Annotated in this window: 52 protein-coding genes and 1 tRNA gene (1 of these 53 running past the window's edge); 22 read left to right on the top strand and 31 right to left on the bottom strand. The window is 42.1% G+C overall.

The annotated features are described in order from the left end of the window. Positions 1 to 139, bottom strand: partial view of a DUF1997 domain-containing protein gene (locus HWQ39_RS30275; protein WP_292853611.1) — the 5' portion only. The gene continues 449 nt to the left of window position 1, outside the view; only the first 139 of its 588 coding nucleotides appear in the window; it begins with the start codon at positions 137 to 139; its stop codon lies off the left edge, out of view. Positions 140 to 602: 463 nt separating this feature from the next. Here HWQ39_RS30275 and pheA point away from each other — a divergent pair, with 463 nt between their 5' ends. Then, positions 603 to 1,478: a prephenate dehydratase gene (pheA, locus tag HWQ39_RS30270; RefSeq protein WP_292853609.1), complete on the top strand. Its 876-nt coding sequence runs from the start codon at positions 603 to 605 to the stop codon at positions 1,476 to 1,478. A gap of 155 nt (positions 1,479 to 1,633) precedes the next feature. On the opposite strand, the gene HWQ39_RS30265 is transcribed toward pheA, so the two are convergent. The 9 genes from HWQ39_RS30265 to HWQ39_RS30225 all read right to left on the bottom strand — a co-directional run bounded on the left by HWQ39_RS30265 (position 1,634) and on the right by HWQ39_RS30225 (position 11,221). After that, positions 1,634 to 2,281 (bottom strand): LON peptidase substrate-binding domain-containing protein, encoded by a 648-nt coding sequence (locus HWQ39_RS30265; protein WP_292853607.1) that lies wholly within the window; start codon positions 2,279 to 2,281, stop codon positions 1,634 to 1,636. Between the two features lie 198 nt (positions 2,282 to 2,479). Beyond that, entirely contained in the window at positions 2,480 to 2,797 is a 318-nt protein-coding gene (gene rpsJ, locus HWQ39_RS30260; RefSeq protein WP_008232935.1) for a 30S ribosomal protein S10, read from the bottom strand. Between the two features lie 184 nt (positions 2,798 to 2,981). Then, positions 2,982 to 4,211: an elongation factor Tu gene (gene tuf / locus HWQ39_RS30255; RefSeq protein ID WP_292853605.1), complete on the bottom strand. Its 1,230-nt coding sequence runs from the start codon at positions 4,209 to 4,211 to the stop codon at positions 2,982 to 2,984. A gap of 23 nt (positions 4,212 to 4,234) precedes the next feature. Next, positions 4,235 to 6,313, bottom strand: a complete 2,079-nt coding sequence (fusA, locus tag HWQ39_RS30250; protein WP_292853603.1) for an elongation factor G — start codon at positions 6,311 to 6,313, stop codon at positions 4,235 to 4,237. Positions 6,314 to 6,450: 137 nt separating this feature from the next. Further along, entirely contained in the window at positions 6,451 to 6,921 is a 471-nt protein-coding gene (gene rpsG / locus HWQ39_RS30245) for a 30S ribosomal protein S7 (protein WP_069070112.1), read from the bottom strand. 572 nt (positions 6,922 to 7,493) lie between these two features. Next, a complete protein-coding gene (gene rpsL, locus HWQ39_RS30240) occupies positions 7,494 to 7,877 on the bottom strand; it encodes a 30S ribosomal protein S12 (RefSeq protein WP_015214573.1) in 384 nt (127 codons plus the stop codon). Positions 7,878 to 8,010: 133 nt separating this feature from the next. Then, a complete protein-coding gene (locus HWQ39_RS30235) occupies positions 8,011 to 8,337 on the bottom strand; it encodes an iron-sulfur cluster assembly accessory protein (RefSeq protein WP_292853756.1) in 327 nt (108 codons plus the stop codon). Between the two features lie 243 nt (positions 8,338 to 8,580). Continuing rightward, complete coding sequence (locus tag HWQ39_RS30230; RefSeq protein ID WP_069070111.1) at positions 8,581 to 9,000, bottom strand: cupin domain-containing protein; 420 nt, start codon at positions 8,998 to 9,000, stop codon at positions 8,581 to 8,583. Positions 9,001 to 9,253: 253 nt separating this feature from the next. Then, positions 9,254 to 11,221: a phosphodiester glycosidase family protein gene (locus HWQ39_RS30225; protein ID WP_292853598.1), complete on the bottom strand. Its 1,968-nt coding sequence runs from the start codon at positions 11,219 to 11,221 to the stop codon at positions 9,254 to 9,256. An 807-nt stretch (positions 11,222 to 12,028) separates the two neighbouring features. On the opposite strand from HWQ39_RS30225, the gene gltB reads away from it, so the two are divergent. Then, on the top strand, positions 12,029 to 16,750 hold the full coding sequence (gltB, locus tag HWQ39_RS30220; protein ID WP_292853596.1) for a glutamate synthase large subunit: 4,722 nt from the start codon (positions 12,029 to 12,031) through the stop codon (positions 16,748 to 16,750). Between the two features lie 380 nt (positions 16,751 to 17,130). On the opposite strand, the gene HWQ39_RS30215 is transcribed toward gltB, so the two are convergent. Further along, the gene (locus HWQ39_RS30215) at positions 17,131 to 18,042 is read right to left on the bottom strand and encodes a polysaccharide deacetylase family protein (protein WP_292853594.1); all 912 of its coding nucleotides are present in this window, start codon (positions 18,040 to 18,042) and stop codon (positions 17,131 to 17,133) included. Positions 18,043 to 19,143: 1,101 nt separating this feature from the next. Here HWQ39_RS30215 and lepB point away from each other — a divergent pair. Next, on the top strand, positions 19,144 to 19,716 hold the full coding sequence (gene lepB, locus HWQ39_RS30210; protein ID WP_292853592.1) for a signal peptidase I: 573 nt from the start codon (positions 19,144 to 19,146) through the stop codon (positions 19,714 to 19,716). Here the strand turns inward: lepB and HWQ39_RS30205 are convergent. Both HWQ39_RS30205 and HWQ39_RS30200 read right to left on the bottom strand, forming a co-directional pair. Next, positions 19,713 to 20,246, bottom strand: coding sequence for a ComEA family DNA-binding protein (locus HWQ39_RS30205; protein ID WP_292853590.1), 534 nt, complete (start codon positions 20,244 to 20,246; stop codon positions 19,713 to 19,715). The genes lepB and HWQ39_RS30205 overlap by 4 nt on opposite strands. A gap of 14 nt (positions 20,247 to 20,260) precedes the next feature. Further along, positions 20,261 to 20,635, bottom strand: coding sequence for an NINE protein (locus HWQ39_RS30200; protein WP_292853588.1), 375 nt, complete (start codon positions 20,633 to 20,635; stop codon positions 20,261 to 20,263). Between the two features lie 180 nt (positions 20,636 to 20,815). Between HWQ39_RS30200 and HWQ39_RS30195 the strand changes: the two genes are divergently transcribed. After that, positions 20,816 to 21,748 carry a DnaJ domain-containing protein gene (locus tag HWQ39_RS30195; RefSeq protein ID WP_292853586.1) on the top strand — a complete coding sequence of 311 codons (933 nt, stop codon included), beginning with the start codon at positions 20,816 to 20,818 and terminating at the stop codon, positions 21,746 to 21,748. Positions 21,749 to 21,874: 126 nt separating this feature from the next. After that, positions 21,875 to 22,198 (top strand): DUF1825 family protein, encoded by a 324-nt coding sequence (locus tag HWQ39_RS30190; RefSeq protein ID WP_179067573.1) that lies wholly within the window; start codon positions 21,875 to 21,877, stop codon positions 22,196 to 22,198. A 169-nt stretch (positions 22,199 to 22,367) separates the two neighbouring features. On the opposite strand, the gene HWQ39_RS30185 is transcribed toward HWQ39_RS30190, so the two are convergent. Beyond that, positions 22,368 to 24,293 carry a transglycosylase domain-containing protein gene (locus HWQ39_RS30185; RefSeq protein ID WP_292853584.1) on the bottom strand — a complete coding sequence of 642 codons (1,926 nt, stop codon included), beginning with the start codon at positions 24,291 to 24,293 and terminating at the stop codon, positions 22,368 to 22,370. A 113-nt stretch (positions 24,294 to 24,406) separates the two neighbouring features. On the opposite strand from HWQ39_RS30185, the gene tyrS reads away from it, so the two are divergent. The 5 genes from tyrS (at position 24,407) to gmk (ending at position 28,590) form a co-directional block, all read left to right on the top strand. Continuing rightward, on the top strand, positions 24,407 to 25,660 hold the full coding sequence (gene tyrS / locus HWQ39_RS30180; protein ID WP_292853582.1) for a tyrosine--tRNA ligase: 1,254 nt from the start codon (positions 24,407 to 24,409) through the stop codon (positions 25,658 to 25,660). A gap of 21 nt (positions 25,661 to 25,681) precedes the next feature. Next, positions 25,682 to 26,413: an orotidine-5'-phosphate decarboxylase gene (pyrF, locus tag HWQ39_RS30175; protein WP_292853580.1), complete on the top strand. Its 732-nt coding sequence runs from the start codon at positions 25,682 to 25,684 to the stop codon at positions 26,411 to 26,413. Continuing rightward, on the top strand, positions 26,410 to 27,126 hold the full coding sequence (locus tag HWQ39_RS30170) for a hypothetical protein (RefSeq protein WP_292853578.1): 717 nt from the start codon (positions 26,410 to 26,412) through the stop codon (positions 27,124 to 27,126). Before pyrF ends, HWQ39_RS30170 begins: the two co-directional genes overlap by 4 nt. 359 nt (positions 27,127 to 27,485) lie before the next feature. Further along, positions 27,486 to 27,752, top strand: a complete 267-nt coding sequence (gene remA / locus HWQ39_RS30165; RefSeq protein WP_179067570.1) for an extracellular matrix/biofilm regulator RemA — start codon at positions 27,486 to 27,488, stop codon at positions 27,750 to 27,752. A gap of 238 nt (positions 27,753 to 27,990) precedes the next feature. Beyond that, positions 27,991 to 28,590, top strand: a complete 600-nt coding sequence (gene gmk / locus HWQ39_RS30160) for a guanylate kinase (RefSeq protein WP_292853755.1) — start codon at positions 27,991 to 27,993, stop codon at positions 28,588 to 28,590. 66 nt (positions 28,591 to 28,656) lie between these two features. Here gmk and HWQ39_RS30155 read toward each other — a convergent pair whose 3' ends face one another. The 3 genes from HWQ39_RS30155 to HWQ39_RS30145 all read right to left on the bottom strand — a co-directional run bounded on the left by HWQ39_RS30155 (position 28,657) and on the right by HWQ39_RS30145 (position 30,129). Continuing rightward, complete coding sequence (locus tag HWQ39_RS30155; RefSeq protein WP_292853576.1) at positions 28,657 to 29,178, bottom strand: photosystem I reaction center protein subunit XI; 522 nt, start codon at positions 29,176 to 29,178, stop codon at positions 28,657 to 28,659. 267 nt (positions 29,179 to 29,445) lie between these two features. Further along, positions 29,446 to 29,595, bottom strand: coding sequence for a photosystem I reaction center subunit IX (gene psaJ, locus HWQ39_RS30150; protein WP_292853575.1), 150 nt, complete (start codon positions 29,593 to 29,595; stop codon positions 29,446 to 29,448). Between the two features lie 39 nt (positions 29,596 to 29,634). After that, complete coding sequence (locus tag HWQ39_RS30145) at positions 29,635 to 30,129, bottom strand: Photosystem I reaction center subunit III (protein ID WP_292853573.1); 495 nt, start codon at positions 30,127 to 30,129, stop codon at positions 29,635 to 29,637. 274 nt (positions 30,130 to 30,403) lie between these two features. Here HWQ39_RS30145 and tsaD point away from each other — a divergent pair, with 274 nt between their 5' ends. Then, positions 30,404 to 31,453, top strand: a complete 1,050-nt coding sequence (gene tsaD / locus HWQ39_RS30140; RefSeq protein ID WP_292853571.1) for a tRNA (adenosine(37)-N6)-threonylcarbamoyltransferase complex transferase subunit TsaD — start codon at positions 30,404 to 30,406, stop codon at positions 31,451 to 31,453. Positions 31,454 to 31,493: 40 nt separating this feature from the next. Here the strand turns inward: tsaD and HWQ39_RS30135 are convergent, their stop codons facing one another. Together HWQ39_RS30135 and HWQ39_RS30130 are read right to left on the bottom strand one after the other, a co-directional pair. Then, positions 31,494 to 32,405 (bottom strand): alpha/beta hydrolase, encoded by a 912-nt coding sequence (locus HWQ39_RS30135; protein WP_292853569.1) that lies wholly within the window; start codon positions 32,403 to 32,405, stop codon positions 31,494 to 31,496. A 109-nt stretch (positions 32,406 to 32,514) separates the two neighbouring features. Next, the gene (locus tag HWQ39_RS30130; protein WP_012410214.1) at positions 32,515 to 33,234 is read right to left on the bottom strand and encodes a hypothetical protein; all 720 of its coding nucleotides are present in this window, start codon (positions 33,232 to 33,234) and stop codon (positions 32,515 to 32,517) included. 509 nt (positions 33,235 to 33,743) lie between these two features. Between HWQ39_RS30130 and HWQ39_RS30125 the strand changes: the two genes are divergently transcribed. The 6 genes from HWQ39_RS30125 (at position 33,744) to HWQ39_RS30100 (ending at position 38,967) form a co-directional block, all read left to right on the top strand. Then, positions 33,744 to 34,295 carry a GNAT family N-acetyltransferase gene (locus HWQ39_RS30125; protein ID WP_292853566.1) on the top strand — a complete coding sequence of 184 codons (552 nt, stop codon included), beginning with the start codon at positions 33,744 to 33,746 and terminating at the stop codon, positions 34,293 to 34,295. A 301-nt stretch (positions 34,296 to 34,596) separates the two neighbouring features. Further along, positions 34,597 to 34,670: transfer RNA gene (locus HWQ39_RS30120), tRNA-Pro, on the top strand. 617 nt (positions 34,671 to 35,287) lie between these two features. After that, the gene (locus HWQ39_RS30115; protein WP_292853564.1) at positions 35,288 to 36,106 is read left to right on the top strand and encodes a Tic22 family protein; all 819 of its coding nucleotides are present in this window, start codon (positions 35,288 to 35,290) and stop codon (positions 36,104 to 36,106) included. A 25-nt stretch (positions 36,107 to 36,131) separates the two neighbouring features. After that, a complete protein-coding gene (gene prmC / locus HWQ39_RS30110; protein ID WP_292853561.1) occupies positions 36,132 to 37,022 on the top strand; it encodes a peptide chain release factor N(5)-glutamine methyltransferase in 891 nt (296 codons plus the stop codon). A 213-nt stretch (positions 37,023 to 37,235) separates the two neighbouring features. Beyond that, positions 37,236 to 37,838, top strand: coding sequence for an L-threonylcarbamoyladenylate synthase (locus HWQ39_RS30105; protein ID WP_292853559.1), 603 nt, complete (start codon positions 37,236 to 37,238; stop codon positions 37,836 to 37,838). A 196-nt stretch (positions 37,839 to 38,034) separates the two neighbouring features. Next, positions 38,035 to 38,967, top strand: a complete 933-nt coding sequence (locus tag HWQ39_RS30100; protein ID WP_292853754.1) for a HAMP domain-containing sensor histidine kinase — start codon at positions 38,035 to 38,037, stop codon at positions 38,965 to 38,967. A 288-nt stretch (positions 38,968 to 39,255) separates the two neighbouring features. Here the strand turns inward: HWQ39_RS30100 and HWQ39_RS30095 are convergent, their stop codons facing one another. The 7 genes from HWQ39_RS30095 to HWQ39_RS30065 all read right to left on the bottom strand — a co-directional run bounded on the left by HWQ39_RS30095 (position 39,256) and on the right by HWQ39_RS30065 (position 45,357). After that, positions 39,256 to 39,723, bottom strand: a complete 468-nt coding sequence (locus HWQ39_RS30095) for a GNAT family N-acetyltransferase (protein ID WP_292853557.1) — start codon at positions 39,721 to 39,723, stop codon at positions 39,256 to 39,258. A gap of 97 nt (positions 39,724 to 39,820) precedes the next feature. Next, on the bottom strand, positions 39,821 to 40,234 hold the full coding sequence (locus tag HWQ39_RS30090) for a hypothetical protein (protein ID WP_292853555.1): 414 nt from the start codon (positions 40,232 to 40,234) through the stop codon (positions 39,821 to 39,823). A 72-nt stretch (positions 40,235 to 40,306) separates the two neighbouring features. Continuing rightward, positions 40,307 to 41,284 carry a protein translocase subunit SecF gene (gene secF / locus HWQ39_RS30085; protein WP_292853553.1) on the bottom strand — a complete coding sequence of 326 codons (978 nt, stop codon included), beginning with the start codon at positions 41,282 to 41,284 and terminating at the stop codon, positions 40,307 to 40,309. Continuing rightward, entirely contained in the window at positions 41,281 to 42,699 is a 1,419-nt protein-coding gene (gene secD / locus HWQ39_RS30080) for a protein translocase subunit SecD (protein WP_292853753.1), read from the bottom strand. Before secD ends, secF begins: the two co-directional genes overlap by 4 nt. 199 nt (positions 42,700 to 42,898) lie before the next feature. Beyond that, positions 42,899 to 43,882 carry an alpha-ketoacid dehydrogenase subunit beta gene (locus HWQ39_RS30075; RefSeq protein ID WP_179067556.1) on the bottom strand — a complete coding sequence of 328 codons (984 nt, stop codon included), beginning with the start codon at positions 43,880 to 43,882 and terminating at the stop codon, positions 42,899 to 42,901. 216 nt (positions 43,883 to 44,098) lie between these two features. Next, complete coding sequence (locus HWQ39_RS30070) at positions 44,099 to 44,722, bottom strand: hypothetical protein (protein WP_292853550.1); 624 nt, start codon at positions 44,720 to 44,722, stop codon at positions 44,099 to 44,101. Further along, complete coding sequence (locus HWQ39_RS30065) at positions 44,722 to 45,357, bottom strand: ParA family protein (protein ID WP_292853548.1); 636 nt, start codon at positions 45,355 to 45,357, stop codon at positions 44,722 to 44,724. Before HWQ39_RS30065 ends, HWQ39_RS30070 begins: the two co-directional genes overlap by 1 nt. 264 nt (positions 45,358 to 45,621) lie before the next feature. Between HWQ39_RS30065 and HWQ39_RS30060 the strand changes: the two genes are divergently transcribed. Then, on the top strand, positions 45,622 to 47,004 hold the full coding sequence (locus HWQ39_RS30060; RefSeq protein WP_292853752.1) for a cytochrome P450: 1,383 nt from the start codon (positions 45,622 to 45,624) through the stop codon (positions 47,002 to 47,004). Positions 47,005 to 47,266: 262 nt separating this feature from the next. Here the strand turns inward: HWQ39_RS30060 and HWQ39_RS30055 are convergent, their stop codons facing one another. Then, the gene (locus HWQ39_RS30055) at positions 47,267 to 47,890 is read right to left on the bottom strand and encodes an acyltransferase (protein WP_292853546.1); all 624 of its coding nucleotides are present in this window, start codon (positions 47,888 to 47,890) and stop codon (positions 47,267 to 47,269) included. A gap of 288 nt (positions 47,891 to 48,178) precedes the next feature. On the opposite strand from HWQ39_RS30055, the gene HWQ39_RS30050 reads away from it, so the two are divergent. Beyond that, positions 48,179 to 48,487 carry a hypothetical protein gene (locus tag HWQ39_RS30050; RefSeq protein ID WP_292853544.1) on the top strand — a complete coding sequence of 103 codons (309 nt, stop codon included), beginning with the start codon at positions 48,179 to 48,181 and terminating at the stop codon, positions 48,485 to 48,487. Positions 48,488 to 48,499: 12 nt separating this feature from the next. Further along, positions 48,500 to 48,898, top strand: a complete 399-nt coding sequence (locus tag HWQ39_RS30045; protein ID WP_292853542.1) for a hypothetical protein — start codon at positions 48,500 to 48,502, stop codon at positions 48,896 to 48,898. A gap of 157 nt (positions 48,899 to 49,055) precedes the next feature. Here HWQ39_RS30045 and HWQ39_RS30040 read toward each other — a convergent pair whose 3' ends face one another. Next, entirely contained in the window at positions 49,056 to 51,341 is a 2,286-nt protein-coding gene (locus HWQ39_RS30040) for a hypothetical protein (RefSeq protein ID WP_292853540.1), read from the bottom strand. Between the two features lie 562 nt (positions 51,342 to 51,903). Between HWQ39_RS30040 and HWQ39_RS30035 the strand changes: the two genes are divergently transcribed. After that, positions 51,904 to 53,076: a glycosyltransferase family 4 protein gene (locus tag HWQ39_RS30035; protein ID WP_292853538.1), complete on the top strand. Its 1,173-nt coding sequence runs from the start codon at positions 51,904 to 51,906 to the stop codon at positions 53,074 to 53,076. A gap of 109 nt (positions 53,077 to 53,185) precedes the next feature. After that, entirely contained in the window at positions 53,186 to 54,325 is a 1,140-nt protein-coding gene (locus tag HWQ39_RS30030; protein ID WP_292853536.1) for a glycosyltransferase family 4 protein, read from the top strand. 349 nt (positions 54,326 to 54,674) lie between these two features. Here the strand turns inward: HWQ39_RS30030 and HWQ39_RS30025 are convergent, their stop codons facing one another. The 3 genes from HWQ39_RS30025 to HWQ39_RS30015 form a co-directional block, all read right to left on the bottom strand. Further along, positions 54,675 to 56,138, bottom strand: a complete 1,464-nt coding sequence (locus HWQ39_RS30025; RefSeq protein WP_292853534.1) for a YARHG domain-containing protein — start codon at positions 56,136 to 56,138, stop codon at positions 54,675 to 54,677. A 48-nt stretch (positions 56,139 to 56,186) separates the two neighbouring features. After that, positions 56,187 to 56,735 (bottom strand): GIY-YIG nuclease family protein, encoded by a 549-nt coding sequence (locus HWQ39_RS30020; RefSeq protein WP_292853532.1) that lies wholly within the window; start codon positions 56,733 to 56,735, stop codon positions 56,187 to 56,189. Between the two features lie 72 nt (positions 56,736 to 56,807). Beyond that, a complete protein-coding gene (locus HWQ39_RS30015) occupies positions 56,808 to 57,137 on the bottom strand; it encodes a hypothetical protein (protein ID WP_292853530.1) in 330 nt (109 codons plus the stop codon). Positions 57,138 to 57,671: the final 534 nt, after the last annotated feature.

Genomic DNA, 57,671 nt, shown 5'->3' with positions numbered 1-57,671 from the left:
CAGAAAGCTGCTGAATCCGGCTATTGTCAACTAAAGCCTTAACCAGACGTTGAGGCTGACGTAAGTAGTGCTGAATCGGAATAGGCTGCTCTGGAACAGCGATTTCAACCGATTGGGAGGCAGTAAACCGGGTAGCCATGAGCTAATAAAAATATCTGTTTCTCAATTTTAATATTTTTTAACAACTTAGTTCTGATTATTAGAAAATTACAAAATTTCTTGACCGTAAAAATGATTTTTACTTATCAGATATAGATCATTGGCAAAAAGTTGGTACGTTCATTACTATATTTATTGAAATAAATATAGATTAGGATTTTATACTTGACATAAAAACAAAAATATGATTTTTATCTATGTAGAAACTAATAGAAATCTTCAGGAGAATATAGCAAAAAACTGCTAGTAAATTTATTTGATAAAAGAATGATTTCTATAACTTATTTTCTTGGATACATATTTTGGTCTATTTGTTTATTGCGTAAATTTTACACCTAACAGTGTTAACAGTGTCTAGTAGGATTAGATATTGGATATATTTGCCAAGACAAAAATATCATACCTCTGTTTACCGATTAAACTTGTAACTCAAGGCTAAAGGCATGACTCTATTGATCGCACATTTAGGGCCTCCCGGTACTTACACAGAACAAGCAGCTGTTTTTTATGTCAACTGGCTAAACAAAAGCACGGGAGTTGAAGCTATATTAAGCCCTTATCCCACTATCTCCCAATCATTGCACGCCGTTGCTAATGGTCAAGCACAATTGGCTGTTGTGCCGGTGGAAAATTCTATTGAAGGCAGTGTTACCACAACGTTGGATACACTTTGGCAGTTGGACGGTTTGCGAATTCAGTTGGCTTTGGTATTACCCATTGCCCATACATTAATTTCTTGCGCGTCTAACTTAGATAAAATCAAAACTGTTTACTCTCACCCGCAAGCTTTGGCACAATGTCAGGGATGGTTAGAGCGTTTTCTCCCAACTGTACAGATTATTCCCAGCAATTCCACAACCGAAGCACTAGAGCGATTGGAGCAAGAAACGACAACGGCTGCGATCGCTTCTAGTAGAGCCGCTCAACTCTACAACCTGCCCATACTTGCTAGTGGCATCAACGACAATCCAGAAAACTTTACTCGTTTTTGGGTAGTAAGTCAGGGTGAAGCGGACACTGGATACCAGTCAACAAAAGTGCCTACTACTCACACATCGCTGGCTCTTAGTATGCCTGCCAACACACCCGGAGCATTAGTCAAACCTTTGCAAATATTTGCTCAACTAGGAATTAATCTCAGCCGAATTGAATCTCGTCCGACGAAGCGATCGCTAGGCGAATACTTGTTTTTCATGGATTTAGAAGCGGATGTCAAAGAAGCACAAATGCAATCTGCTTTAGCAGAATTAACTATCCACACAGAGGTTTTAAAAATTCTTGGTGCTTACAATGTTTTGCCCATCAGCGCCGTTAATTGAGAAGTTAAAAGTCACAAGTTAGGAGTTAATAATTATCAGTTAGGATTTACGAGCTCTCAGTTATTAGCTAGGGAATAGAAATTATAAGTTGTCAATCTTTTATTTTTTGTTTTTTCTTCCTGACTCCTAACTTATAACCCCTAACTTATAACCCCTCACTTTTCACTAAATGTATCTTTGAGAACAGCACGAGCTGCCAAGTGATTCCGAGTAGAGGTTAAAATTTCTGCTTCCCGCTCTAGACGAGTTACAGTATCTTGCATTTCTAGCAATAACTGCTGCTCTGCGGCGACACCATAAAGGTTACTGGCTACCCAATAAGATAACTCTGTTGGGAGATCGGGTAAATCTTCTGGCAGTTCGATATTTTGTTCGGTTAACTTTGCTGACAGACGCACAACATCTCGCAGTAGTTGTTCTACTTCAGAAGATAAAGGTCGTAAATCTTTAGTTGGTGGTTGGTCTTCAATCCACTCCACTAAACCAACGCGGTATGGCTTTTCACGAACATACTCTAATACACGAAATCTTTGCTGCCCTAAAGTCATCATTTTGATCCGATCATCTGGTAGCCGCTGGTGATGAATGATTTCAGCACAGCAACCAGTGTTTGCAATTGTACCTTTGACTGGATCGAACATCAAAACCCCGAACCTGCGATCGCTCTCCAAAATCGTGTTTATCATGATTCGGTAGCGAAATTCAAAGATGTGCAGAGGTAATGGCCTGGTAGGAAACAGAACTACTTCGGGTAACGGGAACAGAGGTAGTTCGCGAACTGCAATTTTAGAAGATGATGTCATTGTTACTTTGGTATAAACTTAATCTTAAAAAATAATTTTTCTCTGCTTTTCCCGCACTTTCTCTACATTCTATCATTTGTTTTCTAGCTAAAGAAAAGCCCTGAGATATATTTCTTCAGGGCTGCGTAAATATTCATACTAATGTCATTTGTCTTTTGTCCTTCGTCCTTTGCCAATGACTAATGACTAATGACTAAATTAAAGTTTGACTTCAATATCTACACCCGATGGTAGATCCAATTTCATCAGGGCATCAATAGTCTTAGAAGAGGGCTGGTAAATGTCAATAATCCGGCGATGAGTACGGGTTTCAAAATGTTCCCGTGAATCTTTATCTACGTGAGGCGATCGCAGCACACAATAGATTCGGCGTTTTGTTGGTAAAGGAATTGGGCCTATAGCTGTAGCGTTGGTGCGGTTAGCTGTGTCTACAATCTTCTCGCAAGATGTATCTAATAAGCGCCTATCAAAGGCTTGTAAGCGAATTCTAATCTTCTGCTGCTGTAGAGTTGCCATCTTTAATTTTCCAGGTTCTGCGTAATTAGGGGAATAGTTACAGGTTAAAGGTTACAAGTTATAAGGTTACAGAAAATTATTACCTATCCCCTGTAACCTATGACCTTATTTATAGAGGGAAGAGAAAGGAGCAGAGAGGCACAATAAATACCATCTCTGCTCCTTGATTATGAGCAAAAAGGTGCTACTTCAAAATTTTGGAGACAACACCAGCACCGATGGTGCGACCACCTTCGCGGATAGCGAAGCGCATTCCTTGTTCAATAGCGATCGCGTTGATCAATTCTACTGTCACTTTAATGCGATCGCCTGGCATCACCATCTCTACTTCTTTACCTTCATCTGAGGTGTAACCTTTGATAGTACCAGTTACATCGGTTGTCCGTACATAGAACTGGGGACGGTAGCCAGCGAAAAATGGAGTCTTACGGCCACCTTCTTTTTCTGTTAGGACGTACACTTCCCCTTCAAATTGAGTGTGAGGTGTAATTGAACCTGGTTTGGCTATCACCATACCGCGCTCAATATCTTCCTTTTTAAGACCACGCAGTAGTACGCCTGCATTATCTCCAGCCAGACCTTCTTCGAGGCTTTTCTTGAACATCTCAATCCCGGTGACGGCGGTACTACGAGTGTCTCTCAGACCAATTAGCTCAACAGTATCGCCAACCTTAACTTTCCCGCGTTCAATCCGTCCAGTCGCCACAGTTCCACGACCTGTAATGGTGAACACGTCTTCTACAGCCATCAGGAAGGGCTTATCAACATCCCGCTCAGGAGTGGGGATGAAAGAATCCACAGCATCCATCAATTCGTAGATTTTGTCTACCCAAGGATTTTCACCTTTTTTGGTCTTAGGATTCTTGATCATTGCTTCGAGAGCTTGCAGACCAGAGCCTTTGATAATGGGGATATCATCGCCAGGGAAATCATAGCTGGTTAACAGTTCTCTTAGTTCCAGTTCTACTAGTTCCAAGAGTTCTGGGTCATCCATTAAGTCTTCTTTGTTCAAGAATACAACCAGACTGGGAACACCCACCTGTTTTGCTAACAGAATGTGTTCGCGGGTCTGGGGCATAGGCCCATCGGTAGCAGCTACTACGAGGATGCCACCATCCATCTGAGCCGCGCCGGTGATCATGTTCTTCACATAGTCAGCGTGGCCTGGACAGTCTACGTGAGCATAGTGCCGATTTTCGGTTTCATACTCAACGTGAGCGGTATTGATGGTAATACCCCGTGCCTTTTCTTCTGGCGCGTTATCGATTTGATCGTAGCCTTTAGCTATAGCTTGACCAAGAGCTGCCAAGGTCATAGTAATGGCTGCTGTTAACGTGGTTTTACCGTGGTCAACGTGGCCAATAGTACCAATATTGAGGTGGGGTTTATTTCTTTCAAACTTTGCGCGTGCCATGAATGCTCATTTCCTTATTTTAACTAAGCGTTCCCTTTGCTTTTTGCAATGATAGTTTCAGCTACGCTGCGAGGCACCTCTTCGTAGTGGCTGAACTCCATCGTGAAGATACCCCGACCTTGCGTTTTTGACCGGATATCAGTGGCGTAGCCAAACATGGTCGCCAGTGGAACTTTGGATGCGACCTTAGCAAGTCCCTGTTCGGTGCTTTGGCTTTCAATTTGCCCCCGGCGGGAGATGAGGTCGCCAATGACGTTCCCGATATAGTCTTCAGGAACTTCAACCTCAACTTTCATCATAGGCTCTAAGAGGACGGGTGAAGCTTTCAACACAGCCTCTTTCATCGCCATTGAACCAGCGATTTTAAAAGCCATTTCCGAAGAGTCTACATCGTGGTATGACCCATCAATTAGCGTCGCTTTAACGTCAATCAACGGATATCCAGCTAGTACACCGGATTCGCAGCTTTCTTTCATTCCTTGTTCTGCGGGGCCAACGTACTCTTTAGGTACTGTACCGCCAGCAATTTTGGAAACGAACTCAAAGCCAGTACCAGGTTCTCCAGGCTCCAAATTGATCACAACGTGACCGTATTGACCTTTACCACCACTTTGGCGGATGAATTTGCCCTCAACTTTGTTTACAGCTTTCCGAATTGTTTCTCGGTAAGCTACTTGTGGCGCACCCACATTCGCTTCCACTTTGAATTCTCGTAACATTCGGTCTACTAGAATTTCTAGGTGTAGCTCTCCCATCCCCGCGATCACGGTTTGGTTTGTTTCGGGATCGACGCGGACTCGGAAGGTGGGGTCTTCTTCTGAGAGAGATTGCAGAGCCTTGGACAGCTTGTCCATGTCGTTCTTGGTTTTGGGTTCAACCGCCACCGAGATTACAGGCTCAGGAATGAATAGTGATTCCAGAATTACTGGCGATCCATCATCACAGAGGGTGTCACCTGTCAAGGTGTCTTTCAATCCCAGAGCTGCTCCCAAATCACCCGCTCGCAGTTCATCGACATCTTGCCGATCGTCTGCTTTCATGAGAACTAAGCGGGAAATCCGTTCTTTTTTATTCTTACTAGCGTTGAGAACGTAGCTACCCTTTTTCAGGACACCAGAATAAACACGAACAAATGTCAGGCGACCATAAGGGTCAGCCATAATCTTGAATGCCAGAGCTGCTAGGGGTTCGTTGTCATCAGCCCGCCGCTCAACAGTATCGCCATTTGGCAGTAAGCCTTGAATTGGGGGTACTTCACTTGGTGCTGGCAGGTAATCAACAACGGCATCCAGCATCAATTGCACGCCTTTGTTTTTAAATGCCGAACCACAAAGTACTGGTACAATTGTCCCCGCAATTGTGCCTTTACGCAGGGCAGTCCGAACTTCCTGTTCTGTAAGTTCTTCGCCCTCGAAGTACTTAGTCATCAGAGCATCATCGGTTTCCGCCGCGGCTTCTATGAGCTTGGTGCGGAATTCGTCTACCTGCGCTTGTAGTTCTTCTGGGATATCAGTTTCCTGAATATCGGTTCCTTGGTCATTAGCGTAAATATACGCACGTTGCCGTACTAGGTCAACAATACCTTGGAAGTCGTTTTCACTACCAATTGGTAGTTGAATGGCGATCGCATTCGCCCGCAGGCGATCGCGGATTTGCTCATGAACTTTATAAAAGTTCGCTCCGGTGCGATCCATCTTGTTGATAAAGGCGATCCGAGGAACTTTGTAGCGTTCTGCTTGCCGCCACACTGTCTCAGACTGCGGTTGCACGCCACCCACAGAACAAAATACTGCGATTACACCATCCAATACGCGCATGGAGCGCTCAACTTCAATTGTGAAGTCTACGTGACCGGGAGTATCGATAATGTTAATTTGATGATCTTTCCAGCTGGTACTGATCGCAGCAGCAGTAATGGTAATTCCCCGCTCCCGCTCTTGCTCCATCCAGTCTGTGACGGCAGTTCCTTCATGAACTTCGCCAATTTTATGAATTATCCCAGAGTAAAATAATATTCTCTCTGTTGTTGTTGTTTTGCCCGCATCTATATGCGCCGCAATACCAATGTTGCGTACTTTATCTAGCGGGATCGTGCGTGCCACAGCTACCTCCTATAGTTTTTGCCTCATGATATCTTGTATATTACTCTTTGTTAAGATTCTATACTTTTACGGAAAACCGTCTTTTTGTGTAAATCTACGATATACCGCTTCGGCAAGGCGATATATCGCTTTTTTACTTAGTAACGATAGTGGGCAAATGCTTTGTTAGCTTCCGCCATCCGGTGTGTTTCTTCACGTTTGCGAATGGCATTGCCAGTTTCGTTAGCAGCATCCATTAACTCATTTGCCAATTTGCTGGCCATTGTCCGGCCTGGTCTTGAGCGGGAATATTGTACTAACCAACGCAGTGCTAGGGTAGTGCCCCGTTCTGTACGCACTTCCATTGGTACTTGGTAGGTTGCTCCACCAACTCGCCGAGCCTTTACTTCTACTAAAGGCGTGGCATTTCGCACTGCTCTTTCAAAAGTTTCTAAGGCACCAGCACCAGTGCGTTCTTCAATAGTCTTTAAGGCATCATAAACAATGCGTGCGGCAAGCGATTTCTTGCCATGACGCATAATCCGCCTAATAATCATGCTGACAAGGCGACTGTTATATACAGAGTCAGACGGAACTGGGCGCCTTTGAATAACACCACGACGAGACATACTTCACCTTTAATTCGGAATTGGCAACGAAATTATATGCTATCAGACACCGGAAACTAAAAGCGGTAGAACCCAACCCTCAGACTTCCTCAATTTTTTCGACCGTTGCAGCAAGGCTGACCTGATTGACTGTCAATTTTGGATTTTGGATTTTTCAATTTTGGTGAAGCAGCGCGGTCTTGGGGGTTTCCCCCATGAGCGACTGCTGAACCCGAAGGGATTAAAAGTTTTCGCTGTATGTTTCGACCACAGGGGTCAGAAAAATCAAAAATCTGTCAAGCCTCATCCCCTTCTGGGTTCGACCAATCCAAAAATCGCAAATCTAAAATCTAAAATTGTTTGGCTTGCTACCTGCAACTAAATACTCAAGGCGACAAGATTATAAACTTTAATGTTCAGATGAGAAATTCGCTGTCAGTTACAGCCTTCTCTTCAGAACTTCTACACTTGCTCGCTTAGTGTAGGTGTAGCTTGCTTGATTTTTTTAACAGACACAATTGCTGTTAGAACATAGACGGCGATGCTTTTAAGGTAGACGATTAATCGTGTTGGATGCGATTAATCGCCTAATCCTATTTTTTCGCTTCTTTAGGCCGCTTGGTTCCATACTTGGAACGGCCTTGCTTGCGGTCTTTGACTCCGGCTGTATCTAGGGTGCCACGGATAATGTGGTATCTCACGCCTGGTAGATCCTTAACCCGACCGCCACGAATCATCACAACTGAGTGTTCTTGTAAGTTGTGACCAATGCCTGGAATGTAAGCTGTAACTTCAAATCCAGAGGTAAGTCTGACTCTTGCTACTTTTCGTAGGGCTGAGTTAGGCTTTTTTGGTGTGGTCGTGTATACTCTGGTACAAACTCCCCGACGTTGGGGGCATTGCTTCAGAGCAGGGGACTTGGTTTTCTGACGCGCTTGTTCGCGCTCAGTTCGTATTAGCTGCTGTATTGTTGGCATGAGTTACAGCGTCGTAAAGCTGCTTATGGTCTAAGTTTTAACAAATCCTGATTATATCTTTTTTTACGGCTTTATGTCAATTGTGATTTTTCCTTAGTGATTGAACATCTGTTTTTTGACTAATGCTCAATCACTAATGACTTAAGGAAAAGGAATTGCCACAGCCACAAGTAGCGATCGCCTGGGGATTGTGGAAGCGAAAACCACCACCCATTAAGTCTTCTGAATAATCTACCCTCAAACCGTTGAGGTAATTTAAGCTTGTGGCATCTATAACTACTTGAATTTCATCCAAGTCGAAAACCTGGTCGCCAACTTTTATTGCTTCATCGAAGGACATATCATAAAATAACCCGGAACAACCACCTGGTTTTACTGCCAATCGAAACAAGACATTTGGCTGTTGTTTGGACTTTATGCGCCCAATTTCACTCACGGCTGCTTGACTCAGATGAATCATGGAACTCGTTTTTTGCAATTGAATACCCCATCTTCCATTTTACAGATGGGTTGACCCTTGCTTGTGCAAAATTCTAAATTATCTAAGGCATGAGCGCGATCGCTATTACTACATTTATAACACTAACATATTTCAGTCCCCACCTTAACTAGGTAGGGACTTCTGGGGTGTAGTAGTTCGTTTACAAAGACGGTTTACACGAATTACCTTTGGGATTAAAGCTTTAATAGCGTTCTTTTGGTTTTAATCTTTGGTACGGGCATAGTCATCTTGGTAGCGGATAATATCATCTTCTCCCAAGTATTCGCCATTTTGGACTTCAATCAACACCAAGGGGATCACGCCAGGATTCTCTAAACGATGAGATGTACATTGGGGTACATAAGTTGACTCATTGTTGCTCAGTAGTACTTCTTTCTCGCCACAAACTACTCTAGCTGTACCAGAGACAACAATCCAATGTTCGCTGCGGTGATGGTGCATCTGTAGACTGAGGCGGTGTCCGGGCTTAACTTCGATGCGCTTAATTTTGTATCCACGCCCTTCTTCCAAAACTGTAAAAGCACCCCAAGGACGTAATTCAGTTGCAGCAACGCCCCTAGAAGTGATGGCTGGAGGTAGGTGTAGAGTTTCAGTCTGTGTAGTTTCTTGATATCGAGCCATAGTTACCTCATTTGAAGACATGACAAACCGTTGGTACTCTTAACTATTGATAAAAAATCTGGCGTTATCTTGCAACCTTGAAAATCAGCAATTTTGTCGCACTTTGATAAACATAACAAAATCAAACCTGATGGTGTAAACTGTCACTACTAAAATTCTGATGTTTACACCAAGTCTTCATCAAGCAAAATGATAGCTTGTTCTAAACTTTAAAAAGTGACTGGGGACTAGGGATTGGGTTTTTTCTACTACCTCATTTTCGTGGTTGTAGGAAAATACCAATTCCGTTGTGAACACGAGCAGCGGTACTAGGCGATCGATTGAGTAATTGCCCTCCTAAATAAAGGCTGGTAGAACTACCGCCGTCCAAATTTAGGGCATCCACACAGCCCATGAGTTGCATTAATTGGGCGTGTTCTGCCAAATTAGGCCCATAACCGCCGACACGATTATGGGTGGCAGTAATCATTACTGTGCCTGTTGCCGTTGTGCAAATACCGCTACGAATAGCTTTTTCGGCAATAAAGGCATTGCTGAATTTTTCACTTTTGGCATCAAGGACAATTTGACGATTTTGGACTAGTAGCGGCCCAGCCCCGATAATGTAGGCATAACGACTAAAATCAGCTGGAGTAGTGGCGCTGGAAATATTTACTCTGCTTCCAATAGGTAGCTGGGAGGCAGCACTAGTAGCGTTAGCGCGTAAGGTTAACAAGTAGCCATCCTGGGGAATGGGAACTGCTGTGCCACCAACTTTGCCGCCTGGTAACTGATTAGTAATTTGGTCTTTCTGTACCACTAAGATAATTTCGTTATCTGTCAGGGGTGTGTAAGTTGATCCCCAAGCTGGAGTATAACGAGCAATGCCACTCTGGACGTAACCGCTGTTGAGAAACAAAATTGGTAGGCGCTGGTCATTTGCTGCGATTAAAGTTTCTTCTAAGGTGAGACGACCAAAGTAAAATTGGCCTGAATCATTCCAAGCGATCGCACCTCGATTCAAAATGGGGCCTGATAACCATTGATTATCCCGACGAATCGCACCCAATGGCAATCTATTATTGCGGTTAAAATAACCACCGTTAATTCCAGCTACAGCTAAGTAACGTTGGGCTGTTTGAATTAAGGGAGCAGTACCCGCAAGCCCATCAGGACTAGCCCACATAGGTTTCAAGGTTAGCCCAAATTTACGGGGATTAACTTCTAGCCAGACCACCGGAAAGCGTTCTGTGCCTAAGTTGACATAATGCTGTCGCCAGCGCAATCCTGGGGCCCAAGTAATATCCCGCTCTTCTAAAGGATCGGGTCGAATATCGATAATCAGGCGATTGGGGTTAGCGACAGTACTAATTTGAGGCGATAGACCAAAGGGAACGCTCAGACTAATAATTGTTTGGTTTTTCACCACCTCCACCTTTTGAATCAGTGGTTCAGGGGGTGATGGTATTGGTTGTGTTGGTGTAGCTGGTAATAATTGTTTGAGCAGATTTGGCAGTAATGTTGGTGGTGCTGCTGGCTTCGGCGCATAGCGTTCTATCAAAACGGGATCGGCTATTCCATCCAGGGTAACTGTCCACTCTCGATTTGGCGGTGTGGTAGATTTTGGGGTTGGCGTATCTGGATCGGAAGATGGAGTTTGGGGTTTGGCGATCGCAGAACCTTGTGCAATTTGCCAGGGAGTGGGACGATCTAAATCGACAAGCATCCGAGTTTGCTGCAAAGGCGCACTCGCTTCTGGAGGTTCCTGGCTCTGAACAATATTTGTGATTTGTGTTTTCGGGGTAGCAATCACCAAAGTGTTACCATTAACTTGAATTTGCCATCCCGATGTTTGAGCAAAATTAGTAATATCCAGATAGCGATATGCTCCTAGTAGCCTAGCGGCTAACACCTGTGGCTTTGTCACCGACGAAAACCACTGTACTGGTTGCTTGGCTGAATTACTACTGGTTAAGAAATTTACTCCAATTAATTGCCTGAATACCCCGTCACTGAGATGAGTTTTCACTTGACCAGATTTTCCCGGTTGCTGCAACCAAGTTCCTGGTAAAGTACGACCATTGAGGGAAATTTGATTGCCAGAGGATGCCACACCTGTTGAGGGAGGTGCAGGTGACTGTGAGATTAACTTGGGTGTTGATTTGGTGGTTTTTGGGGACTCCTGGGCGTTGATAGGATAGGTAGTAATTAAACACAGGACTGTCAACAGTATTGGTGACATAGTAGCTCGAAAAAATTTGCGTTCGCTAATCCCTGATTGGCAACAATTCGGCATTTTTACCATAATTTACTAGGTATTTTTGAAACCTATCACCCAAGGTATAAACTAAACTAATTATTGGCAAATATAAAGAAAACATGACTTTATTTTTGAATAAATATGGTAATCTATATATTGGATAGTTATCTCTTATAGACATTAACTAATTTATTTAGACGCCAAAGCCACTGCAATCAAGTGTTTTAACTGGCACTAATTCTAACCATACTCTACACGGTAGTTTTGGTTATCAAAACTGGATTAAGATATTTAATCCTGACTGAGCGTTGCTACTATCAGTTAGGTATGGTCAATAGTAATATATGTGGCAAGTGGTAGGCAGCAAAACTCTAGACAACAACAATATTTGGGAATTGTCAAATGGGTATGTATTGTAATACGCTGATTTTATTGCTGGATCGGGATGATTTCGGCTTTCAAACATAGTACAGCCTTCAATTTTAAGGCTCTATGAGTAACTAGCGTGCATCTGGAAATAGGGGATTGAGAAAATACTTAGCATCACAATATAAAAAAGAAACTGTCAAGGCAAAAATAATGTCTTGGCGGAGGTAGCTTATCTAACACCGCATAAATACATAAACAATACGCAACTATTTTAACACGGGTGAACGACGAAAGTAAAACCGAAGTTAAAATTTTTTTTCCCTAAATTTCGTTGCTCATATATTTCTCCATCGCGGAATTTAGAAAGTTTTTCCCGTAAGTAGTGGCAAAATTGGTAACTCAATACTTCAGGAACAGGGTATGAATAATCAACCGATGAATCAAGACCAGAAAATCACAGCGGATATCAACTCAAGAGATACCTATCAGGGGCAAAAGTGGTTAGTAGAGGAACGAGATGCATGTGGTGTAGGTTTTATTGCTCATCGTCAGAATCATACCAGCCACGAAATTGTCAAAAAAGCTTTAGCTGCTTTAACCTGCTTAGAACATCGGGGAGGTTGTAGCGCCGATCGAGACTCTGGTGATGGTGCAGGAGTGTTGACAGCAATACCTTGGGAGTTGTTCCAACAAGACTTTGCCCAAAGGGGGAACGAATTTCCATCCACCGATAATATAGCTGTGGGGATGATATTTCTACCACAAGACCAAGAAGCAGCACAAAAAGCTAGGGCGACTGTTGAGCAAGTAGCTGCTGAAGAAAAATTAATTGTATTGGGTTGGCGAGTAGTGCCAGTGCAATCTGATTTACTAGGGGTACAAGCAAGAGAAAATCAACCCCAAATTGAACAAGTTTTGTTAGCTTCTGTTGACAAAAGCGGCGATGAATTGGAACGGCAGTTGTATATTACCCGCCGCCGAATTAGTAAAATTGCAACCAAAATTTCAGAAGAATTTTATATCTGCTCGTTATCAAGTCGGACAATTGTCTACAAAGGCATGGTGCGTTCTGCTGTTTTGGGCAACTTTTATGACGATTTAAAAAATCCAGCTTACAAAAGTGCCTTTGCTGTCTATCATCGCCGCTTTAGTACCAATACGATGCCTAAGTGGCCCCTAGCCCAACCGATGCGGCTTTTGGGTCACAACGGCGAAATCAATACCTTATTGGGTAACATCAACTGGATGATGGCACGAGAAGCTGGCCTGAATCATCCAGTGTGGAATAATCGCATCCAGGAACTCAAGCCACTAGTTCATATTGATAACAGCGATTCAGCTACCCTAGATAACGTAGTGGAATTGCTGGTTTGTTCTGGACGCACCCCCTTGGAAGCTTTAATGATTATGGTTCCAGAGGCTTACCAAAATCAGCCTTCTTTACGTGAATATCCAGAAATTGTTGATTTCTACGAATATTACAGTGGTTTGCAAGAAGCATGGGACGGGCCAGCACTTTTAGTATTCAGCGATGGTAAAAAAGTTGGTGCAACTCTAGATCGTAATGGTTTAAGACCTGCTCGTTACTTGATCACCAAAGATGATTACATTGTTGTAGCTTCGGAAGCTGGTGTCGTGGACTTCCCTGAAGCCGATATTGTCGAGAAAGGTAGACTTGGTCCAGGGCAAATGATTGCTGTGGATTTAGAAAATCAGGAAGTGCTGAAGAATTGGGATATAAAAGGGCGCATCGCCAAGCAGCACCCTTATGGAGAATGGCTGCAACAACACCGTCAAGAACTCAAACAACTTGTCAGTAGTCAGTCGTCAAATGGAAATGGAAATGGACATCTGGCTGCTGAGAATGGTAACGGGCATAGTACAACTGACAAAATTGACAAGCAAACCTTACTTCAGCGTCAAACTGCCTTTGGATACACCATAGAAGATGTGGAAATGGTGATTCATCCAATGGCGATCGCAGGTTCGGAGCCAACTTTCTGCATGGGTGATGATATTCCCTTAGCGGTGCTGTCAGAAAAGCCTCACCTGCTTTATGACTATTTTAAACAGCGCTTTGCTCAGGTGACTAACCCAGCGATCGATCCCCTGCGGGAAAAGCTAGTAATGTCTCTGAAAGTCGAACTGGGTGAACGGGGTAACTTATTAGAACCCAAGGCAGAATATGCCCGGAGATTGAAACTTGAATCGCCAGTGTTGACTGATGATGAACTAGAGGCGATTAAGCTGTCAGGATTTGCCACAGCTGAGTTATCAACCCTATTTGCGATCGCCAATGGCCCAGAAGGATTGCAAGCTGCTGTGCAATCTTTACAAGCACAAGCAGCTGAGTCAGTCCGGGCAGGTGCAAAGATTTTAATATTAAGCGATGCCTACGGCGGGCTACGCCAACGCGCCAATGACAGTATCAACACAGAATATACCTACATTCCTCCCTTATTAGCAGTAGGTGCGGTGCATCACCACTTGATTCGGGAAGGGTTACGAATGAAAACATCCCTGATTGTCAATACTGCTCAATGCTGGAGTACCCATCACTTTGCTTGTTTGATTGGCTATGGTGCTGGCGCAGTTTGCCCTTATATGGCTTTAGATACGGTGCGTGATTGGTGGTCTGATCCCAAAACTCAAAAGTTAATGGGTGTGCAAAAAATTCCCACCCTTACCCTAGAACAAGCTTTAGGAAACTATCGCAAATCAGTAGAGTCAGGTTTGCTAAAAATTCTCTCCAAAATGGGAATTTCTCTACTCTCCAGCTATCAAGCAGCCCAAATCTTTGAAGCTATTGGCATCGGTGGAGATTTAATCCAATTGGGATTCTGTGGTACGACTTCCCGCATCGGTGGTTTGAGTGTGAATGAACTGGCTGATGAAGTGCTTTCCTTCCATAGCAAGGCTTTCCCAGAACTGACGACCACGAAGTTAGAAAACCTGGGCTTTGTGCAATACCGTCCTGGTGGTGAATACCATAGCAATAGCCCAGAAATGGTGAAGGCGCTGCATAAAGCTCTAGATGGCAACGGCTACGACCACTACGAAGTTTATAAAAAGCACCTCCAAGGTAGACCAGTAACAGCCTTGCGGGATTTACTGGACTTCCAAGGCGATCGCCCTTCAGTTCCTCTAGAAGAAGTGGAATCGGTATATGAAATAGTCAAACGCTTCTGCACCGGTGGTATGTCTTTAGGTGCTTTGTCAAGAGAAGCTCATGAAACTTTAGCGATCGCTATGAACCGCATCGGCGGTAAATCCAATTCTGGAGAAGGCGGCGAAGATCCAGTACGCTACACAGTTTTAGATGATGTAGACGAGTCTGGTCACTCGCCAACCTTACCTCATTTAAAAGGATTACGAAATGGCGATCGAGCTTATAGTGCCATTAAGCAAGTTGCATCAGGACGCTTTGGTGTTACGCCAGCGTATCTAGTTAACGCCAAACAAATTGAAATCAAAATTGCCCAAGGTGCTAAACCTGGGGAAGGTGGACAACTGCCAGGGCCAAAGGTGAGCCAATACATTGCGATGTTAAGGCGCTCTAAGCCAGGTGTGACGCTGATATCACCACCACCACACCACGATATCTATTCAATTGAAGACTTAGCACAACTGATTTTCGATCTGCACCAAATTAACCCCAAAGCAAAGGTGTCAGTGAAGCTAGTATCAGAAGTTGGCATTGGCACGATCGCAGCTGGTGTAGCTAAGGCCAACGCTGATATCATTCAGATTTCCGGTCATGATGGTGGCACAGGTGCATCGCCACTTAGTTCTATTAAACATGCTGGTTCACCGTGGGAACTCGGTTTAAGTGAAGTGCATCGGGTTTTGATGGAAAATAGCCTGCGTGATCGCGCCATCTTACGCGTAGATGGCGGATTTAAGAGTGGCTGGGATGTGGTAATAGGTGCATTGATGGGCGGTGAAGAATTTGGTTTCGGCTCCGTCGCCATGATTGCTGAAGGCTGTATCATGGCGCGAGTTTGCCACCTAAATACCTGCCCGAAGGGTGTTGCTACCCAGAAAGAAGAACTCCGTAAGCGGTTTACGGGAATACCCGAACAAGTTGTCAACTTCTTCTATTTCATAGCCGAAGAAGTGCGTAGTTTGTTAGCCCAACTTGGCTACCGTTCTTTGTCAGAAATCATTGGGCGTGCAGATTTGTTAAAACTGCGCCCAGAAGCAAAACTCACCAAAACGCGATCGCTAAATCTCGACTGTTTACTTCAGTTACCAAATAGCAAAGACAATCGTAGCTGGTTGGTGCATGAAGAAGTTCACAGCAACGGCGTGGTTTTAGATGACAAGTTCCTTGCCGATGAAGATATTCAGGCTGCTATTAGGAATCAGTCTACTGTTACTAAGACTTACCCGATTGTCAATACTGACAGAACAGTGGGCACAAGATTAGCGGGTGCGATCGCTTCTCAATACGGTGACAGCGGTTTTGAAGGACAAATTAATCTCAACTTCACAGGTAGTGTTGGGCAAAGCTTTGGTGCTTTTAATCTCCCCGGCATCATTCTGAGCCTTGAAGGAGAAGCAAACGACTACGTAGGTAAAGGGATGCATGGTGGTGAAATCATCATTAAACCTCCAACTGCTGCCATTTATAACGCATCACAAAATGTGATAGTTGGCAATACTTGCCTCTATGGTGCTACAGGTGGCGTGTTATTTGCCAACGGTTTAGCAGGAGAGCGTTTTGCTGTTAGAAATTCCAAAGGCGTAGCAGTAATTGAAGGCGCTGGGGATCACTGCTGTGAATACATGACAGGTGGTGTGATTGTTGTCCTCGGCAAAGTAGGACGTAACATAGCAGCTGGTATGACTGGTGGACTGGCATACTTCTTGGATGAAGAGGACTCATTTCGTGAGTTAGTTAACCCGGAAATTGTCAAAATTCAGCGGGTGATTACAGAAGTAGGTGCCAAACAACTGCAAGAGTTAATCCAAACTCATGCGGAACGAACTGGTTCACCAAAGGCGAAGAAAATTCTGCAAAACTGGCAAGAATTTTTGCCGAAATTCTGGCAGTTAGTTCCACCTTCTGAAGCTGATAGTCCAGAAGCTAATCCTGAAAAAACAACAACTGAGTTCAGTTTAGTGACTAGTAGTCATTAGTGAGTTTAATGTGATTCGTAGAAACAGCTTTTAGATTGCCTCGTTCCCAGTCTCCGACTGGGAATGCCCGTCGTTGAGCCTCCGCCTCTCTTGCTGGCGGCAGAGCCGCCAGCAAGAGAGGCGGAGGGTGGAAACGAGGTTTTAAAGGAGTTTCAGCTGAAGATGACTAAATATCGCCAAAAATCTCCAGTCTACTTCAGTAGACTTAAGCCTATTAGCCCGAAAATTTATTTCCGGGTGGGCATGGAAGCCAACAGTTGAGCTATTTCCAACTTAAGTTGACAACTGCCGTGCCCCTACGGGCGTACCTCGCTAAATCGAGAAATGCTATATCTTTACTAACTGATTCAGAAATAAAGTATTTTAACCAAAAAATATAATTATTGCTTTTTGTTAGCAAGTAACTTTTGCTCTTTATCCTGAATTTCTAAAAGTTCTGGAATAGTGACAAAGCGATAGCCTTGCTTTCTAAAGTTGCTAATAATTTCTGGTAAAGCTTGCACAGTTCTAGAACGGTTCCCGCCACCATCATGCATTAGCACAATTCCACCAGGTTTTGAATCTTTAATTACGTTATTTATCAACTTTGGTACAGCTGGTAATTTGTAGTCTGTAGAGTCAGCCGACCACATTACCACAGTATACTTTTGGCCTTTAGCATAAGCAGCTAATCCATTGTGCAGGTTGCCACCTGGTGGTCGGAAGAGATTTGTTTTAGCACCTGTAATTTGATAAATTAGGTCTGTTGTGCGGTCTATTTCAAAAGCTGCTGCTTGTTGATTAAAGAAGTGATACCAGTGATGCCAAGTATGGTTAGCTATGACGTGACCTTGAGCGACAATCTGCTTTCCTATCTCTGGAAAATTTTTTAAATTCTGCCCGACGACAAAAAACGTTCCTTTGATATTATTTGATTTCAGGATATCTAATACTTGCTCTGTAGTTTCAGGCCAAGGGCCATCATCAAAGGTGAGAGCAATCACCTTCTCCCCTTGAGTGAGTTTTGCAGACTCAATTGTTGCCCCTTGAAAGCTTGATGGTATAGGGTAAGCTAGACCTTTTGTTTGTGCTTGTTGCTGCCAACTTGTAAGCATCGCCGCTTTTAATTTCTCAATGCGCTGCTGAGTTCCTACGTTTGCAGTCACATCTTTGATATTTATACTTTGTCTACTCTGAGCCTCTGAAGCATTTGGCCTTAGAAGCATCATGAAAGCAAGACTAAAAACACCACCTAAGGCAAGCAGCGCAATTAATATGCCTTCTGGCCACAGAAACGACTTATTATTTTCCACCTCATAGCTCCTTCAAAGATCGAACCATCAACCACGGTTATGACGGTACGTAATAGCAGATTTTTTAGATATTTTTAGATACAATTGCTTTCTGGTAATCCCGAAAATTGGAATTGGGACTAACGGAAATTTAGAATCGAGAAAATAGCCAGACTTTCTCACGGTCAAGCTATATAATTTACAACTTTGTAAGTTCTTCGATTAACATACAAAACTACTTACAAGGGGTGGAGTATCTTTCAAAAAAGAGTTTAGTCAACTATTAGTTCTATTCTTGATAGGATATATTCTACTGCCTGCTGGCATTGCTTCCTTTTTAAGAAAAAGTTAAGTTTTCAACTGACAGAATGTTCCCTTGTACTTTCTATGAAATAGGCAGACGAAAATTGATTCAATATAGTTTCTTATTGCCAAGGGGCACTTATTCGTTAAATCTAGATACTTTTGACTCACTCAGCAAAAATAATTCTATCAGCAGCTTAGTTATTTTTTAGATGCTGATACTTTAGCCGAAATTGCTAGTAGCTTTCTGTGTGCTAATGTTTTTCTCGATAATTTAAGGATATTTATATCTTAATTAATAGTACAGTTTAATATGCACTGTCACCGTATAATTACGGAACTTAATCGCATATATATAAGCAATTTTTTAAAATCGTAATTAGTATGGCATTTATAACTATAAAAGCATTTAAATCTAGATTTGTATGTAATATTTTTTACTAATAATATTTTTTTAACTAGGTTTTTGTATTTAAAAGTACATTTAAGTCTTATTGACTTTATGTAATATAACTTAACAATATAAGAATAAAATATATTTTCTTGCAACTCAGTCTCGCTTCATAACTTGCCTTATAATTACATCAATTGGAATTATAATTTTTAATCATCCATTTAGCAATCCTAATTATCAGCTTATATTTTCTTAGACAGGTCATAGTTTTTGACAATATTTTTGCCGATCTCCAGTAGATACGATAAATGTAGTATTTAATACTTGTATAATTTGACTCTAAACCCAGTTTTCTTTTACAAATACCTTTTGAGTCACAATAATCAAGGTATTTGTCTAACTTCTGAAAGTGGCTAGAAATTTTTATGATTCCTCACGAAAGTGATGCAAAAGAAGAACGTGCATCGTTAAAAGTATGGCGTAGTTCGCAAGAAAATCTGATTTTAATTGCGATCGCACTGTGTTTGGCATTCCTGATTAGGACTTTTATCGCTGAACCCCGCTATATACCTTCTGACTCGATGTTGCCTACCTTGCATACAGGCGATCGCTTGGTAGTTGAAAAAATCTCTTACCATTTTCACCCTCCCATAACTGGGGATATTATTGTTTTTCAGCCACCCGCAGAACTACAACGTCGAGGATATCCCAAAGACCAAGCCTTTATCAAGCGGGTTATTGGCGAACCGGGCGAGGTAATTAGTGTTGATTCTGGCAAAGTCTACCTCAACGGTCAACCCTTGGCAGAAGACTACATCGCTGAACCCCCAAATCAGCCATATCGACCAGTGAAAGTCCCAGAAGATGAATTTTTTGTTATGGGAGATAACCGCAACGATAGTAATGACTCTCGCTATTGGGGCTTTTTACCCAGTAAAAATGTCATCGGTCGGGCAACATTTCGCTTTTGGCCTCTCGATCGCATTGGGTTTATCTAAAACGTTAAATAATACATCAACTGAGCGATCGCATCACCAGTTAACTCCAAGCGTCGTTGGAAATCAGCCAGGTTACGGTAAGGCCCGGCTGATTGCCGATTTTGCACTACTGCTTCCGCCAGAGATAAATTTATAAATGGAATTTGTGCTAATTTTTCAACGGTTGTTGTGTTCGGGTTAACTAAATGCGTCGGATTTTCTAAAGATTGGTGGTCATAGTAAATAAAATTCAGCAGAGGCTTTAATGGCTCTAAGCGCGGCGCTGGTATACCCAAAGCCGCAGCGATATCTTCAATACAGTAAAATTTCACACCCGAACGCGAAAGTTCTACAAGCGATCGCGCTTGATGAATTGACAACCCTGGTAAGCGTAACCAATCATCTACAGTCGCTTGATTAGCATCAATGCGGATACCTAATTTGGCCGCTATCTGAATTTCTTCCCCAGATTGTAGGCGATAGTAGGGATCGTTGAGGAGCTTGACGCGGAGTTTTTGCAGCCTGGAGTTTAAAGGTAGCCAGTTATTCATGATTGGCGCTCACCTCAAGAAATCTGGTCTAGCAATTGGCGGCGCTTTTGCTCAAATTCATACTCTGAAATCAGTCCATCCTGACGCAGAGCATCTAATTCCCGCATTGCAACAGCGATCGCTCCTACCTGATTAATCACCTTTTGTGAGTTCTTTCCTGCTGACTTCCCTAGATTAAAATTGCGATCGAAAGCTTCTTCGTCTTGAGCTAAATACCAAACTCCCTCAATCGCACTGGCTACTCTGGGTATAGGCGTCCAGGAAAGCAAAAAATATAAAATACCCCACACAGGCTGTCCTAGATAAAATTTATGCCATCCTGCAATTGTCAACGTGCCAGAAAAAGCTAGAACAGCAGCAATACTTCGGCTTTTGCGCTTAGTGAACATATTTCTAATAAATCTACCAACACCATAGTTTCTACAATAAGACAGTCAAAAGGCGCAGAAACAATTCATCCCTAACTAAATATTCCCAATCCCCAATTTAAAGAAATTTGAGTAAGTTTCACATGACTGTGCATTGAGCTTTGATGCTAATTTTAAGTTTTCAACGGATAGATTACTACAATGTCACAGATTTTCCTACCACCAAAATGGCTTGAACAGCTTTACGATCCTTATGCTGTGCTAGGAATTTCTGTCAGTGCTGACGAGCGCCAGATTTTTAAACGCTATCACACTTTAGCAAAGCTGCTACATCCCGATCGCTATGCCAAAAGCTGCAATCCAGACCAACAATTAGCAACGGCAATACTTAGCTATTTAATCAATCCAGCTTATGAACAACTCAAACATCGACACAAGCGCTTGATTGCCATAGCTATGCTGCGATCGGACACAAGAATGTTACAACAGCGAGCTTTGTGTGCCCAAAATACCATAGCTGAGGAAATTAGGGAAATGTCTCCACCCCAAGCACAATTATTTTACGAAGAAGCGATCGCTTCCTACGCAGAAGCTCAATACAAATCACTCCATCAGTTTTATCAAGTTACACAACAAATTAGCATACTGAATTTAGTTTACTTACAATTGCATAAACCTGACCTGTTCTTACCATCAAAAGCTGTTCGCATCGTCCCTCAAGTAGAAGTCAAGACAGTGGAATTGACATTAGATGAAAAAACTAATGTCCAACCAATTTTGACAAACTACGCTCAACGTCACTACCAGCGAGCTATTGAGTACGTCCGGCTAGCCAACTGGGCTCTAGCCGTGCAAGAACTACGCGATGCCATCAAGTTAGAACCAAACAACAGCAACTATTATGCATTATTAGGTTTGGTACATATAAAACAGCAATTTATGGGTATGGGCAGGGTTTACATCCGTCAAGCCTTAAAACTTAACCCGCAAGATTCACTAGCTCTGAAATACGCTCCCGGACTGAAAATTAAACCAGGTGAAAACACCAATCCTAAATCAATGGCAAAAGCTCTGAGTATTGCAGCTTTATTAAGTCGATTTAGCAATGGGAAACGTTCTCAAGTCAAGTGTTGAAATTTCGGTAACAAACCGTACTAAAACCGAAGCTTCGTGACTAGATTACTCTCCTAGACTAAAATAATAAATAGAAGTAAAACTATTAAGCTGCTGAGTCTGGGCACTCAGTTTAATATAAGCAATATGGGATTCTTCGATTCTGAGATAGTTCAGCAAGAAGCAAAACAGCTGTTTGAGGATTATCAAGCGCTGATTAAGCTTGGCAACGGCTACGGCAAATTTGACCGTGAAGGCAAAAAGCTGTTTATTGAGCAAATGGAAACCATGATGGATCGATACCGCATCTTTATGAAGCGCTTCGAGTTATCAGAAGATTTCATGGCGCAAATGACAGTAGAACAGCTAAAAACACAATTAGGTCAGTTTGGTGTAACTCCGCAACAAATGTTTGACCAAATGCACCTTACTTTAGAACGAATGAAAGCCGAGCTAGAAAAACAAACCTAGTACCGCAAGGCGGAATTAAAAATTAAAAATTAAAAATGGATACAGCGTAAGTATTTCATTGATTTTGAATGGGTGGTTTGTTTACGCCGTGTTGTACTAGTCGATTTTAGATTTTAGATTTTGGATTAATTGTCAATCCAAAATCCAAGATGCTATCTAAAATCCAAAATTATTGTGACTTTGGACGAGAAAACTGCGAAGGTGGCTTGAAGTTTTCTACTGGTACGTTTTTAAGTGCCTTCTCCATAAAATCTTTCCAAATGGGAGCGACCATAACACCACCTGTAGCATGGTCAGCTAACTGTCTATTGTCGTCTCTCCCTACCCAGACAGCAGTTGTTAACTGTGGTACAGTACCCACAAACCAGATATCTTTTTCTGATGATGTTGTTCCCGTCTTCCCGGCGGCTGGGCGACCGATCGCAGCACCTTTACCAGTACCCTCATTGATTACCGATCGCATCACATCGATAATTGCTGCTGATGCCCAAGGATCGAGGACTAGCTGTGGTTTAGGGGTGTTATCCAGTAACACATTACCACTACTATCAGTGACACGGGCAATTACAGTTGGTGGAGATTGCCAGCCATAATTAGCAAAGGTCGCATAAGCACTAGCCATTTCCAAAGGTGTGACACCAATTGCCCCAAGTGGCAAGGAAGTCACAGGTTCCATCGGACTTGTAATACCCAAGGTACGACAGGTTTCGATCACCCTATTCATTCCCACAGCTTTACCAATCTTGATTACGGGAATATTTCTTGATTGGGCTAAAGCTGTGCGGATTGGCATTGATCCCCTAAAGCTGCCATCATAATTTCTGGGAGAGTACCAACCGTTACCATCTCGATAGCTGACTGGAGAATCATCCACCGTTGAGTCTGGTGCATATTTCCCACTAGCGAAAGCAGTATAATATACAAACGGTTTAAAAGAAGATCCGGGCTGCCGTTGAGATTGAGTCGCACGATTAAATTCACTGGTCTTAGGATCTATACCGCCCACCAATGCTTTGATAAAATGCGTGCGTGGATCAACTGCTACCAAGGCCATTTGATTCTTAGATAATCCCTGATCTAAGAGTGTTTTATGCCACTTCGTAACAGTTTCTTCAGCCATGATTTGAAAGTTGGCATCAACCGTCGTTTGCACCCGCATCCCGCCTTTGAGCAGTGTCTCACGCCCAAACTTCTTAGCTAACTCCTGGGCTACAGTATTGGTTACATAAGGCAGGGCACTACCTTGAAAGGATTTAATTCTCCCAAGTTTGATTTCTTGCTTGAGGGCATCATCATAGTCTGACTGGCTGATCCAGTTCAATTCCAGCATTCGTCCTAGCACTTCTTTTTGTTTCTGTTTTGCCAGCTTCATGCTCACAAACGGGCTGAATTCTTCTGGTGCTTGGATTAAACCCGCCATCATTGCAGATTCACCCAAGCTTAAATATTCTGATGACTTATTAAAATAACTGCGGGCTGCCGTTTGTACACCATAATTGTTATGACCCCAATAAACTTGATTGAGGTACATTTCTAATATTTGGTCTTTATTGAGAATTTGCTCTAACCGGATTGCTAGCACCGCTTCTGCTAACTTGCGGGTAAAAGCACGCTTACGAGACAAAAACAGATTTTTTACCAACTGCATAGTAACAGTAGAGCCACCCTCTTTGACCCCACCTGCTACAGCATTAACTACCACAGCACGTCCCACACCGACGGGGTTAATACCGTGGTGATCGTAAAAATGGCTATCTTCACTTGCCAACACGGCCCGTTTTAAATTCGGCGAAATTCTATCTAGGGGTACGACTTCCCTGTTGGCTTCCCCGTGGATACTCGTTAAGAGTTTGCCCTTAACGTCATAAATGTAAGTCGTTTCCGAGGGAAAGAAGTTACGTAGCTGTCTCACATCTGGCAAATTACGGAAACTGATGGCTAAACCAACTAGTCCTCCGGCTACAATGGAACTTGCCAGCATGGTGATTGAAAGGAGAGTACCGCCAGTTACCTGACCGACTCCTTTCAAAAACTCAAAACCTGATGAAGCCCGATCCTGTGGCTTTTTATCTCCCAAAGCACTAGACGATGACACGGCTATTTCACTTCCTCACTTGTAAATTGAACTGTAATTGATTGGGTGAAGCAAGGCGGTTAGTTTTTTGCAATTATAGTAGTTTGGCGGATGAGAAAGTGGATAAATTGCCAGTGAATATAATAACCAACTTAACTTCTAGAGTAGAAAGCATAACTAGTAGTGAATCTCTTAGTAAAGAGCAAGATTTTGCTTGGCTGCGTCGTGGTGTAGTAGAAGTTTTCCCACAATCAGTTGATGTTAACAGCGAAAGTCTAGAAAGGCTATTACTAACTACAAACCAACCTTTGAGGGTCAAATTTGGAATTGACCCTACTGGTACTGATATTCATCTTGGTCATAGCATACCAGTACGAAAACTGCGAGGATTTCAAGATGCAGGACATACAGCAGTTTTAATTATTGGCGATTTTACAGCGCGTATTGGCGATCCAACTGGTAAATCTGAAGTGCGTCGTCAGCTTACAGAAGCAGATGTCGCACAAAATGCTCAGACTTATCTTGACCAAGTACGTCCTATCTTGGATTTTGACACACCAGGAAGGTTAGAGGTGCGCTATAACTCCGAATGGCTCTCTGAACTAAACTTAGAGAAAATTTTGGAGTTACTCTCCACGATGACAGTGGGGCAGATGTTGGCAAAGGAAGGATTTGCCGATCGCTATAAAAAAGAGAATCCGATTTTTATCCATGAGTTCCTGTACCCGTTAATGCAAGGTTTTGATTCGGTTGCAGTTGAGGCAGATGTGGAATTAGGTGGCACCGATCAGAAATTTAATATTGCTGTAGGCAGAGATTTGCAGCGTCATTTTGGCCAAAAACCCCAATTTGGGATACTGCTGCCAATTCTAATTGGCACAGATGGAGTGCAAAAAATGTCCAAGTCTTTGGGTAATTATATCGGATTGGCAGAACACTCAGGACAAAAGTACCAAAAGTTGCAAGGAGTTCCCGATCATCTGCTCTCACAGTATTTTGAACTGTTGACGGATTTACCTTTGGATAAACTGCCAGAAAATCCCCGCGATCGCCAAACACTCTTAGCATGGGAAGTTGTCAAGCAGTACCACGGCGAAACCGCAGCCCAAGAGGCAAAAGTTGCAGCTCAAAGTGGCGGCAAGGAAGGTGCAGTTCCAGAATTCTCTCTTTCTTCTGGCGTGCAGCAATTCCCTACTAAGTTAGCGTATATTCTGAATGTCACTGGCTTGTGCAAAAGTACGGGGGAAGGAAAGCGGAAAATTCAAGAAGGTGGAGTGCGCCTAGATGGCGATCGCATCACTGATGCTGATATCACTTTCGATTCTCCCGCCCAGTTACAAGGTAAAGTTTTACAAGTTGGGAAAAATAAGTTTGTACGTTTAGTTTGAATGGGGAGCAGGGAGTAGGGAATGGGGAATGGGGAACAAGCAGAACAACGAGTGATTGTAGCTTTGGATGTGCCAGATGTAGAAAGTGCGATCGCACTTATAGATCAACTTCCGCAAGTAGTTTGGTGGAAAGTCGGTTTAGAGTTGTTTACTAGCACTGGCCCGAAAATTCTGGAAGTGTTAAAGTCTCGGCAAAAGCGCATTTTCTTAGATTTAAAGTTTGATGATATCCCCAATACCGTTGCTGGTGCTTGCCGGAGTGCAGCTAGATATGGGGTAGATTTACTGACAATTCATGCGACTGCTGGTAGAGATGCCCTGAAAGCCGCAACTGAGGCGGCACAAGAAGGGGCTGCAAAAGCAGGTGTACAACCACCAAAGTTAATTGCTATTACTCTGCTAACGAGCATTTCGGCTCGGCAATTGGCGTTTGATTTAAAAATACCTCTAGAGTTACCAGAATACGCTCTAGCAATGGCCCTACTAGCTCAAGAATCTGGTTTGGATGGGGCAGTTTGTTCGCCCCAAGAGGTGGCACAGCTACGACAAACTTGTGGAGATGACTTTTTGCTGGTTTGTCCGGGAGTTAGACCAACTTGGGCAGATCAAGGCGATCAAAAGCGATCGCTCACCCCAGCCCAAGCAATCATTGCTGGTGCCGATTATCTCGTGATTGGTCGCCCCATCACCACTGCTACTGAACCTAAGTTAGCTTGGAAGAGGATTTCTGAGGAGTTAACTACGGTGGCATGAACCTAAGAGTCAGTGAGAAACTGCCAGAAAGAGTGCAAGGTGTAGGCAAGATTGCTTTTGCCTCTTCGCTCAATCAGAAAAATTATAATTGGCTTTTAGCTTGTAGCTTTTGGGTTTTAGTCTCAAATAGCCTTGCTTACCCAGCGTTTTCAATAAACCTCAACTCTAAACCCTCTGCGATCGCACAAAAGCAAAATGTCAACGGTAGCGAGAGGTCTTTGTGTTCTGAGCAAAATTTAGAAACATTAACTATACAGCTATTAAAAGATTTACCTAGTTATACTAATCGCGCTAGTCAACGCGCCCGTCGCCTCAGTAGAAGCAGTGACATTTACAGTTATATGCTACTGGCAGGAAGACCTGAGTTTACTCCTCTACCCCTTAACCTTGAAGAATATAGTGCAAATGCACCTAAAAGCTCTGCATTAGGAGTTGAGCAAGTTTTCTTTACGACCTTAGAGCGCCAGTATATAGGAAAGAAAGCGTTAGAATTGCAACAATTCCACTGGCTATTATTGACTAAAACTAAAAGTGGTTGGCAACTAGTGATGATGTTTTCTCAAATCAGTTCCCATTCTGAAAAGCAGCTACTATCCCCGCCACGCGATAGTAGTAACGGTACTATTGCCCAAGGAATTAAAGCTTGGTTGCGCGATTGTCAAGCTGGAAGTGTACGCAGGATGCGTACTGTCAATATGGGAGACAAAACTTAACTTCGTCAAACTGATGTCAGTTTAGTAATGTACATTGAACTGCACTTATATTGTACTGAGCTAATAAAGTTAGAGCGAGACTGTTCTAATCAATTTTGCTCGATATCAATTTCTGAGTCAGATACTTATTTAAAACCAAATAAATGTACATTATCTAGCTAGCTTGTATCAGTGGAATCGCACCTGTATCTTTAGGAAGATTTTGAGCAAAAATAGCTGATAAATAGCTAAAAAAAACAGACATTATTTAAAAGCAAAGACTTGCTTGAATTTAAGCGTTGTAACTCCTGTTTTTTGGCGATAACATGAGTATAAGTTTATTTCAAGCTTCTCAAACCGCGTTTAGCGTCAGTTTTTTTATGGACATTCAGTTAATCAACATCGGCTTTGGTAACATCGTGTCTGCCAACAAAGTAGTTGCCATTGTCAGTCCAGAGTCAGCCCCAATTAAGCGGATTATTACCGAAGCACGGGACAAAAATCAACTGATTGATGCAACTTACGGTCGTCGGACTAGAGCTGTAATTATCACTGATTCCAACCACGTAATACTGTCAGCGATTCAGCCAGAAACGGTAGCAAATCGCTTTGTAATTTCCCGCGATCATCAAACTGTAGATAATTGACTAGTACCGCAAGGCGGAAGTCAAAAGTCAAAAGAATTGTATTCCAAGCTCTGACGCTATTTGAAATGGTCTGTTTCTTTACGCCGTGCTAGTGGTCTGTCTCATTAAATATAATGGGACAGACCACTAGTACTTGACCTCTATCACTCTTGCTACAAATTCTTTAGTCACTAGTGGACTTGGCCAGGAACATAAAATTAATGAATAATATCTATTGATTGATTCACAGGTTGAAGGGATGATGCCAGTTTTACCCATCCAGAATAGTGCTACTACCGAAGAGTGCTTACATTTAGGCAGGTTAATTGTTTTAACTGGCCCCAGTGGGGTTGGTAAAGGCACTTTAATGCGATCGCTCCTACAACGTCATCCAGAACTCTATTATTCTGTATCCGTGACGACTCGTTCTCCCCGCCCAGGAGAAATCGATGGTAAAAGTTATTACTTTATCAGCCGCAGTAAGTTTGAACAATTGGTTGCGGAAGGTGAATTTTTAGAATGGGCAGAATTTGCTGGTAACTATTACGGCACTCCCCGTGAAGCTGTACTTAACCAAATTAATTCTGGTAAGTTGGTAGTGCTAGAAATTGAACTAGAAGGAGCAAGACAAATTCGTGCTTCCTTCCCCAGTGGCTTCAGTATTTTTATATTACCGCCTTCCTTCGATGAATTAGAGAAGCGGATACGCTCTCGTGCCCAAGACTCTGAAGAAGCGATCGCCCGTCGTCTACTCCGCGCCCAAGAAGAAATTCAAGCCGCAGGTGAATTTGATATTCAAATCGTTAATGACGATTTTGAGACTGCTTTAAATGATATTGAAGCAGTTTTGTTTAAATAAGTTAGGAGTTAAGAGTTAGAAGTTCTGAATTTAAACTTCTAACTCCTAACTCCTAACTCCTAATAATTAACCAAATAGACCTTGAATTAGTGCCAAATTACTAGTCAAAAAGTAAGCAACTACTGCACCACCAATACCACCAATCAAGAAAGAACTGCCGAAGTTGTTCCAGCTTTCTTTAGAATTAAAAGCATCTGCCGGAGGCTTGGGTACGGTAACACTAGGAAGTGCTTTGGGTGGATTGCTATTTGCATACAGCGATAGAGCGCCTGTGAGAACTACAACCAGACCGATGGCTGACAGTAACCCAGCTAAGTTAGCGTTATCTGTGTCTCGCAGTGGGCCTAATTTGGCAAAGGGGCCAAATAGCCAGTAACCATGAGCCATACCAACTTCCAAACCGCGTCTAGCAGGAGCCAGACCTGGGCGATAAGCAGGTAAATTATTGATGAATCCCCTGATCAAGGGAGAAGAATTAACCGGGGTTTCTAGGTTCCCTAGCTGTGGATCGCCGAATGCGGGAAAAACAACTTCCCGATTTCTGGGATCGCCAGGGAGATTTTTTGATGCATCTACTGCTTGCGCCATATTTTGCGTTCGCCTCTAAATTAAAATGGTGGCATTTTTATATTAATAATAATTGTAGCTAAAGATGTCTTTTAGCTAGGAAGTTTAGAAAAATTAATTTAGCTTATTTTAAAACCGTGAAACTCGCGATCTGTAAACAGAATCACGAGTTTCAAAAAACTATTTTTGCCGCCTATTTTGATGATAATTCTGCCTAACTAAGCTGAATACATCAACTACATTATGCAAAACGTAAGACATTCAACTGTCCTAAATCACATTTGACACTTATGGTAGTGGGTGGAAAAGTAGGTCGGGGAAAAAGCGGTTGAATTCAATCAAGATACCTGCTGTGATGAACAGCCATATAGTTGCTGCCACTGGCGCTGTGGAAATAAACTTAACCAAGTAAGAAGATTGGTCGCCTTTGTCTGCCATGAATTTAGTCTCCAAAACAAATGAATTAGTTAAGCTGATTTAGCGTGGGGAAATAGGGATTTCTGAATCCTTGGCTGCTAATTTTCCAGAGAGAAATTCTTGGACTGCTGCTGCTGGCCAAGCAAAACCTGACGCTATTATGGGTAATGCCAAACCAATATCGATTTGGATTTCTTTTAGTTCAGTATCAGATTCCTTTTTGATTGCTTGTAGATAGGCACGACCTACCCAACCAATCCAACCAGCAATATATAGAAACAGAATGCTAGGAATCAAAAAGTCACCAGCACGATCTAGACGACCATCAACAATCAAGTGAGGGTATCCTTCAGGGCCGCACAAGGCCTGAGAATAACGCTCAAACCGCTTTTTCCCTGATTGGGGGTCAGCGGTGGTATTACGGGCATTAGCTGCTAGCTCTTGGAAAGCGGGATTGTCCTTGCACGGTGTCAAATTAGCTCCTAAAGCTTGCGCTGGGGGAGCAAAGTTGAACCAAAGACTAATCGCTAACATCAAAGCAAACAATCGTCGCATAGAGTTGTTTCCTTTTATTACAAAACAAGAAGTTTTTTGTACAAAACGAAGCGGCTTGTACAGTCTGTTTATTTGCATAACTAGGAAGTCATCATACTCTTGGGTGGGAACCGAGTAAAGTTTAAGTAAATAAAAGTTAAAGCTTCTCAACCAAAATTAGTGCTGAGTGCTGATTAACGGGTGCTAAGTACAAGAATTGTTGTTGTAGGGTAGTAAAGAAGCAAGATTTTCTCTCCACGATTCAGGACTCAGGATTCAGGACTCAGCACTCTCAATGACAACCGTTTTAGCAATAGAAACCAGTTGTGATGAAACAGCCGTCGCAATTGTTAATAATCGTAAAGTTTGCAGCAGTATCGTAGCCTCACAAATTCCAGCCCATCAGCAGTATGGCGGGGTAGTGCCGGAAGTAGCGTCTCGCCAGCACTTGGAAACGATAAATGTTGCGATCGCACAAGCCTTAGAGCAAGCCCAACTACATTGGGGAAAAATTGACGCAATTGCCGCCACTTGTGCCCCTGGACTCGTAGGAGCGCTATTGGTGGGGTTAACTGCTGCCAAAACCCTAGCGATGGTACACAACAAGCCATTTTTGGGAGTTCATCACCTCGAAGGTCACATTTACGCAACTTACTTGAGCGAATCAACTTTAAATCCCCCTTTTCTTAGCTTACTGGTTTCAGGCGGACATACAAGCTTGATTTATGTCAAAGATTGTGGTATTTACGAAACCCTGGGACAAACTCGTGATGATGCAGCCGGTGAAGCCTTTGATAAAGTGGCGCGATTATTAAAGCTAGGTTATCCGGGTGGCCCAGTGATTGACAAGTTGGCACAACAGGGGAATCCTCAAGCCTTTGCTTTACCAGAAGGAAAAGTTTCTCTACCAGGTGGGGGGTTTCATCGTTATGACACAAGTTTTAGTGGGTTAAAAACGGCTGTATTGCGTTTAGTGCAGCAGTTAGAGAAAGATGGCGGACAAGTCCCAGTGGCAGATGTAGTAGCTAGCTTTCAGGATACCGTAGCGCGATCGCTAACCAAAAGAGCGATCGCCTGTGCCCTAGACTATGGTCTAGACACAATCGCCATTGGTGGCGGTGTAGCAGCTAATAGCGGCTTGAGAAAAAACCTCCAAGCTGCCGCCATTAAACACAACCTACGCGTCCTATTCCCTCCTCTAAAATTCTGTACTGATAACGCCGCCATGATTGGCTGTGCCGCCGCTGACCATCTATCCCGTGGTCATACATCCCCCCTCACACTAGGCGTTGAGTCTAGGTTAGCGCTCACTCAGGTGATGAAGTTGTATCAACCTCTTGAGTAGTCATTAGTCATTTGTAACTACTAATGACTAATGACTCTTGTTATAGACTCTTGACTATCGATCGAATGAGATCAGCCACAGCATCTGGTTGTTCCAACATAGCCAGATGTCCGCAATTAGGAATTTCTAGAACATTGTCACCACAATATTGGAACAGTCTGTGAAAGCTAGCTAAATGGCGCACATACTTGGGTTCCATAACCTTATCTTCCGCACCAGCCAGAAAATAAACTGGCTGCTTCAGTTGGGATACTAGCTCAGGTAAACGATTGATTTCTTCTTCCGTTGTGGAGTCTAACAGAGTTCCTAGAGCCGCCTCTGGGTCAGCCACGACGAAATCAATTACTCGCTGACGTGCCCAAAAGCGCTCCAAAGGACGAACTACACTAGCTCTGGTAAACAGCAAATCAATCAAAGGCACTTGGGACAGCCAGCGCGGACGAATTTGCAAAAATTTCTGACCCGCCGAGCGAAACTGCTCAAAGGCTTCTTTGAGGTAAATACCACCACCGGCGTTGATGCAGATCACACCCTTAACACATTCAGGTATTTGATCTGCTCCCCAAAGAGCGATCGTTCCACCCAATGAGTGACCAATTAGCCAAGCACTGGTAATATTTAGCTGTTTCAGGAGAACTGCTAAATCCTGAGCATAAGCAGCAGGAGTATAAAGAGATTCCATTGGTGAGCCAACCGCACTACTGTAAACGGGCGTCAGGCTCAGAGACGTTTGTGTTCGACTAAAATCAGTTTTTACCTGGGATTGCGATTCACCAAAACCCCGCAAATCATAGGAAAGGCACTGCAAATCATCTGATAGGCGAGAAATCACAGGTTGCCAATATCCACGGCTATTTAGCCAACCGTGGATAAATACTAAAGCATGGGGGCAGGAAGTGGGAGCCGTTAGCTCGTATGCGTGTGGAACGCCCAAGATTTCGATAGTTGCCATACTTATATCGTACCCTTAAGGGCGAGTGCGACTAAATACGGAATAAGAAGAGAGTTAGAAGTTAGGAGTTAGGAGTTATTAATTTTTAACTCATAACTACTCACTTTTTTTATTTACCCAGCAACCTCTGTCGTACCCCTTCAGCAATCTTGTGACCTAGATATTCAGGAATGAGGCTTTCATTCGGCCCCAACAAGTAGAGAATTAGCCGTGTACGCCCGCGCCAAACCAGTAAATTGGCATTGACTACCAAAAGGTCTTCTTGCCAGATGGCGTACATCACTTTGTAGAATAATCCTGGTTGATTATCGGCTTCAATCACTAGGGCCGGGAGATGAAAGACCGGATCGACATAGAACTCAGTTTGTACCTGCTCTAAACCAGTATCAAGATTGAATTCTACTGCCAGCATCTCTTCTACCTCAAACCGACCTCCTAAAGCCTCGCGAATGGCACGACAGACATTTTCTGCGGTTTTCTCGGTCAAGGCTTTACTACCACGAGACACCAATAGTTTGATAAAAACTAACATTGGTGGACGGATTTGACCGTATAGACTTAGACCGTGGATAGTCAACCCATAAGCTGCCAGTACACCAAAAATATCGCTGAGGAGAAAAGACTGGTTGCGATAAGCAAAATGCAGGGCACTTTTGCTACCTTCCGGTTTCAGTTCAATAACAGCGCGTCTAGTTTTATAGAGACGGTAGGCTAGCCGCAAATTTTGCAGTTGAATTTCACTGCTGACGAATTGCTCATAAAACTGGGGAAACGCTCGGTTAAAGCGCTTTAGGAGTTCCAGTGTAGAAGATTTTAAACCAGAAGCCATTGTTAAGGGTAAAACTCGCTTGCTTTCGTCACCTGGGGACTGGGTGTTGGGTGTTGGGGATTGGGGACTTGGGACTGGGAACTGGTGACTGGGAACTTGGAACTTGGGAGTGAGGACTGGGAGACAAGGGAGAATAACTAATCCCTAATCCCCAATGTCGCATACCCAATCCTTTGTATACAATACACTCCTAAGCTAACGTGCATTTAAGCACTATACGAGCAATTGCCAGGATTAGGTTTTTCCATTCTGAATTTTGAATGCGTGAATTTTGAATTACTTATATCCTTCCCTTTTTGTGAATTTCCCCTACCCTTTACAACAAAATGCTAAAGTTGAAAATGATTGGTGTGAAACACGCTCTAACTCGCTGTTACCATTGCAAATCCCGAAAGCAACCGAAAAACTTTGAGTGTAAGGGGTAGTCAATGGCGATCGCTATGTTAAACGTGAATCAACGCTCTTAAGAGTGGAAACCAATTCAGTTATACTACCCGAACCACGTTGGCATGGGTTTTTGGAAAACTTGGTTTAGTACTCCTGAATCTGTAGCGGCAACTAGGACAAACTCTTTTGAAGAGCATACAGTGGGAACTGCGGGCAATTCCAGCCCCAGTAGCATTAGCGAAGCTTCTTCAAAGGAGGCTCGGATCGTCTTTAGTACGGAACGAGACATTGACCTATATGAGCTAGAAGAACTCTGTGATGCAGTTGGTTGGTCACGTCGTCCTCTAAGAAAAGTAAAAAAAGCTATTGAGCATAGTTTTCTCGTCGCCTCAATGTGGCAGGTGAGAGGAAACCAAAAGCGGCTCATTGGTTTTGCCCGTGCTACTTCAGATCACGCTTTTAATGCCACTATTTGGGATGTGGTGGTTCACCCAGACTTTCAAAGTCAAGGATTGGGCAAGGCGCTGATGAAATACGTTCTCAAAAAACTTAGAAGTGAGGAAATTAGTAATGTCACTCTCTTCGCTGACCCCCATGTTGTAGATTTCTACCGAACTATGGGGTTTATGGCTGATCCAGAAGGCATCAAAGGTATGTTCTGGTATCCTCACTAGCACTCAATCCAAATAAAACCCGATTAGCACAATCAAATCAGGTATAGTAGTACAAATCTATTATTTTAGTTTGGTTTGACAAGGTTTAGCCGACGAACGAGCAAGTATATCTCTTGTAAAACTAAGTCGGCCGAAAACCCTTGATGATTGTAAGGATGTAATTTAGCTCGTATTTGCAGAATATAAAAAATATTACGCTTATGCTTAATATTCTGATATAATCAAATTAATGCTTTTGTGAAAGCGACGATCACTTTGATGGTTAAGTTAAAACGAAACCAGAAAAGTAGATAGACATAACCGGGATGTAGCGCAGCTTGGTAGCGCGCCTGCTTTGGGAGCAGGATGCCGCAGGTTCAAATCCTGTCATCCCGATTGAATTAATAAATTTAATTAGTATATTTAGCAGCTAGGGCTGACTGAGTAGTTTTTTTTGTTAGGATGTGCAGTTAAATTGCATGTTTTTACGGAGAAAAATAATTTAGGCTGTCTTTCTGTTAGGTTGGCTATTGAAGTCTAATAGGTAAATTTACTTCTTAAGCAGTAATATATTCCTGACACTTAGCTTTGTATAAATTTGAGAATATACTATTAAATCAATCGGAGATGGAACGATTTATTAAGTGATAGCGTCACCCAATCTTAGAAAAAGCCGATAGAATGGCATTTATCGTCTCCAAGCTACCAGAGATGGAGAGGCTTTTCACTCTTTGAAAAGACATATAACAGGCATCTACCGCATTTCGTGGTGAATAGCGAAGCAAAACTCAGAAAAATAGAACGTTAGCACAGCCAGTTTGTGAAAACGATACCATAGCAAGCCTAAATAGTTGAGTAATATTGGATTTTGACCGTTGAGGCTCACTCAAACTCAACGCGCACAATGAATTTTTCACAACTCAAATAGATTGCTATATAACTAAAGCTAGTTGGTGCTGTGCAAATCCAACTGTTTGTTTAATTTAATTAGAATATTGATGCGAGGAGCAGTCATGAAATCATTTATTCGCTTGGGCGCAACATTGAGTATAGCTGGCAGTGTATTTTTCACAGGGCTTTCAGGAATAGGCAATTTACCAGGAATGGGCAATCTAGAGGCGATCGCATTGCCACCAGATCAGGTAGTGAAAAAGCTCCAAGAAGTACCTGTATTCACACTCACCAATCCCAAAGGCGAATTTGTAGTTCTTTCGAGAAGTAACGCATCCAAGCCGATCTCGCAAGTGGGATTTTTTATTAGCAAGCAAGATGCTCAAAAATTCCTGGACAATCGGCTCAAAAAAGAAAATCCCCAGTTGGCAAGCACCCTACAGGTTAGACCCTTGTCCCTGGCAGACTACTACAAAATAGTACAAGAAAGCAAAAAGAAACCCGACTCCGTAATTTATACTTTAGTACCGACGCAACAGCAGGTAGCCTCGGCAACAAGTATGCTAAATCAAAGTGGTAAAAAAGCGGAGCAATTCAACGGTATTCCCTTATTTGTACCCAAATTTAAGAAAGATAATAGCTATCTGACTATTCCCGTGGCCAAAGGCAGTGAGCGCTACATCCCTTTCTTTTTTGAGAAAGAGCAAGCAGTGGCTCTGTTAGACGAATTCAAGAAAGCCGTACCCAAGGAAGCAGATAACACTGAAATTCAGGTGGTGGATCTGTACGGTGTTCTAGAAGCTCTCAATAGCAGCAACGATCCTAGTATCAATAAAATTGTTCTGTATCCATCGCGGGAGTCGATCAACTTTATTCGCTCGCTGGCTCCGAATCAGTCCCCAGCTGCCAAGCCTGCTGCTGCGCCCGGCCCGAAAAAATAACGGTTATGCGCTCCAGGGTTGAGGTATGGGGGAGAAACATCTGATAGTTTCTGGTTTACAACTTTGGCAGTGGCGAAATGCAGCGCTTCAAGCAGCGATCGCCACTGATGTTCCACCAACGGAGGTAGATTGGCTACTTTTAGAGGTGGCTGGCTTAGACCGCTTGGCCCTGCGTTTGGAGTCTTTTAAAAACTGGCCACAAATTCAGCTGCAATTACCGCTAGAAGAGTTAGAACAACTGTGGCAAAGGCGATTAAACGACCGCTTACCAGTGCAGTATATTACGGGAGTTACACCTTGGCGTAATTTTAAAATCACGGTGTCGAGTGCGGTTTTAATTCCCAGACCAGAGACAGAGTGCTTAATTGATTTAGCTAAAGCATCTGCTAGCAATGCTTCAGGAAACTGGGCTGATTTAGGCACTGGGAGTGGAGCGATCGCACTGGGATTAGCAGATGTCTTGCCAAATGCCACAATTCATGCTGTTGATTACAGTGTTGAAGCTTTGGCGATCGCCCAAACCAATGCTGATAATTTGGGTTTTGCTGACCGCATTCGATTTTATCAAGGTTCTTGGTGGGAGCCACTGGCATCGTTAAAAGGTCAGTTCAGTGGTATGGTGTCGAACCCTCCTTACATCCCCACCAGCACCTTACCTACTTTGCAACCGGAAGTAGTTAACCATGAACCGCATCTAGCTTTGGATGGTGGCGCTGATGGCTTAGATTGCATTCGCCATTTGGTAGAAATCTCCCCTAGTTATTTGCAACCTGGCGGCGTGTGGCTAATTGAGATGATGGCTGGACAAGCCGATGCAGTCCAAGAACTTTTGCAAAATCAAGGTAATTATTGCAATATTCAAATTCACGCGGACTTAGCTGGAATTGAACGCTTCGCCCTAGCTTATAGAAGTTAGGGCGAAGCCTTCAATTTGGCTATCTCCATTATTCACGTTTTCCAAAAATTGGATTGTCAATTAGGCATCGTCCGATAAATCGCCGTCTCTACAGGGAATTATTTATCCATCAATTATTTATTGACCGAAAACGACTCATGATACAAGCCCTTAAATTTATTTATGGGGATCATTAATTTTAAATTTTGAATTTTGAATTCGGAGCCAAGCGACGTGACGCAAGTTTATCTCACAGACCTAATAGCTGGCGCACGCGCTGGCTTGTTGGTGAGTTTTCCCACTGATACTGTTCCTGCACTTGCGGCTATACCAGAAAAAGCAGCATTAATTTTTGCGGCGAAGCAACGCAGTCAAGACAAACCTTTGATTTTGATGGCTGCTAGTGCTGAAGATTTGTGGCTATATGTCAAAGGTAGTGAGAATGAGTATAAAGTTTGGCAAGAACTAGCAGATCAATATTGGCCAGGAGGGCTGACATTAGTTTTGCCAGCAAGTCAACACTTACCAAAAGTTATGAACCCTATTGATCCAACGACAATTGGGATTCGAGTACCGAAAAGTGCGATCGCTCAATCTATTTTGGCCCAAACAGGCCCTCTTGCCACCACTAGCGCCAATTTTTCCGGTCAACCGCCTTTGCAAACAATGGCAGAAATTGAGACTCAGTTTCCTCAAGTTCTGACTTTAGCAACAACAGAATGCCAGGGTGAAATGCCGGGGATGGGTATACCTTCCACTGTTGCTAAATGGACAGGTATAAATTGGCTCATTTTACGGCAAGGAGCAATCGAGTTAGAGATTTCGATTGATAACTAGATATAGGTCAATACAATTCAGAATGAGCAACAAAAACTTGTAGAGACGGCGATTTATCGCGTCTGTCTCGAAAACCCAAAATTATTGCCAGCAGCTCTTAACCCAAGCGTATTGAGATATAGGTGGCTATAATGTTGTTTTCGTGGTTTTAACAACAGAGAAATCTGAAACTTTAGCAGGTTAATAATTGCCAGATATGAATTGGAGCAACTGGATATATCTAGGAGTAGGAATAGCTCTAGGTATAGTTTTCCGTCAGTTATTTGGGCTATGGCTACGCCCACCGCAAGCATTGCCTAATGTTTCATCTAGCTCATCCCCAGTCGCGCTATTAGCTGAACAGGATACGCCACCAATATCGCAACAGTTAGAGCAAACGCAGCTGGCATACCTGATGGCAAGGGAGATGAGTTTGTTTAAAGCTGGTTTTTTGGCGCGGACTACTCATGAATTGCGATCGCCTTTTAATGGCCTAATTGGCTTACATCAGTTAATTTTGTCAGATTTATGTGAAAATCCAGCTGAAGAGAGAGAATTTATTGCCCAAGCTTATGAGCGATCGCTAAAACTGCTGAAGCTGATGGATGAAATTCTCAACGTTGCCAGGACTGAACATGGTACCAGTAAATTAGATATTGAACCTAGACCTTTAGCCCAAGTTTTGCAGGAGGTTCATGACTTAACTTATATGCTGGCGGCAAATCGCAATTTTCCCTTGCAATTATTACCCGCCGATCCAGAAATTTATGTTTTGACAGATTATCTTTGGCTCCGCCAAGTATTAATAAGTTTAATAGACACTGCCATTACTCAGATGGAGGAAGGTAGCATCTGTATTTCTAGTAGCACCATACCTACAAATAATCTTATAAATATTTGGCTGGATGTACCAACCCATGCTATGTCTTGGAGCGAGCCGATTGATTTGCTCAAATCTGAATATCTGCCGACCCAGATTGACGAAAAGAACGCTGCTCTTTCTCCAGGAATGAGGCTATTAATGAATCAGACTTTGGTGGAAGTTATGGGAGGAAAGTTGGAAATTCTGCCTTCTACCATTGTGAAGGAACCACTTCAGCAATTTACCAGACTACAAATATCTATCCCCCTAGCGAGTAGTGCTGAGTAGTAGAGACAAAATCTTGTCTCTTGACCAAAACAGTGCTGAGTGCTGAGTAACTCGGAAAGAAGTAAAAAGTAAAACTAATTGCACTCAGCACATAGGGTCACAAGCCCCTAAATTTATCTATGAAAAAAATAAAATATTTTTTAAGGGGACTCGACATGCTATGAAAAAATACGTCCTTGTTTCAATCCCCTAGTTTTAACTATGGGGTTGTACTCAGCACTCAGCACTACTGAATACTTACGACTACAAAAATTCTTATACTCAGTACTCAGCACTCATTGCTCGGAACTATTTCGGTGATTCCTGAAGCTGAACTTCTGTAGCAGCAACAAAAACACGGTTAGCTAGGTTGTGTAGCACCATCGTAGTGGTAGTGTTGGGTTGAAAACCAATTTTTTCGTAGAAACCCTGCTGGTGAGTAGTCATCAGGTAAACACGCTCAACAAACCTCATTCGGGGATGATTTAAAACGGTTTCTACTAAATTGCTGCCCAACCCACTATGTTGATACTCTGGATGAATCACAACATCCCAAATTGTGGCGCGATATATGCCATCAGATGTTGCTCTGGCAAAGCCAATGAGTCGATCGCGAAGGCAAACGGAAATGACTGGCTCACTGTTGGCAATAGCTATTCCTAAATCCTCAATACTGCGTCCCTTTGCCCAGAAAGCGGAAACATTTAACAGTTCTTGGAGTTGGTAAAGGTCAATTTCAGACTTGCGATCGCTAAACTGAATTTGAAGATCGTTCATGTATGGCATCCACTTCTGGCACTATCTTTGTATATTTAAGTCATATTTTGCTAGAAATTGCTGTACGTGTCTATGTATATGCAACGATAAAGAAAATTTAGCGACAAACCCACTTCCATAAAGGATGAGTTGCTCCCTGCTGACGTATCCGATAAACTTGTTTTTCTAAACGTTGTTTTTCCTGCTGTGGTAGTCCGAGTAGAATATTCCGACTTTGCCAAACTAAAACCGCAGCAGTCATCCCCAGACAAAAGGCTAGACCGAAGGTAGACAGTGGATGATAGAACAGTCCAAATCTCACTGCCACCCAGGTAAAATATTGTTGCCACAGAGCAATTTCTGTACGTAGACCCCACAAGGAGACAGGCGCAATGGTGAGCCATAAACAGCCCACAAACAGCCACCTGCCATATACTGTCAGTTGATGTAGCCTTTGTACTTGTTGAGCAAACGATGGGTCAGATTTCTCAAAGTCTGGAACAGTAGTTAATGGTTCTTCCGGTTGATCCATAGGGGAATAAAATTGCAAGGCGTGGGTGAGACATTCAAAATGCTTTCACCCAATTGTGAAATATACACAAGTTTAACTATCCTGGGAACTGGTAGATGTATCAATCGGCTCTGCATTTTCTAGCACCTGAGATTGACCCCTGCGCTCTCGCCACCAAGCAAGGAGAGTACTGGCGAGGAAAATACTTGAGTATGCACCCATTGTAAATCCAATAATTAAGGCCAGGGCAAAGTTTCTCAGGGTTTCACCACCAAATAGAAACAGAGAAAATAATGTTAGCAAAACGGTTAACGTGGTATTAATCGATCGCGTTAAAGTTTGATTAGTTGCATCATCAACAACTTTGTCAATGTGATCGTTAGGATGTAGATGCAGTATTTCTCGAATGCGATCGTAGATAACCACGGTATCTGTCACCGAGAAACCAGTAATAGTCAAAATAGCAACGACGAAAAGGCTATCAACTTCAATACCTACTACTAATCCTAAGATGGAGAAAACACCCAGCGTAATCAAAACATCATGGAACAAGGCAAGAATTGCAATTACAGCATAGTCCACCTGGAACCGCACACTTAAATAAATAACGATCCCAGCAAAGGAGACAATCAGAGCTAGTAACCCTTGGGAAAATAGCTGACGACCAAGTGTTGGGCCAACGGTATCAATTTGAGTGACTTTCGAGTTAAAGGCTCCAATTTTTTCACTCAAAGCTGTTTGCAACTGGGTGCGTTCATCGACATTTAATGTCTTTGTGCGAATAGATATTCCCTGTTGTTTTTGACCAACAACTTGAATGCTACTATTATTTAGCTTTTGAGCGTCAATTACTTCCCTGACATCAGAAATTTCAATTGGTTGAGCGCAGCTGTTTGGTTGTGTACAATCGCGTTCAAATTGTAGTCGTGTACCACCAACAAAATCTAAACTGGGACGTAGTGGTGCGCCTAGTTGTTGCCAAGAAATCACCATTGCCACGATGCTAACGAGCATCAAGGTGGTAGAAATTGTCCACCAAAGTCTCCGACGTTTGATGACACTAAATTTCATGACTGTACCTCCGCACCAGACTTAATTGACGTTGAGAGATTGGGACAAAACAACTCTGGCTTACGCAAGTTGGGAAATCCCAATGTTAGGAACAGCAGTGTGCGACTACAAGTAATGGCAGTAAACAAATTTACTCCTAACCCTAGTGCCAATGTCAAAGCAAAGCCTTTAACTAAACCTGCTCCTAAGAAAAATAGTGCTGCACAAGAAATTAATGATGTGACATGACTATCTAAAATGCTAGACCAAGCTCGGTAGAATCCTGACTCTACAGAACGATATAAAGTTTTACCAGCACGTAGTTCTTCACGGGTGCGCTCAAAAATCAATACGTTAGCATCAACTGCCATACCGATACTGAGGATAAACCCAGCAATACCAGGGAGAGTTAATGTAATGCCTAGCAAAGCGAAAGTGGCATAGGTCAATAGCGCATAGATAATCAAAGAAAAGTCCGCAATTAACCCTGGTAGTCGGTAGTAAACTAACATGAAAACTAATACTAACAGCAATCCACCAATACCAGCGTAAATACTGCGTTGAATACTATCTTTACCTAAACTTGCCCCGACGGTACGGTTTTCAACTATTTCTACTGGTACGGGTAATGCCCCACCGCGTAGCTGCACACCTAAGTCATTGGCTTGTTGGGCGGTAAACCGTCCTGTAATCACAGCAGAACCACCAGTAATACCAGTGGCGGCAAATTCTATACCCACGGTAGGGGCGCTAATAACTTCATTGTCCAGAAAAACACCAATACTACGCCCAGTACCAGCAAGATTTTTCGTCAAATTGGCAAACAGTTCACCACCCTTTTGGTCGAAGCGAATGGCAACATTCCAGTTGTTACCTTGAGTGGGTTCACCATAGGCATCCTTGAGATATTTACCAATTAGCGGTGGATTGGTGCTTTCAAACAATTCTGCGATCGCTTGATTATTTTTCAGTAAATCTTCTTGATTCTTGACAATTGCCGCTTTATCGGTACTCTTTTTCAACTCTTCTTGCTTGGCTTTCAATTCGGCTCTAGATGCTTGAAAAGCAAGTAGTTGAGTTTCTGTATTCGCCTTTTGGGTACGAAATTCTAACTGTGCTGTACCCCCTAGCACCCGTTCAGCTTGCTCTGGATCATTGACTCCTGGTAGTTGCACCAAGATTTTATCTGAGCTGACTGTTTGGATTACTGGCTCAGAAACACCCAAACCATTAATCCGACCTTCGACAACTTTCTTCACACCTTCCAATTCTCGGTCGGTGATTTTGGGAATTTCCGGTGATGGTTTCACCTGAATTGTGAGCTGTGAACCTCCGCGCAAATCCAGTCCCAGGGGTATCGGAATTGTGGCAATCACCGTAATAGCGGCGATTATCAGGACTAAAATCAAAATTAATAGCGATCGCTGTCTTTGCATACCATAACTCGCAACTGACAAACGCTATAATAGCGCTCTTTTGAGGAGTTATGAGTAAGTATTGGGTACTGGGGATCGGGGATTGGGGATTGGGTATTGGGTATTGGGTATTGTTATTCTTCTCTTGCTCCACCCCAGTCACCAGTCCCCAGTCCCCATTACCCCTTATCCCCAGAGGGGGCCCCACCTTCCCCAATCCCTAGACTCGCAAAGCTACCATTTTTTCCACAGCTTCTACTATTTGCTCTGGTTGGACGATTGTCAGTCGCTCCAGATTGCCGTTATAGGGTGTGGGAATATCTTGGGAAGAAAGCCGCAGTACTGGCGCATCTAATTCATCGAATAAGCGATCGTTTATTGAGGCGATGACTTCTGCTCCAATACCCGCAGTTCGCATGGATTCTTCCACAACAATGACTTTATGGGTTTTACGTATGGATGCACCAATGGTATCAAAATCTAATGGTTTGAGAGATATTAAATCGATAACTTCTGGATCGTATCCTTGTTTTTCAAGAGTTTTTACTGCTTGCACCACATGATGGCGCATCCGCGAGTAAGTAATAATTGTCACATCTTTTCCTGGACGGACAATTTCTGCTTTATCCAGAGGTAGTAAATATTCTTCTTCTGGTAAATCTTCTTTTAAGTTGTAAAGCAGAACGTGTTCAAAGAACAACACCGGATTATCATTGCGGATAGCGGATTTCAGTAGTCCTTTGGCGTTTCTTGGCGTGGAGCAGGCAACAATTTTCAACCCTGGCACAGCTTGAAAGTAAGTTTCTAATCGTTGGGAATGTTCTGCGCCTAGCTGTCTTCCCACACCGCCAGGGCCGCGAATTACCATCGGAATTTTAAAGTTACCGCCAGAGGTATAGCGTAGCATTCCGGCGTTGTTGGCTATTTGGTTGAAGGCGAGCAATAAAAAGCCCATATTCATGCCTTCAATGATGGGACGCAAGCCAGTCATCGCAGCTCCCACGGCCATGCCTGTAAAGCTATTTTCAGCAATGGGGGTGTCTAGAACGCGGAGTTCGCCATATTTTTGGTACAGGTCTTTGGTAACTTTATAGGAACCGCCGTAGTGTCCAACATCTTCACCGAGAACGAATACGCTGGAGTCACGCGCCATTTCTTCGTCAATGGCTTCCCGTAAGGCGTTGAAGAATAGTGTTTCTGCCATTTAGACCTTTTAGTACGATTATGGTTTTAGAATTTTATCGTGCCGCTGTCGTAAATACAGTGAGCGATCGCACTAGTTAGAGTTTAAGTTATTTAAACGAATCGCCCCAAGGTAGAGCGAGTAATTGCCATCAGGTGAATTCCTGTTTGTGTGGAGTCCGCCTGGGCGGACTTAAGTTTGTGTCGCTGCGATTAGAAATTGCCAGGTATATTTGCTCTAGTCAAGTAACCACATCTCATTAGAACTATCAGGATACTCATTTGGTTGATTTTGTGGTTGATTTTGAGCTAGTGTTTCCGATGACCGATGTGATTTCTTGTAGTTAAGTGGATTGTAGTGGTCTTTTACTGGTTTGATCGCACTAGTCTCTTTGACAGCTACAGCAAGTTGAGATTTTTCTTCTGCTGTTTGTTTTAAAGCCTTAATTTCTTCTATCAGCTGGGAGTTTGCTTCTGCAAGTTGCAGTGCTGTTTTTTTGGTTTCGTCCAGTTCTTTTGTTAGTTGTTCTAGTAATGATTTTTGCTCTGATGTAAAGGTTTTTTGTTTAGATAATTTTGATTGCAAATCAGTAATTTCTTGTCCTAGAGATGCTTCTTTTTTGTGGCTTGTTTCTAGATTACCTGTCAATTCTTTGACAGTTGCTTCTAAATCAGCTTTGGTGGGACTTGTGCGCTTAGTAGAAGTTGGCTCAAGTGGTTGTCCTAACGATTCTTCATCAGATGAAACCTCTTCTTCGGCAACTTTTTCGGCTGTAACTTCGATCGCAGATTCACCTTCTGGGGGTGTAAATTTTTGCGCCTCTTCTTGTAGTAAGTCAGAGAGACTTTGTTTCCTAGCCATTATTCTTTTCTCCAATCACGCTGTAATTCATCAGCTGCACGGCGGTAGTCTAATTCCGCCTCCCGTGCGTTTCCTCCTCGCCATTGAGTAATCGCTACACCTTCTAGTCCTGCTCGTTCATGAGCTTTATAAGCACGGATAAAGGTATTACAAGTAGGAATACCTAAGCGAGTGAGAGTGTTTTTTGCTTCTTGCGCTTCCCCAAGACTGCGCGTATCGACTTTGGTGAGCAATACCCGATGGGGGGTTCCCACGGGGATGACGGCTTCCTTGACTGTTTCCACGAGGATTGCTAAATCCATTGCGGCTGGGGGTGTAGGCAAAACTAGATAATTTGCGATCGCAACTACCGCCACTAATGCTTCAGAGCGCAGGGCGGGAGGTGTATCTACCACTACTAAATCGTAACCTGTTATCTTTGCTAAATCACCTAAAAGTGTGGGATCTGTTTCTTGAGACAAATCAAATCCCATTCCCTGTTGACTGCGCCCAAACCACCAACTAGCAGAACCTTGAATATCTGCGTCAATCAACAGCACCTTTTTTTTCTTCGCAAAGTTTGCAGCCAGATTGACTGCGGTAGTCGTTTTACCGACTCCTCCTTTACCGTTAAGAATAGCGATGATTTTTGGCACTGCTTGCTTCCAATGCTGCCTCTCTTAGTGCTGTTAGCGGATAGCTAAGGTTTAGCCCGTGCTGAGTTAGGAGTGCTGAGTTAGGAGTAGAGCCGCGATTAATCGCTTCTGTACAAGAGTTATTATTATCCTCTTTGTCTTCTTTTCAGTCCCCAGTCTCCAGTCCCTAGTCCCCCATGATGAATATACAGCTTTCTGTAACCTATAAGTAACATGAAAACTCGTAACAATAAAATTCAGAAGCCATTAACTCCACAAAGTCCGATGACAACTACTTACAATCTGCCTGATGGGCCTCAAATACCGCGTTGGCTAAGAATGATCAAGTTTATTAGCCAACCAGTGAAATATGTGGATGATTTTGCCAAAATCTATGGTGACACTTTCACAATCAGGAGTGTTCACTCAGATAACCATCTGGTGTATTTTAGTCAACCCCAAGCACTGGAGCAGATTTTTACTGCTGATTCCAGCCATTTTGAGGTGGGAAGGGGGAACATAGGGCTAAGATTTTTGCTTGGCGATCGCTCCTTCATGTTATCAGATGGCGATCGCCACCAACGGCAACGGCAATTATTAGCTCCACCTTTTCATGGCGAAAGGATGCGGGCTTACGGCGAGGAAATTGGGGAAATCACCCGACAGGTAAGTAATGAATGGCAAATTGGTAAACCTTTTAACATCCGTGAGTCGATGCAAGAAATTACCTTGCGTGTTATTCTGCGGGTTGTATTTGGTTTGAATGAAGGACAGTTGTTTGAAGAACTGAGGCGATCGCTAAGTGACTTACTAGACTTCATTAGTTCGCCGATAATGTCTAGCGCCTTCTTTTTCCGGTTCATGCAAAAAGATTTCGGTGCGTGGAGTCCGTGGGGTTGGGTTCTGCAACAACGGCAAAAAATCGATCGACTGATTTATGCTTTGCTTCGAGAACGTCGGGCTGAATCTGTACAAAATCGCCAAGATATCCTAAGTTTGATGATGGCGGCCCGTTATGACGATGGTCAAGGGATGTCAGATGAAGAATTACACGACGAGTTAATGACGCTGCTAGTTGCGGGACATGAAACTACCGCTTCCACATTGACATGGGCTTTTTACTGGATTGATCGTTTACCAGAGGTGCGTGAGAAGTTGCTAGAAGAACTCACCACCATTGGAGTTAACCCCGATTTGAGTAGTGTCGCTAAATTGCCCTATTTGACAGCAGTTTGCCAAGAAACATTGCGAATTTACCCAATTGTTATGACTGCTTTCCCGCGGATAGTGAAGACCCCAATTACAATTATGGGCTACGAACTGCGAGAGGGAACGCTAATAGTCCCCAGTATTTATTTAGCACATCATCGAGAAGAAGTTTACCCACAATCTAAGCAGTTCAAACCAGAACGCTTTTTAGAAAGACAATATTCACCTTATGAATATTTACCCTTTGGTGGTGGGAATCGTCGCTGTATTGGGATGGCATTTGCTCAGTATGAAATGAAAATCGTCTTGGCAACTATTTTGTCAGAATTTCAAGTATCGTTAGTAAATAAACGTCCTGTACGTCCTGTGCGCCGTGGTTTAACTTTAGCTGCACCCGCCGGAATGCGGATGATTGCAACGCCTCAAGTAAAGCGTGCGAATACGCCAGTACTAGTGTAATATCAAGTTCGCTTGATTACTTATTAAACCTCAAGAACCCCACCCCGCCAAAGCTGGGATTATGCGATTACTTCGCTCTGCTTGTAATGACAATTTCAGGGGTCTATAACCCCTGAAACCCTTGCAGATACCACTTGTGTGTACACTGTAGCCTTTCCAATGGGAGAGTTAGGGTGGGGTAAAACCTTGGTTAATCAGCTATTTCAGACTTGTGTTTACACCGTAGAGCCAGGATTAGGAAAAGTCTATCAAGTTTATTTAATCAAATATGCTGTTCAATCTCAGAATTAACTATTAATCCAGATTGAATCTCTTGCTTGTTAGCGAGTTTTTCATAATGTTCTTTGTCCCGGTATTTAATTGTTCTCATGCGTTGATTTCCAACAATTGCTAAAGGTTCAATATTCGCACTTACAACTGTACCAGCCGCCACAATTGCACCATCTCCAATGGAAACTCCTGGAACAATTAGAACATTTCCGCCAATCCAAACATTGCGACCGATGACAACAGGTTTATGAATGTAGACATTATGTTCATAAGGCAGATCATTACTTTGATAGTCGTGATTTGCAGAGAGGATAATCACGTTAAATCCAATTGTGGTATTGTCGCCAATTGTGATTCCACCACGACCATCTAATAAGACATCTTGGCCGATATAGACTTTATTTCCCAGAGATACATTTTGCGGATGGTCAATTTTAATATCTCGCTTAAATCGCAAACCAGAGCCACAAAATTTTAATTGACTCTTCAGTTCTTGATGCTTGTAGCGCCTGATTTTGGTTTCTAAGTATTCTCCCCATCGTACCAGACGAGGTACTAACCATTGTTCCAACAGTCGCTCTAATTTATTCGTAATTTTATTTTTGATATTTTTCATAAAACCTCACGGAAGTTTAGGAACCCTCTGGCTTTCAACCAAGGAGGAAAAATGACGTGGGTACTTTAGCACCCTTCACATTTATTAGTTTTCCCCAATAAGAGTATTTTCTCCCGTGTGAGTAACGTTTCTCTAAAAGTGGTGTGAGAATGGTAGCTTTGTCAAGGTAAACTAAACATTACGAGTTTTGCTCTCGGAGTTTGGATTCTCAAGATACAACTGTTTGCAAAATCAAAGGGACTAAAGAAGTACCCCAAGAATTGGACTACTATATCAATAGTAAGTTAAATGGAAGCTTTACCCAATAATTGGCAAGATATTCAACCTAATACTGTATATTTTTCAACCAGTGGTCTACTAGTTTCATTTGCAAGTGAACAAATAAAGTTTGCATTAAAATACGATCAAAATGGCAAACATTTAAAAGCCATTGAGAAAGGGCAAGTACCTCCTCGCGGTAATGTGGGGCTAGTGACTTCCCAAGAATCCGGCTACGATTTGAAATCTAAAGTATTAGGGAAAGGTGGCGAACGCCGATTTCATGCACAATTCATTGATGGGATATTACACTTCCCCGGTTTGATCACAGAACATTAAAATCACATAAATATGACAAAACTCGAATTAAGAAATCATCAAGTTTGGCGAGATTTAAGTGAAATATTAGAAAATTTAGATGCTAATGCTCTTGTTAAACAACATCTAGAACTATCTGATTATAAAATATGCGGCTACTGGGATGAACAAGATAAATATTATGAAACAATTACTTTGCCTCGTACACTAAAAGTAAAATTAGTTAGTAGTTCTATTGGCGTTACCCACAAAGAACGCTTTCTACAACTCAAGTTTTTCCTAATGGCTTCTGCTGTTGATGGCACACAGACGGCAAGTAAAAACGCTCAAAATTTAGGTGAATTGGTTCTTATTTACAATGAGAATTTGGAGTTTATTGATGAAAATTGGCTTTTAGATATCGATTCTTCAATGCTTGAGATAAAACTCTGAAGTCTTGAGTAGACAGCACAAGCTGATAGTTAATCACATTCGTAAACTCGCGGAGTTTTTTCATATTTCACCTGCTGCTTTTTTTGAGTTTCTCACGATCGCAGCTACTCCGACTACCAAGCTTATGGCTGTTTTGTATCGCAATTACTGTAAATACTCAATTCGGTAGCCGATAGATAATCACTTTTCCTTTCCAATTTTCTTCTACAAATACCAGATACTCACCATTGGAACGCCGAAAAGCACGGATACCATAGGGTATATCAATCCAGCCACTTTCGCTGCCAACTTCTGGGCCTGGTTTTAACTTTTGTACTTCCACTCCTGTTGTGGCATTGTAGACGTATACCTCTGCGGTTTTAACTGTCACGGCAAATACATTGTCTCCCGCCACACTCATTGCAGCTGTAGATACTTCCCGCTTACCATCACTGTCGTAAGGAATCACAATTCGCCACTTGGGAGTACGATTACCTTGACTCCAATTATCAAAACGGACAATCTCAGATCCAGCTACTCCTGTATCGTCACCGAAGGCGGGGTGATCTACTGTAAAACCTGACAAATACATCGTATCTGTTTGAGGGAAATATTCGATCCGCCGCAAGTCGTTAAATATTTTGGGAGTAGCTTGCTTTTCCATCGAACTATAGCTGTAGATGGGGTTGCCTTTAGGATCTATTCCCTGTAAAGGATAGTGTCGAATGCCATCTTCTGTTCGCAAAGCTTTCCAAACATCTCCTTTGCTGTCTACCCACCAGCCACCAAGATGAGGATAATCTTTGCTGCGATCGTATTCGTTCTTTTCAAATTTGCCATTACCGTTGTGATCGCGCCAGATCCATTCTCCTTGTTCTGGTTGATGCGGTGGCCAATTTCCGCTAAGAAATGGTTTATCTGCACCATTAGTACCGACAAACATTCCGGCTGGTATGGCAATTTGGCCATCTGTGGCTGGATTAAAACGATATATTTGCAGAAAGCTGTTATACATATCTGTAAGGAACAAAAACGGCTTCCCTTGAATGCGGCGAACAAAGGTTCCATCTGGGGATGTATGCAGCCGTGGATCTTGAGGATATTTGAAAGCATTTAAGGTATAGGCTTTGTAAGTCCATTGGTTACCAGCAGGCTTACTGTAGTCCATCAAATAGTGTTCTTGTTTGGTGAATAAATCTACACCATCAGTTTTAGGATCGGCATCTGCATTATCGACGAATATTAATCCTAGCGATCGCCATATCAACTTACCCGATGGCGAAAATTTCCGCAAATCTGTTCCTGATTTGTTGAAACCATTACTATTTATATAGATATTACCTGAAGTATCTGTACCGACTCCAGTAAGTCCATAAAGTTTCAAATCTCGAACTTCACCAGGAATTCCTGTATAGATACCACCCTTACTGCCAAAACTACCCACCTGCATCGGCTGGTTTTTGATGTCATAAATTAACATTTGCTGACGCGGGCCATTTTCTGCCACTAACAACTTACCTTCACGATCAATTGCGATCGCTGTTGGTTCAACAATATCTGCAATTTGTTGAGGTAATTGCTTTCCACTCTGGGAATAATGTAAAATTTTGGCAGGATTATTACCATTTTTACTTTGAATAATCCACAGATTTTTTTGTGGATCAATAGTTATTGCTCCCGGATTAGCAATGGTAAAGCTGCGGAGTTCCTTCATCGTATTAGTATCATAGACACGAATCCGGTTAGCAGCAAAATCACTCACATACAACTCGCTTTCCACAGTTGCTAATCCAGTGACTTCGCTTTTAGTACTGGTAATCAACATACTTTTATCCCAGCCACGTCCATTAGGAAACGGTGCAGGTTTTCCTGACAAGTCATAGCGTCTAACGCAATACCAAGTTGTTCCTTCCGGTGGGTAATCTTCATTTGTTTTACCCCTCGAACCTTGAGTCATGGCAATGTAAATATATTTACTATTTACTGTTACAGCTTTGCCACCGCCACGACTCCAACCGTGAGTATCACCAATGGCACCAATAACCTTACTATCCTTATATATTCCTGCCTCCATTCCCGCCTCATCCCAATGACTGTTAGTATAAACTGTGCCATCAGGAGCAACATACATTGCCTCAATATTGTTTTGTACTCGCAGATTACCGCTACCAAAAGTATTACCTATCCACGATGTTTTGTATGCAGGCGTGGATGTTGCAGTATTGTTTTGTACCAGCAGATTTTTATTGGCAGTAATATTATTTATCCATGATGTTTTGTATGTAAGTGTGGGTGTTTTAGTCGTGGCCCAGTCTGTTGTTATTCCCAGGGTAGTAACAATGACTCCAACAGCAAGACTGAGTAAAAAATTGAAAGTTTTACTTCTTTGTAAATATCTAGTTTTAGATAATTTCTGGATCTGCTGACTGAGCTTTCCTAACTGGAACAATAATTTATTTTTCATATAGTTTTAAACTTTTAATTATTTATATACAATCATTTTTTATCAAATCCGCACGAAACATAACTATTTTTAACTGAATAAAATTAAAGTTATGTAAAAACAGGAAATCTGATAATGCATTGAATAAAAAATAAACACACTTGAAAAATAATATTTATATAAACTTCATAAAAGCAACATGATTATTTAATTTGTCCAAAAATATTTTTTCATGTATTAATGGTTACTTACTTTTAAATAAAGATAGTCAAAAATAATACAAAATTCTGAAAAAGTTATTAATGTATAGTGGTTTATCCTTCTCACTGTCTAGCATTCACGTTTCTTGATTGGTTAGTATCATATTTGTCATAGTCGGTGTTATCTGGTTAATAAAAACACAAATTTTTATTCCTTGTTGACGTTGATATATAAATAGTTTATAAATTGGTGTTCTACAAAAGAATTTTATTCTTAGTATGTATTTGTAAATTTTAGTAGTTCAGATTGAGATACAACAAGCTGTAGGGGCAACTCATAAATTGCCTCTACTGTTTTAATATATTTTATAGGAGACATCTCGATGGCAGGTAATAAAGAAAAAAGTTTTAATTCCGCATCTGCATCTATTACCACCCTTGGATTAGGCTGGTTTCCCAAAAGTCCTGGAGGACTAGAAAGATATATTTATGAACTAACTCATAAATTAGCCGCAAATCAAGACCAAATTGAATTATGTGGAGTTGGTCTACCAGAAGATGAACTAAATTCAAAAATTAAGCTAACTAACTTGGCGAGTCCTGATAGTGCTATTTGGCAAAGATTATGGTCAATTCGCACTAATTTTCAGAAAACAAGAACTAGCAAACCAGATGCTATTAATTTGCACTTTGCATTATATAGCTTTCCTCTTTTAGATATTTTACCAAAGGGAGTACCAGTTACTTTTAACTTTCATGGCCCTTGGGCTTCTGAAAGTCAGCAAGAGGTAGTTAATAAAAATCTTAGTCTTTTAATCAAGCACTGGTTAATAGAACAAAACACTTATAATCGCTGCGATCGCTTCATTGTTTTGAGCAAAGCATTTGGTAAAATATTACATCAAAAATATCAAGTACCGTGGAGCAAAATTAATGTTATTCCTGGTGGAGTTGATATTAATTGGTTTCAACCAAATTTATCACCCCAAGAGGCTTGTACAAAGCTAGGCTGGCCTACTAATCGCCGAATTATATTTACATCACGTCGCTTAGTACATCGAACCGGAGTTGACAAATTATTGCAAGCACTAGCTATAATTAAGCCCAGAATACCAGATGTTTGGCTTGCGATCGCAGGTCGCGGTCACATCCAAGCTGCACTACAACAACAGGCTACAGAATTAGGACTAGACGACAACGTTAAATTTTTAGGTTTTCTCCCTGATGAGCAATTACCTATAGCTTACCAAGCTGCTAAATTGACTATAATGCCTAGTCAATCTTTTGAAGGATTTGGATTAGTAATAGTTGAATCTCTAGCCTGTGGTACTCCTGTTTTATGTACTCCAGTTGGGGGAATGCCAGAAATTTTATCAGAATTTTCACCTGATTTAATTACTGCTTCAATAGAAGCCTCAGCTATTGCAGCAAAATTAGAGCAAGTACTTTTGGGAAATATCGCCACACCATCACGAGAAGCCTGCCGCCAGTATGCTACCAAACACTTTGATTGGAATCAAATTGCCCTGCAAGTGCGGGATGTTTTATTAAATTAAAGAAGTAAAGACGGTCGGTCAATTTTGTATAAACGTGTTGGTGTAAAAGGGCAAAGCCCAGTAACATTTCACGTTTCTACTGAATAGTATTATATTATAAGGAAAATTAATGAAAATTCTTTTTTTAGATCAAAGTGGCAAACCAGGCGGTGCCGAATTATGTTTAATAGATATTGCTAAACCTTATGGCGATCGCGCTTTAGTCGGTTTATTTGCAGATGGCCCATTTAAAGATTTACTACAGCAAAATAATATTCCGGTAGAAGTTCTCGCAACTCAAGCAATCCAAGTTCGCAAAGAAAGCAGTTTGCTACAAGGATTCAAGAGTATCGGACAACTTGCACCTCTGATTACTAAGGTAGTTAAAAAAGCCCGTAAATACGATCTAATCTATGCCAACACCCAAAAAGCATTAGTTGTAGGAGCATTAGCAAGTTTTTTTAGTCGTCGTCCTCTAGTCTATCATTTACATGATATTCTTTCCAAAGAACATTTTAGTCAAACTAATCTTCGCATTGCTATTAATTTAGCTAACCGTTTTGCATCACTAGTAATTGCTAATTCTCAAGCTAGTAAAACAGCCTTTGTACAAGCAGGAGGAAGGCAAAATATTATTGAAGTTATCTATAATAGCTTTGATCCAAAAACTTATCAAGTTGATGAATCTGATATTAATAAATTACAGCAACAGTTAGAATTGCAAGGAAAATTTGTTGTTGGACACTTTAGCCGTCTTGCACCTTGGAAAGGGCAGCATATTTTAATTGATGCCCTTGCTAAATGTCCGCCAGAAGTGACAGTAATTTTAGTTGGTGATGCACTATTTGGCGAACAAGAGTATGTCCAAGATTTACACCAACAAGTTACCCAACTGGGACTAGAAAACCGCGTCAAGTTTTTAGGATTTCGTTCTGATATTCCCCAGTTAATGGCAGCTTGTAACTTAGTAGCACATACCTCTACTTCTCCAGAACCCTTTGGTAGAGTAATTGTTGAGGCGATGCTATGCGGAAAACCTGTCGTTGCAGCCAAAGCTGGGGGTGTAATGGAATTAGTAGAACATGGACTTAATGGTTTTCTAGTCACACCAGGAGAACCCGAAGAACTAGCACAAGTAATAATTACTTGTCTTCAAGAGACAGAAATAACTGCAACTATAGCTAATAATGCCAGGACTACGGCTAGTCTGCGTTTTGATGTTGCAACTATTAATCAGCAAATTGCCCAACTGCTGTCCCACAGATTATAGTAGTTTACTTCATTAATTTTAAGGGTTGTATTATATACTAATTATCAAGCAATGTGGACTTGATGAGTCTATGAACAGATAGGCGATCGCACGCTGAGATTTGAATGCATGAGCAAGAAGAATGCAAAATTTAGAATTTTGCATTCTTCTTTAATTTGATCTAGCGATCGCATCGAAAGAAGTTGGCAGGATAAATTTAGTATGTTCTTTTGTAATCAGAAGCGCGACAAACAAGCTATGCTACCGAAGTAGCTTGTTTGTTGATTGCCTCTAAGTTTTGAAGATCCTAAAGAGCCAGGCTTAAGTATTGGTTATTCTTTCCAGTCACCACTCTCTCCTTATGAAAAACTTATTTCTTAAAATATCTTAAGCCGTTACGGTCTTGATATTTGTTGATATACTCTACATTCTGTTGCTCTAATTTTGACAGCAATTTAGGTGAAAATTCTTCTGGTGAATATATAGGACGATACCAAGATTGGTTATCAAAGTAATTTTGTAATTCAGGAGTGTTAAAACGGCGACCATAAATTGCAAAAATCGAATTTCGCATAATATCTAGTTCAAAACTGTTCTTACCATTCAAATCTGCATCAGTTACAAGTCTTTTGGAAAGCCAGAAATAATTGTTGAGAGTCGGGGTATCAACTGGCGGTATTGATGTAGTTGAAAAAGGTATAGATTGAATAGGAACAGATGGGGGAGTTGGTGTAAATTTGGGAGTTTCTATCACTGGGCTGGTGATAGTTGAGGGTGTTTCTGAAGGTAATACCACTTTGTCTGCTATGGGTTGAGAAGATTTTGGTAACACTTGAGTAATAATCACAGATGCACCGATTAGCCCACCTGCAACTAAAGCACCGATGAGAATACCATTTGGTTGATTACTTTGAGGAGTAGGCTGCGGCTTGACAGGTAGCGTCTGAGGCGGGGGTGCAGAGACTACAGTCGGTTGAGTCAAGAGGGGTTGTGTCGGTGGAATTGGATTTGCTATGCTCTGCAAAGTATCTAGCATTCCTCTGGCTGTAGGGTAGCGATCGCGTGGATGATATGCGATCGCTTTATCAATAACTCCTGCCATAATTGGGCTAACATGACTCGCATACTGTCGCCACACAATTTCACCCGTTTGGGAATCGGTTTCTAGTTGTTGCGCCTGTCTCCCAGTCAGCAAATAAATTACCGTCATTCCTAAACTGTATAAATCACTAGAAAAAACTGGTCTACCTGCGGCTTGTTCACTCGGCATATAGCCAGGTGTACCAATTACAATCGAACTAGTAGGATTGCCTTGAGAATTTACTACTGTTCCCATCGATTCCCGTATAGCGCCAAAATCAATCAGCACTGGTTTACCGTCTCGATGGCGCACAATGATATTATCCGGTTTAATATCGCGGTGAACGATATGCTTGGAGTGAACGTAATCTAGGACGGGTAATAAATTCATGAATAATTCCTGAACAGCACCTTCACTAAATAGCCCCTGCTTCTGGACTTTTCCAGTTAGGGTATCGCCCTCAATCCACTCCTGAACTAAGTAAAATTGTCCGCTTGAGGAGAAGTAGGCATACAATGCCGGAATTTGCTCATTTGCACCACCGAGTTCTTCTAAAATAGCTGCTTCGCGTTGAAATCTCTCTTGCACCAACTGGTAAATTTGGGGATTGTTGTGAATCGGTCTTAGCTGTTTAACCACACAATGGCGCTTTGAAGGCATATAGGTGTCTTCAGCTAGATAGGTTTCACCAAACCCACCAGCGCCCAATGTGCGGATAACTTGATAGCGATCGTTCAGCAGTTGTATTGTCATAGGAGATTAGAAGCGATATTCATAAGATAGTTTTCCCCAAAACTACCTTCATTTCAAATCTAGTAAACCTTCTTCCTTCAATTTAGGATTGAAGCGAATTTGCATTTGCAAACCGCGTACTTCTAGCAATTGCGCTGAAATTTCTGCTTCTACTCTCCGTGCAACATTTTTAAGAACTTTTATTTGTGCTAATTCATCATTAGCTGGATTTTGATATTTTGCCTGTTCTTCAGGTGTCATTACTACTTTGACATCAATGGGATGAGTCCATTTTTCCTTGTTATCCCCATTGCCCCAGGGCACACTGCCATTTTCAGCAATCCAAGCATTTTCAGTATTTTCTAAAATTGTGCGACTAGGGCGTTCAATAGTTTGAACTTTTACCCAATAGCATTGCTGTGCCTGGCGGACTAAATGCTGCTTAAGGCTGAGATAAACATCACGAGAGTATCCTACAAATTGCAGCGCTTTTTCTTGGTCAAAAATAGCATATACACCAATTTTACCCTGAAATTGTTCGGGTAGTTGGCCGCGATCGTCAATATAAGGAATGTATTCTAGAACTGCTAAAGAAGAAAGATTCGTTTCAGAAGCCATATATCAAATATTAAACTTACTATTTGCCTTCATAATTGAGAATTGCTAATTAGGGAAAAATCATCTTGAAAATTAAGCATTATCCAATTTTTGGTAAATTGCACAAAGGCGACTGGGTTGAAAAATCTTAGCACTGAACATGAAATTTGGTGGCACGTTAATAATGGCATATTCATCAGATTCATGATATTTTTCAAATTCTGCTGGCATTCCTTTTGTGGTAGTTAAGCTGTAAGGAACTGGCTGGAAAAGTAATTCTGTAAATTTAAGTTGCTCACATCCCAACTGTTGGCAAATTTGGTTCAAGAAAGCAACACTGGTCAACAAATTAAATAGAGTTTCTTGAGCTTGTGCTTCAAGAGTGAAACTGCCATCAAAGCTATGAACTATTTTAAGTGACATTTTTTGTATTAATAGCTAGTTATTAACGACTAAGTGATATAGAGATAAGTAACATATTACACATGGTTATCCAAAAGGGTTAGGCAACTAAGTCTACCTTTTTGTGTAGATGTGTTTGGTGAAAAATCACAACTTTAAATGTTCAGCCTATTAGATTGTAAGACTTCTCTCCGCTACACAAGGAAGCTGGCATACTTAATAGTCGTAAAGTTTAACAAATTTTCAAGCACAGTTGATTTCTGCTTAACCCTGTGCTGAAAAAACAAGCCTAATTCTCTGAAACATAATTAAGTTCTGGGGGTCAGCAAGATCCATTTTGGCACTTTCTTGTGACGCGATCGCCATATCTAAATCTAAATTTAGTTTTAGAAGTTAAAATCTTTCTTTATCTAGTCTATTTTTCGGTAAATACTTTAATCTAATGTGGCATGAATGCTGGGATAAACAAAAACCCCCTAGCTGTTATGAGAGCTAGGGGGTTTTAGTTTGTAAGAATAAACCTGGCATCGAGCTATTTTTGCGTAGGGCTACCCC

The sequence above is a fragment of the Nostoc sp. NMS8 genome (genome assembly GCF_017115045.1).
GTDB lineage: Bacteria > Cyanobacteriota > Cyanobacteriia > Cyanobacteriales > Nostocaceae > Nostoc.
Note: the sequence above shows the minus strand (reverse complement) of the source record. Positions and strands in the feature narration are given on the sequence as shown.

Bases quoted from the DNA above. Each gene is read 5' to 3' on its own strand.
- pheA (WP_292853609.1), top strand. From the start codon at position 603: ATGACTCTATTGATCGCACATTTAGGGCCTCCCGGTACTTACACAGAA.
- HWQ39_RS30265 (WP_292853607.1), bottom strand. From the start codon at position 2,281: ATGACATCATCTTCTAAAATTGCAGTTCGCGAACTACCTCTGTTCCCG.
- rpsJ (WP_008232935.1), bottom strand. From the start codon at position 2,797: ATGGCAACTCTACAGCAGCAGAAGATTAGAATTCGCTTACAAGCCTTT.
- tuf (WP_292853605.1), bottom strand. From the start codon at position 4,211: ATGGCACGCGCAAAGTTTGAAAGAAATAAACCCCACCTCAATATTGGT.
- rpsG (WP_069070112.1), bottom strand. From the start codon at position 6,921: ATGTCTCGTCGTGGTGTTATTCAAAGGCGCCCAGTTCCGTCTGACTCT.
- rpsL (WP_015214573.1), bottom strand. From the start codon at position 7,877: ATGCCAACAATACAGCAGCTAATACGAACTGAGCGCGAACAAGCGCGT.
- HWQ39_RS30235 (WP_292853756.1), bottom strand. From the start codon at position 8,337: ATGATTCATCTGAGTCAAGCAGCCGTGAGTGAAATTGGGCGCATAAAG.
- HWQ39_RS30230 (WP_069070111.1), bottom strand. From the start codon at position 9,000: ATGGCTCGATATCAAGAAACTACACAGACTGAAACTCTACACCTACCT.
- HWQ39_RS30225 (WP_292853598.1), bottom strand. From the start codon at position 11,221: ATGTCACCAATACTGTTGACAGTCCTGTGTTTAATTACTACCTATCCT.
- gltB (WP_292853596.1), top strand. From the start codon at position 12,029: ATGAATAATCAACCGATGAATCAAGACCAGAAAATCACAGCGGATATC.
- lepB (WP_292853592.1), top strand. From the start codon at position 19,144: ATGATTCCTCACGAAAGTGATGCAAAAGAAGAACGTGCATCGTTAAAA.
- HWQ39_RS30205 (WP_292853590.1), bottom strand. From the start codon at position 20,246: ATGAATAACTGGCTACCTTTAAACTCCAGGCTGCAAAAACTCCGCGTC.
- HWQ39_RS30200 (WP_292853588.1), bottom strand. From the start codon at position 20,635: ATGTTCACTAAGCGCAAAAGCCGAAGTATTGCTGCTGTTCTAGCTTTT.
- HWQ39_RS30195 (WP_292853586.1), top strand. From the start codon at position 20,816: ATGTCACAGATTTTCCTACCACCAAAATGGCTTGAACAGCTTTACGAT.
- HWQ39_RS30190 (WP_179067573.1), top strand. From the start codon at position 21,875: ATGGGATTCTTCGATTCTGAGATAGTTCAGCAAGAAGCAAAACAGCTG.
- pyrF (WP_292853580.1), top strand. From the start codon at position 25,682: ATGGGGAATGGGGAACAAGCAGAACAACGAGTGATTGTAGCTTTGGAT.
- HWQ39_RS30170 (WP_292853578.1), top strand. From the start codon at position 26,410: ATGAACCTAAGAGTCAGTGAGAAACTGCCAGAAAGAGTGCAAGGTGTA.
- remA (WP_179067570.1), top strand. From the start codon at position 27,486: ATGGACATTCAGTTAATCAACATCGGCTTTGGTAACATCGTGTCTGCC.
- gmk (WP_292853755.1), top strand. From the start codon at position 27,991: ATGATGCCAGTTTTACCCATCCAGAATAGTGCTACTACCGAAGAGTGC.
- HWQ39_RS30155 (WP_292853576.1), bottom strand. From the start codon at position 29,178: ATGGCGCAAGCAGTAGATGCATCAAAAAATCTCCCTGGCGATCCCAGA.
- psaJ (WP_292853575.1), bottom strand. From the start codon at position 29,595: ATGGCAGACAAAGGCGACCAATCTTCTTACTTGGTTAAGTTTATTTCC.
- HWQ39_RS30145 (WP_292853573.1), bottom strand. From the start codon at position 30,129: ATGCGACGATTGTTTGCTTTGATGTTAGCGATTAGTCTTTGGTTCAAC.
- tsaD (WP_292853571.1), top strand. From the start codon at position 30,404: ATGACAACCGTTTTAGCAATAGAAACCAGTTGTGATGAAACAGCCGTC.
- HWQ39_RS30135 (WP_292853569.1), bottom strand. From the start codon at position 32,405: ATGGCAACTATCGAAATCTTGGGCGTTCCACACGCATACGAGCTAACG.
- HWQ39_RS30130 (WP_012410214.1), bottom strand. From the start codon at position 33,234: ATGGCTTCTGGTTTAAAATCTTCTACACTGGAACTCCTAAAGCGCTTT.
- HWQ39_RS30125 (WP_292853566.1), top strand. From the start codon at position 33,744: ATGGGTTTTTGGAAAACTTGGTTTAGTACTCCTGAATCTGTAGCGGCA.
- HWQ39_RS30115 (WP_292853564.1), top strand. From the start codon at position 35,288: ATGAAATCATTTATTCGCTTGGGCGCAACATTGAGTATAGCTGGCAGT.
- prmC (WP_292853561.1), top strand. From the start codon at position 36,132: ATGGGGGAGAAACATCTGATAGTTTCTGGTTTACAACTTTGGCAGTGG.
- HWQ39_RS30100 (WP_292853754.1), top strand. From the start codon at position 38,035: ATGAATTGGAGCAACTGGATATATCTAGGAGTAGGAATAGCTCTAGGT.
- HWQ39_RS30095 (WP_292853557.1), bottom strand. From the start codon at position 39,723: ATGAACGATCTTCAAATTCAGTTTAGCGATCGCAAGTCTGAAATTGAC.
- HWQ39_RS30090 (WP_292853555.1), bottom strand. From the start codon at position 40,234: ATGGATCAACCGGAAGAACCATTAACTACTGTTCCAGACTTTGAGAAA.
- secF (WP_292853553.1), bottom strand. From the start codon at position 41,284: ATGAAATTTAGTGTCATCAAACGTCGGAGACTTTGGTGGACAATTTCT.
- secD (WP_292853753.1), bottom strand. From the start codon at position 42,699: ATGCAAAGACAGCGATCGCTATTAATTTTGATTTTAGTCCTGATAATC.
- HWQ39_RS30075 (WP_179067556.1), bottom strand. From the start codon at position 43,882: ATGGCAGAAACACTATTCTTCAACGCCTTACGGGAAGCCATTGACGAA.
- HWQ39_RS30070 (WP_292853550.1), bottom strand. From the start codon at position 44,722: ATGGCTAGGAAACAAAGTCTCTCTGACTTACTACAAGAAGAGGCGCAA.
- HWQ39_RS30060 (WP_292853752.1), top strand. From the start codon at position 45,622: ATGACAACTACTTACAATCTGCCTGATGGGCCTCAAATACCGCGTTGG.
- HWQ39_RS30055 (WP_292853546.1), bottom strand. From the start codon at position 47,890: ATGAAAAATATCAAAAATAAAATTACGAATAAATTAGAGCGACTGTTG.
- HWQ39_RS30050 (WP_292853544.1), top strand. From the start codon at position 48,179: ATGGAAGCTTTACCCAATAATTGGCAAGATATTCAACCTAATACTGTA.
- HWQ39_RS30045 (WP_292853542.1), top strand. From the start codon at position 48,500: ATGACAAAACTCGAATTAAGAAATCATCAAGTTTGGCGAGATTTAAGT.
- HWQ39_RS30040 (WP_292853540.1), bottom strand. From the start codon at position 51,341: ATGAAAAATAAATTATTGTTCCAGTTAGGAAAGCTCAGTCAGCAGATC.
- HWQ39_RS30035 (WP_292853538.1), top strand. From the start codon at position 51,904: ATGGCAGGTAATAAAGAAAAAAGTTTTAATTCCGCATCTGCATCTATT.
- HWQ39_RS30030 (WP_292853536.1), top strand. From the start codon at position 53,186: ATGAAAATTCTTTTTTTAGATCAAAGTGGCAAACCAGGCGGTGCCGAA.
- HWQ39_RS30025 (WP_292853534.1), bottom strand. From the start codon at position 56,138: ATGACAATACAACTGCTGAACGATCGCTATCAAGTTATCCGCACATTG.
- HWQ39_RS30020 (WP_292853532.1), bottom strand. From the start codon at position 56,735: ATGGCTTCTGAAACGAATCTTTCTTCTTTAGCAGTTCTAGAATACATT.
- HWQ39_RS30015 (WP_292853530.1), bottom strand. From the start codon at position 57,137: ATGTCACTTAAAATAGTTCATAGCTTTGATGGCAGTTTCACTCTTGAA.